The following is a 56,335-nucleotide window of genomic DNA, read 5'->3' as shown; positions in this document are numbered from 1 at the left end:
CGGACCAACTGGCGTCGGCAAGACCGAGTTGACCAAGGCCGTGGCAAATTTCCTGTTCGACGACGACAACGCGATGGTGCGTCTGGATATGTCGGAGTTCATGGAAAAACACAGCGTCGCGCGTCTGATCGGGGCCCCTCCGGGCTATGTCGGCTATGACGAAGGCGGCGTCCTGACCGAAGCGGTGCGGCGCCGACCCTATCAGGTCGTGTTGTTCGACGAGGTCGAAAAGGCGCACCCGGATGTGTTCAACGTGCTGTTGCAGGTCCTTGACGACGGGGTGCTGACCGATGGTCAGGGCCGCAAGGTCGACTTCAAGCAGACACTGATCGTCCTGACCAGCAACCTCGGCGCACAGGCGCTCAGCCAACTGCCCGAAGGCGGTGACATGGCCGGGGCCAAACGCGACGTGATGGACGCGGTACGGGCACATTTCCGCCCCGAGTTCCTGAACCGTCTGGACGAAACGATCATCTTTGATCGCCTCAGCCGTGATAACATGGATGGTATCGTCGATATCCAGATGGCGCGTTTGCTGAAACGTCTTGCTGCGCGCAAGATATCGCTGGATCTGGACGACAGCGCACGCAAGTGGCTGGCTGACGAAGGCTATGATCCGGTGTTCGGGGCGCGTCCGTTGAAACGGGTGATCCAGAACACGCTGCAAAACCCGCTGGCCGAGATGTTGCTGGCCGGGGATGTCATGGACGGCGACACGATCCCCGTCACGGCTGGCAGCGAGGGGCTGATTATTGGTGACCGTGTTGGCGGGACCAACCGGCCCAGACCGGACGACGCTGTGGTTCACTGAGCCATATCACGAAACAGCAAAGGGCGCCCAAGTAGGGCGCCCTTTTTGCGTTTGGGGCGGGTGGTCTCCGGACATTGCTGTGGTGATGTATTCCGCTATAGTTCCAATTGGTGATCGGAGGAAACCATTTGAAACGTCGTATTTTGGTTCGTGCTTTGTTGGTGCTTGTGCTGATTGTGATCGCGGCGTTCAGCTATACCAAGGTGATGGCTCGACTGCCTTGGGCGACGGTTCCTGCGTTCGTGCAGGTCGAGTTTTTGGCCGATCAGATCATCGTCTCGAAAGCGGACAGGATACTATATCTGCTGCGAGATGGAAACGTGATGAAATCCTACAACATCGCGATGGGTGCGCGTTGGAATGACGGCCCCAAGCAGCAAGAAGGTGACGAGCGGACGCCAGAAGGCGCGTATCGGATTGACTGGCGCAATCCGCGATCAGTTGCGCACCTGAGCCTGCACATCTCCTATCCCGAAATTGGGGATCGCGCGCGTGCGTTGCAGGCTGGTTACGATCCCGGAAGTAATATCATGATCCACGGATTGCCGAACGGATGGGGTTTTATCGGCGGATTACATCTGTTGATGAACTGGACGGATGGCTGCATTGCCGTAACCAACCGCGAAATGCGCGAGATCTGGGCCCATACGCCAGACGGAACACCGATAACCATCGCAGCCCGATGGATGCCGTTGGCGAATTAATCCTTTTTGCGTGCCTGCTGTGCCTCGGTGATCCGTGGCATTGATACCTCGATCCAGTCAGCTAGCCCGCGCACCTTTTCGGCCACTTCGCGGCCCAGCGGGGTCAGGCTGTATTCCACATGTGGCGGCACCACATCAAAGGACACGCGATCAACGAAACCGTCGGCGGCCAGCGCTTGCAGGGTCTGGGCCAGCATTCTTTCACTGACGCCGCCAATCTGCTGGCGCAGGGCGCTAAAGCGTAGGGTGTTATCGTCAAGCGCCATCAATGCCAGAACGCCCCAGCGGCTGGTCACATGCTTCAGTACATCGCGTGACGGGCATTGTACCGCCATCAGATCGCCGCGCCTTACGCGTTCGGACAAAGGCTCGGGGGTCAGGGCGGGGGTGTGTTCGGTCATGGCGGCGCTCCGTGTCTCAGAAATCCTTCACTTACATTTATGTACGTACTTACTTTTCGTAAGTAAATAGTCTAGCTCTGGTGGGGCAACGCATAACATCAAAAGGAACATCCCATGACACTTGCAGTAACTGGCGCAACCGGACAGTTGGGCCGTTTGGTCATCGCTGACCTTAAGGCCAAGCGGGGCGCAGGCGAAATCGTCGCTTTGGCGCGCAGCCCGGAAAAGGCGGCTGACCTTGGCGTGAGGGTGCGCGAGGCCGACTATGACGTTCCCGAAACACTGGCTGCCGCACTTGATGGCGTAGACAAGCTGCTGTTGATTTCTGGCAGCGAGATTGGCCAGCGTACCGCCCAGCACCGCGCCGTAATTGATGCGGCCAAGGCGGCTGGCGTCGGGCACATTATTTACACCAGCCTGCTGCGGGCCGATACGTCACCCATGTCGTTGGCCGTAGAGCACCGCGAGACAGAGGCGTTGATCAAAGCATCGGGGCTTACCTACACGATCTTGCGCAATGGTTGGTACACCGAGAATTATACAGGCTCGGTTGCGGGTGCGGTGCAGGCCGGTGCGCTTGTCGGGTCGGCAGGTGACGGACGCATCAGTTCGGCAGCCCGTGCGGATTATGCCGCTGCTGCGGTGGCTGTGCTGACCTCGGGCGATCATGCCGGCAAAACCTATGAGTTGGCAGGCGACAGCGCCTATACACTGACCGATCTGGCCATCGAGGTAAGTGCGCAGACCGGCAAGACGGTTCCCTATCAGAACCTGCCACAGGACGAATACTCCAAGATTTTGGTCTCGGTCGGTCTGCCCGAAGGCTTTGCCGCAGCCTTGGCCAGCTTTGACGTGGATGCATCTCGCGGGGCGTTGTTTCACGATGGAAAGGATCTGTCGCAATTGATTGGGCGAGACACTACGCCGATGTCCAAATCAGTGTCGGACGCGTTGGTATAAACCACGACAAACTCGAAGGGGCGCTCGATTGCGGACGCCCCTTTTCACAGGCAGATATTTGACGTCATCGGAGTATCGAGGTTACCTTGAAGATGAAGTCGCTGTTATCCAGATCAGCCACGTCCACTTTTTGTAGCACCACACGCATACCGCGCCCGCCGCCGCCAAATTGCGAGACATCGAGAAAGATGGTTTCGGTTGCATCTGCGATAAAGCTGATCGTGATTCCATATGTTCCACCACGACCGGCGGCGGTGCCCGTCTGATCGCCAATTCTGACAGTAAACGGTGTGCCTGCAAGCGATGTGTCGACCGTTACAACAATGATGTAGGTGAATCCCTTGATGACCTTCAGTGCTATGGCGTCCGCAGTGTCGCTGTTAAGCCCGCTTTGCAGACCAAGTTGACCGTTGATGCCATTGGAAAGCCCGTTGTCGTTCGGCAGGCCGTTATTATAGCTTTCTAAAAAATAGTTGGGATAAGTATCTACGTTTTCTGCCGGTGTGTGGAGACCAAGTTATGCTTGGGGTTTTCCTGCGCTTTTGGCGGGCAGGGGCTAGATACTGTTGCCTGAGTATGTGGGAATGGCAGGGTTTTTCACGCTTCTGGGGCGCGATCCGTTGGTGTGCCGGTGAACCTCTGCTACATTATGACGCCCGTGTGCCCTTGCGTCGACGTGGTCGTGGCTTAATTGTGCGACCAAGGCGATGACCATGGGAGAGAGCGAAATGAGTACGACACTGACGCTGCTGGAGTTCCTTTCTTTTGCGTTCATCGGGCTGATTGGCGCGGGGCTGCTGTTTGTGGTGGTTTTGTTTGTTCTCGATCGCCTGCAGACCGAGGACGCAATCCGACGAAACTATCCGGTGATCGGGCGCTTTCGGCATATCTTTTCGACGTTGGGTGAATTCTTCCGCCAGTATTTTTTCGCGATGGACCGCGAAGAGCTGCCGTTTAACCGCGCACAGCGGGATTGGGTCAAACGCACGGGCGAGCCGCACAGTAATACGGTGGCTTTTGGATCAACTCGAAACCTGTCCATTGTCGGCACGCCGATTTTTGTCAACGCTGCCTTTCCGCCACTGGACGACCAGTTTGCCAGTTCCGAGCCGATGGTGATCGGGGCGGGTGCACGGATGCCCTATACGGCGCGCTCATTTTTCCACATTTCTGGCATGAGTTATGGCGCGCTGTCACGTCCTGCTGTACGCGCGCTTAGTCGCGGTGCGGCCAAAGCGGGCATCTGGATGAACACCGGCGAGGGTGGGCTAAGCCCCTTTCATCTTGAAGGCGGCTGCGATATTGTTTTCCAGATCGGCACGGCCAAGTTCGGTGTACGCAACGCGGATGGTTCGTTAAACGAAGACAAGCTGCGCAAGATTGCCGCGAATGCCTCTGTCAAGATGTTCGAGCTGAAGCTGGCCCAAGGGGCCAAGCCCGGCAAGGGGGGCATTCTGCCCGGTGCCAAGGTTACCCCCGAAATTGCCGAAATTCGCGGCCTGCCCGTTGGTATTGATGCGATTTCGCCCAACCGCCACGTCGAGATTGATGATTGGGACGACCTGTTGGATATGATCGTGCGCTTGCGCGACATCACCGGCAAACCTGTGGGCATCAAAACCGTTGTTGGCGACAGGGAATCTTTCCGCGATTTCATGCAGACGATCAAGAAACGTGGAGAGGCGTGCGCGCCGGATTTCATTACCATCGACGGCGGCGAGGGTGGCACCGGGGCTGCCCCCATGCCGCTGATTGATCTGGTGGGCATGTCGGTGCGGGAATCGCTGCCGCTGGCCGCCGATCTGCGCAACGAGGCCGGATTGAAAGATCGCATCCGTCTGGTCGCCAGTGGCAAGCTGGTCAATCCGGGTGATGTGGCGTGGGCGCTGGCAGCGGGGGCGGATTTCATTACCTCGGCGCGGGGGTTCATGTTCTCGTTGGGCTGCATCCAGTCTCTGAAATGCAACAAGAATACTTGCCCCACAGGCATCACCACGCACGATCCGCGTCTGCAAAAGGGTCTGGTGGTCGAGGATAAGGACGAGCGGGTGGCGCGCTATGCCCAAGAGATCATTCACGAGGTCGAGGTCATCGCACATTCTGTGGGGGTGGCCGAGCCGCGTCTTTTGCGGCGACGGCATGTGCGGATCATGCAGGGCAGCGGCCAGTCTGTGCCAATGAACGAAATCTATCCCGGCCCGCGCACCGAGCGATAGCTGGCGTCTCGTACATCTTATGAACGGCAATTGTTACACGGGGCCAACTTCGCGTGATCTGGCTGGCGCGCGCATTTGTTTGCCCCACATTCTGTGCATAACGTTGTGAAACGGATGAGGAGACAACCAGAATGGCCTATCGCTGGACAAACACACTGACCGAACGGGACGTGACCCCCGAAGCTGCATTCCTGAACCGGCGGCAGCTGATCGCCGGGGCGGTGGGCCTTGGGTTGGTGGGCATGGCAGGCGGCGCGCGGGCGCAGGACGCGCTTGAGCCGAATGCATGGGAAGATATCACCCAATACAATAACTATTATGAATTCGGCACAGCCAAAGAAGACCCTGCAAAATATGCCAGTGCGCTGACCACGCACCCCTGGACCGTGAAAATTGATGGCATGGTGGACAAGCCTGCGGACTACGCAATGGAAGATATTCTGAAATCCATGACCATCGAAGAGCGCATCTACCGGTTTCGCTGCGTCGAGGCGTGGTCGATGGTGGTGCCATGGAACGGGTTCGAACTGGCTGATTTGCTGAATATGGCGGGTGTGCAGTCGGGCGCGAAATACGTGGCCTTTGAAACCGCGCTGCGTCCTGACGAGATGCCGGGTGTGCGCTATCCCGTGCTCGACTGGCCCTATGTCGAGGGGTTGCGTCTGGACGAGGCAATGCACCCGCTGACGATCATGGCGACAGGTATCTATGGTAAGGATATTCCCAACCAGAACGGCGCGCCTATGCGTTTGGTGGTGCCGTGGAAGTATGGTTTTAAGTCGATCAAGTCGATCGTGCGTATTACCTTGACCGATCAGGAACCGCCGACCAGTTGGAACAAGGCAAATGCGCGTGAATACGGTTTTTACAGCAACGTAAACCCCGAGGTCAGTCACCCGCGCTGGTCGCAAGCCAGCGAGCGACCTCTGGGCGGTGGCCTGTTTGCCCGTCGCGTCCCGACGCTGATGTTCAACGGCTATGGTGAAGAGGTTGCCAGCCTTTACGAGGGCATGGACCTCAAGGCGAACTTCTGACCCTGTTTGCGAGCGGAACGCATAATGTGCATCGCGCGGAAAGAATTGAACAACCGATGGCAGCGATGGTGAATCAGATCAATGGCGCGGCGCGGCGCATCCCCACATGGGTCGTATATATAGTGTTGCTGCTGCCGGTGCCGTTTTTGGTGTATCAGGGCTTTACCGGTGGTCTGGGGCGCGACCCGGTCAAGGGGCTGGAGCATGAGTTGGGTCAATGGGCGCTAAAGTTGATCATTGCGGGGCTGGCAATCACGCCGCTGCGCCGCTTTGCCGGGGTGAACCTGATCCGCTTTCGCCGCGCAGTGGGATTGGCAACCTTTTCCTATGTCTGCCTGCACTTCGCCGTCTGGCTATTTCTCGACGTGCAAATCTGGAGCCAGATTTGGGCTGACATTGTCAAACGTCCCTATGTGACGATCGGCTTTGCCGCGTTTGTGGCGATGATCCCGCTGGCGCTTACCTCTAACAACTGGTCGATCCGTAAACTGGGACCGGCATGGCGTAAGCTGCACAAGCTCACCTATCTGGCGGCTGTATTGGGGGGCGTGCATTACATCTGGCTTGTCAAAGGCATCCAGATCGAACCGCTGGTCTATATGTCAATCATTGTGGGGCTGTTGGCGTTGCGCCTGCGCTGGCCCAAACGGGTGACGGCCTAGACCGATCCAGTTTTCGGGGAAATTCTGTAAAATACGGTGGCGTGTTTTCACTCCGCTCATGAAGCAGGCAGATGTTTCGATCCCATGCCCCAAAGAATTGCACAATCTGAAGATGCGGATAGCGTCAAAATCGCGAAACGGGTGGCGAACCGGTGGAATCACGGTGATCCGATTGAGTGAATCGGAGAGCCGGGTGAAGAGAATCTTCAAAATTTGCCCCTTTAACCCGACTCAAATCACCAAATTCGCGATTCTTGGGCCCTGAATCCTGCCAATCGCTGATCCGAGTCTGTGGATAAGTCGGTTGATACCCTGTCTCGCGGTAACCGATCTGCGTGCGTCGGGTAATAATCGACCGATTTGACCTTGGGTCCACGAAATATTGAGAACCCAAGGGCATGATTTACATAGAGAAAACGGGTTTTTTCAGAAAACGTTCATAATGTTAAAAAAAGGGGTTGCGGGTTTTGGGTGTTAGACTTAGAACCCCCTTCACCGGCGGCGCAGTGATGCATCGGCGGGGCGCCAGAGAGGCCGGAGCGGAGACGCGGTGGTTTTGAGGCGGAACGAAAAACAGAGATAGAGCAGGCGGGGCGCGCCAAGAAGTTAGGGCGCATCACGGTTTGTTTTTGTCTCTACGCTCTTTGAAATTGATAATATCTGAAGAGATATGTGGGCGGTTTGGTTCATTCGATGGATCAACGTCTGTATATCGCGCTCTTAGGGAATGGGTTTAGGCTCGCTACCGATTATAGAGTGTCAGCTTCACTGTTTGGACGGCCTTCGGTTACTTTGGTAACTGAAAGCACAACAAACAGAAAAGACGCCTGTATCATTCAGTAAGTGATGCAGGTCGATGTGCAGAGGTTCGACGTCAAGGATAAGCAAGCAATTGCTTTTCAACTTGAGAGTTTGATCCTGGCTCAGAACGAACGCTGGCGGCAGGCCTAACACATGCAAGTCGAGCGCACCCTTCGGGGCGAGCGGCGGACGGGTTAGTAACGCGTGGGAATGTACCCTTCTCTATGGAATAGCCTCGGGAAACTGAGAGTAATACCATATACGCCCTTCGGGGGAAAGATTTATCGGAGAAGGATCAGCCCGCGTAAGATTAGATAGTTGGTGGGGTAATGGCCTACCAAGTCTACGATCTTTAGCTGGTTTTAGAGGATGATCAGCAACACTGGGACTGAGACACGGCCCAGACTCCTACGGGAGGCAGCAGTGGGGAATCTTAGACAATGGGCGCAAGCCTGATCTAGCCATGCCGCGTGTGTGATGAAGGCCTTAGGGTCGTAAAGCACTTTCGCCAGGGATGATAATGACAGTACCTGGTAAAGAAACCCCGGCTAACTCCGTGCCAGCAGCCGCGGTAATACGGAGGGGGTTAGCGTTGTTCGGAATTACTGGGCGTAAAGCGCACGTAGGCGGATCAGAAAGTTGGGGGTGAAATCCCAGGGCTCAACCCTGGAACTGCCTCCAAAACTCCTGGTCTTGAGTTCGAGAGAGGTGAGTGGAATTCCGAGTGTAGAGGTGAAATTCGTAGATATTCGGAGGAACACCAGTGGCGAAGGCGGCTCACTGGCTCGATACTGACGCTGAGGTGCGAAAGTGTGGGGAGCAAACAGGATTAGATACCCTGGTAGTCCACACCGTAAACGATGAATGCCAGTCGTCGGGCAGTATACTGTTCGGTGACACACCTAACGGATTAAGCATTCCGCCTGGGGAGTACGGTCGCAAGATTAAAACTCAAAGGAATTGACGGGGGCCCGCACAAGCGGTGGAGCATGTGGTTTAATTCGAAGCAACGCGCAGAACCTTACCAACCCTTGACATGCCTGGACAATCCCAGAGATGGGACTTTCCTTCGGGACCAGTGCACAGGTGCTGCATGGCTGTCGTCAGCTCGTGTCGTGAGATGTTCGGTTAAGTCCGGCAACGAGCGCAACCCACATCTTTAGTTGCCAGCAGTTCGGCTGGGCACTCTAAAGAAACTGCCCGTGATAAGCGGGAGGAAGGTGTGGATGACGTCAAGTCCTCATGGCCCTTACGGGTTGGGCTACACACGTGCTACAATGGCATCTACAGTGGGTTAATCCCCAAAAGATGTCTCAGTTCGGATTGGGGTCTGCAACTCGACCCCATGAAGTCGGAATCGCTAGTAATCGCGTAACAGCATGACGCGGTGAATACGTTCCCGGGCCTTGTACACACCGCCCGTCACACCATGGGAGTTGGTTCTACCCGACGGCCGTGCGCCAACCTTTCGAGGAGGCAGCGGACCACGGTAGGATCAGCGACTGGGGTGAAGTCGTAACAAGGTAGCCGTAGGGGAACCTGCGGCTGGATCACCTCCTTTCTAAGGATGTTTCTAGCAGATTTTAAGTGATGCCAACGCGCTCAAGTAGCGAAGCGGTAGCGCATAAAGCTCGTGAAACACTTAGCAGGACAGCAAACAAAGCTGTCCATATTTAGGGCATCGCAAGATGACCCTTCGGACCGAGCCGTCCTCATATCTCTTCAGGAAAACGCGGCAGCAGCCGTTACCGGCAGCTGTCAGGTGACATAACCACTGAGTGCTGCTTACGGGCATTGCTTCGCAATACCCTGTCGCACACGGGTTTTGTTTTGCACGCAAAATGAAAACCGGGTCGGTAGCTCAGGTGGTTAGAGCGCACGCCTGATAAGCGTGAGGTCGGAGGTTCAAGTCCTCCTCGACCCACCAGTATCCCGCAAGGGGTTAGATGGGGCCTTAGCTCAGCTGGGAGAGCGCCTGATTTGCATTCAGGAGGTCAGGAGTTCGATCCTCCTAGGCTCCACCAAGTCTCTTTCGAAGAAAGGGACGTAGGTCTGGGAATTGCTACGCAGCAGCAATCAGAAGACCATTACTTAGTAGAACATATCTTCGAGCATTCTGTGAATGTTCGAACGTCTGTTCTCGGACGAAGCGCAAGCTTCTGTTCTGCAGACGAATTGACATCGTATAGAGAGATACATAATCAACACTGTTTGATCACCATAAGTATTTGGATGATCTCAGTTTGGTGCTTGGGCCTTTTGGTTCAAGCGAGCGTTTGCATGGACTGTTTCCTCGGTCCCCCAAGCGTCTGCCAGCTGAAAAGAACGTGTTGTCCAAGTCAAGTACACTAACCAGAACGGTTCTGTTCACTTCCTGCACGGATGGTGAACACTCAAGAGCCGTTCATTGTCAGCATGCACAAACATGCTGGCGGGAAAAAGTATACTTTTGATCCCAGAAGAAGATCGGGTTTAGTTACCAGCTGCCCGGTCGTGTTTGATGCGACGTCTTCTTGTGGCCGCAAGGTTGCAGGTTGGCTTCAAGTCTTTCTTTTTCTGGATCAAATCAAGCGCGAAAAGGGCGTTTGGTGAATGCCTTGGCAGTAAGAGGCGATGAAAGACGTGATACTCTGCGATAAGTCATGGGGAGCTGAGAATAAGCTTTGATCCATGAATTTCTGAATGGGGCAACCCACCTGATACTGTGTTATTACTACCCTTCGGGGTGGCTAATAATACGGTAAACCAGGTATTTCTAGACTGAATACATAGGTTTAGAAAAGCAAACCCGGGGAACTGAAACATCTAAGTACCCGGAGGAAAGGAAATCAATTGATACTCCCCTAGTAGCGGCGAGCGAACGGGGACCAGCCGAGCCTTGAATGTGAATAGAATGGTCTGGAAAGGCCAACCATAGTGGGTGACAGTCCCGTATATGAAGCACGATAGGACGTATTAAGTAGGGCGGAACACGTGAAATTCTGTCTGAAGATCGGAGGACCACCTTCGAAGGCTAAGTACTCCTTACTGACCGATAGTGAACCAGTACCGTGAGGGAAAGGTGAAAAGCACCCCGACGAGGGGAGTGAAACAGTACCTGAAACCGAACGCCTACAATCAGTTGGAGGGCCCTTGAGGCCTGACAGCGTACCTTTTGTATAATGGGTCATCGACTTGGTCTCACGAGCAAGCTTAAGCCGTTAGGTGTAGGCGCAGCGAAAGCGAGTCTTAATAGGGCGTCGAGTTCGTGGGATCAGACCCGAAACCGAGTGATCTAGGCATGACCAGGATGAAGGTAAGGTAACACTTACTGGAGGTCCGAACCCACACCTGTTGAAAAAGGTCGGGATGAGTTGTGCCTAGGGGTGAAAGGCCAATCAAACTCGGAGATAGCTGGTTCTCTGCGAAATCTATTTAGGTAGAGCGTCATCCGAATACCCCCGGGGGTAGAGCACTGGATGGGTAATGGGGCCCCACAGGCTTACTGATCCTAACCAAACTCCGAATACCGGGGAGTACTAGATGGCAGACACACGGCGAATGCTAACGTCCGTCGTGAAGAGGGAAACAACCCTGACCTACAGCTAAGGCCCCTAATTCATGGCTAAGTGGGAAAGCAGGTGGGACGACCAAAACAACCAGGAAGTTGGCTTAGAAGCAGCCATCTTTTAAAGATAGCGTAACAGCTCACTGGTCTAATCAAGTTGTCCTGCGGCGAAGATGTAACGGGGCTCAAGCCATGAGCCGAAGCTTAGGATGCACATAGTGCATGGTAGCAGAGCGTAGTGTGACATAATTCCATGTCTCCTTAAGCCCTTCGGGGCGATTGGAGACGCGGAGTTTTCTGTGAAGCCGGCGCGTGAGCGATCCGGTGGAGAGATCACTAGTGAGAATGATGACATGAGTAGCGACAAAGGGAGTGAGAGACTCCCTCGCCGAAAGTCCAAGGGTTCCTGCTTAAAGCTAATCTGAGCAGGGTAAGCCGACCCCTAAGGCGAGGCCGAAAGGCGTAGTCGATGGGAACCAGGTTAATATTCCTGGGCCAGATGGAAGTGACGGATCTCGAAGGTAGTTCATCCTTATCGGATTGAATGGGCTGCTTAGAGGTTCCTGGAAATAGCTCCATCGCTAGATCGTACCCTAAACCGACACAGGTGGACTGGTAGAGAATACCAAGGCGCTTGAGAGAACTATGTTGAAGGAACTCGGCAAAATACCTCCGTAAGTTCGCGAGAAGGAGGCCCAGTTTCTAGGCAACTAGAGGCTGGGGGCACAAACCAGGGGGTGGCGACTGTTTATTAAAAACACAGGGCTCTGCGAAGTCGTAAGACGACGTATAGGGTCTGACGCCTGCCCGGTGCCTGAAGGTTAAAAGGAGGGGTGAGAGCTCTGAATTGAAGCCCAGGTAAACGGCGGCCGTAACTATAACGGTCCTAAGGTAGCGAAATTCCTTGTCGGGTAAGTTCCGACCTGCACGAATGGCGTAACGACTTCCCCGCTGTCTCCAACATAGACTCAGCGAAATTGAATTACCTGTCAAGATGCAGGTTTCCCGCGGTTAGACGGAAAGACCCCGTGCACCTTTACTACAGCTTCACACTGGCAATAGGTCAGGCATGTGCAGGATAGGTGGTAGGCTTTGAAGCAGGGACGCTAGTCCTTGTGGAGCCACCCTTGAGATACCACCCTTGCCTCGCTTGTTGTCTAACCGCGGTCCGTTATCCGGATCCGGGACCCTGTGTGGCGGGTAGTTTGACTGGGGCGGTCGCCTCCTAAAGCGTAACGGAGGCGCGCGAAGGTTGGCTCAGAGCGGTCGGAAATCGCTCGTTGAGTGCAATGGCAGAAGCCAGCCTGACTGCGAGACTGACAAGTCGAGCAGAGTCGAAAGACGGCCATAGTGATCCGGTGGTCCCAAGTGGGAGGGCCATCGCTCAACGGATAAAAGGTACGCCGGGGATAACAGGCTGATACTGCCCAAGAGTCCATATCGACGGCAGTGTTTGGCACCTCGATGTCGGCTCATCTCATCCTGGGGCTGGAGCAGGTCCCAAGGGTACGGCTGTTCGCCGTTTAAAGAGGTACGTGAGCTGGGTTTAGAACGTCGTGAGACAGTTCGGTCCCTATCTTCCGTGGGTGTAGGATACTTGAGAGGAGTTGCCCCTAGTACGAGAGGACCGGGGTGAACGATCCACTGGTGGACCAGTTGTCGTGCCAACGGCAGTGCTGGGTAGCTATGATCGGACAGGATAACCGCTGAAGGCATCTAAGCGGGAAGCCCCCCTCAAAACAAGGTATCCCTGAGAGCCGAGGTAGACCACCTCGTCGATAGGCCAGAGATGTAAGCGCTGTAAGGCGTTCAGTTGACTGGTACTAATTGCTCGATAGGCTTGATTTGATCCAGTAGAAGCAAGACTTCACAGTGAAAACCGTGAATGACCGCATCGAAAGACAATCAAAAGCATACACATAATACAGTCGTACATGACTTGGACATTCAGAGGTTTTTCTTGGTTTGGTGATCATAGCGCAAGCAAAACACCCAGCCCCATCCCGAACCTGGCAGTTAAGTGCTGTAGCGCCGATGGTACTGCGTCTTAAGACGTGGGAGAGTAGGTCATTGCCAAACCTAGTAAAACCTCCGAATGCGTATCTCTCTAAACGATCCCTCAAACCATCTGGCGCGGGATGGAGCAGCCCGGTAGCTCGTCAGGCTCATAACCTGAAGGTCGTAGGTTCAAATCCTACTCCCGCAACCAACACTAACTCTTCAACAAATCCAGATACCCCAGAACCCGCTACGGCGGGATTTTGCCGTTTTGGTAACCCCGCACGCGAGAATAGCCGCCAGGTCACCTGCCAGCAGCGTCCGGTGCTTCCCAAGGGCTTTGGGAACCGGTTCCATCCGAACATTCGAAATCAGACCCCGCAGCGCTTCAGCCGCCCGCACCTTCAGGTCTGGCTCGTTCAGCGTGGCCGTGAGGGTCGTGCAGATTGCAGCGCCCTTGTTCCGGCTTAGAGTAACGGGCGGCGGGGATGCCCGGCAAAGGCGGGCCGAGGGCAATACGGAGCAAACAGCCGCTCGTGCATCTTGCGCGGGCGGTCAGTGGTTGCGGGGCCGCGGTCGCGATCACATGGGTATCTGTCCATATGCCTCTGATCGACGCAACGGCAATCGGGATGAGCTACGGCGTAGTTGCCATCTTCCTGGGAACAGATGTCTTGAAAAAATCTGTCAGCGGCAGGTACAGGTTTGCCGTGGTGGTGTCGCTGATTGGCGTCGGAATCATCATGTTCAGTAAAGGTGCATTTCAAAGCGGCGTTTCGGTTAGGCCTGCGCTGATTGCCTTAGCAAGCGCTGTCCTTTTCGCTCTCGAAGGGCTTTTGATAAGCATTCTGGGCCGCTCCGAGCGAGCGTTCACAGTTATGATACATGTGACGTTTTTCGGCTTTTGCCTGATGTTATTCCCAGCCTTGATCGAGTGGCAGCCCGTCAGCCTGAAAACTACAACTCTGTGTCTGCTCCTTGGTCCGATGGGCGTTGTTGGCCAATATTGTACCATTCGCGGCTATCGCTCTGCCCCGCTATCGATCGTCGCACCCGTTGATTATTCTTGGCTTCTGTTCTCGGCCATCTTGGGCATTCTAGTTTTCAATGAGGTTCCTGACACGACGGCATGGGTCGGATGCTTTGGCATCATGCTTGGAGGCGTCCTATTGGCACGCCTTGGCAGCAAGCGATAAAGATTTATCGAATGTCAGCTTCGTCCGCTTTGCTGAGTTACGACGCCGTCGCCCACTTGTGGAAGGTCAAGCTGGAATCCGGGATCGAAGGCGTGAGCGGACACAGTCGAGCGACGGACATCCTCAAATCCAGAATCCTGACTTGACCACACATCACCTCACGGCTATAGGTTACTCATAGCCGTGGAGTTATCGATTTGAACCAACAAACCCATGACATACTATTCAGATCGCTCTCTGACCCAACCCGCCGCGCCATTTTCGAGCGACTGTGCAGCGAAGGTGAACAGACCGTGGGGGAGCTGACTGGTCACGCAGGGATTTCTCAGCCTGCAGTTTCAAAACACCTTGGCATCTTGAAAGAGGCCGGTTTGGTGGGCGGTCGCCACCAAGGGCGTCAGACACATTATTCGGCTCAAAGGGCCGCACTTGCGCCGCTGATCGACTGGACCCGCCGCATGGGCGGATTCTGGGACAAGAAGCTCGATGATCTCGAAAATCTACTCGGAAGGATGGACCAATGACCGAAACCGCTAAGCAAACCCGCTCGGTTGTGAAGGAACGCGAGCTGGCCCATCCGCCCGACAAAGTGTGGCGGGCGCTGACCGAAAAACACCTCATCGAGGATTGGCTGATGCAAAACGATTTCAGACCAACGGTCGGCCACAGCTTCGAGCTGGAAGCTGAGTGGGGCAAGGTCACTTGTGAGGTGGTGGCCGTCGAGCCGCACAAGACACTGGCTTACACCTGGCAGGCGCATGGACTTGAAAGCGTGGTGACCTGGACCCTGAGCAAGAGCGAAACCGGCACGCGCCTTCGGATGGAACAGACCGGATTTGGCAAGGAGCAAGAGCAAGCCTATCGCGGCGCGACGGCAGGCTGGAATCGTTTTCTGGATCGCCTCGAAACAGTCGTCGCAGAACTGGACTGAAACTATACGAAAGGAAGCATTGTGAGCCTCCACTATCTCATAAGACAAGTTCACCGATGGGCCTCGATTGTGTTCACCGTGTTTTTCATCCTGGTCTTCATCGCGTCGATGCGACCACAGCCCGTTGAATGGGTTTTCTACCTGCCGCTTGCTCCGCTTTTTGTGATGCTGCCAACAGGCCTTTACCTATTTGCATTGCCATACTTTCAGCGAGCGCGTTCGGGGAACAAATCATGACTAACGACGCCAAGCCAAAACTGCTGTCCAGCGGCAATCCCCAAATCCAGAAGGGAGACGGCGACGAACCCGTTCAGGCCTACATCGCCGCGATGCCCGGATGGAAAAAGGATATCGGTCGCAGGGTCGATGTCATTGTGGAACAGGCATTTCCCGAAGTCACAAAAGCCGTCAGATGGAACATACCGCTTTATGGAAAGTTTTCGACGGCTGGATCTTCTCGATGTATTGCTACAAGCGCTATGTTCAGCTGACGTTCATGCGGGGGACATCCCTGTCACCCATCCCGCCAACAAGCTCCAAAACGGAAGGGGCGCGCTATCTGAACATCCACGAAGGGTGCAAGCTGGACGAGGATCAAATAGAGGAGTGGATAAGACAGGCCAGCCGACTTCCGGGCGTGACGCTTTAGGGAGCCGGCGCTGGAAGCGCAAAACTTAGGCAACAGAACACCGCGGGAAGTGGACGCAACATGAGCACGGCCCCGCATCAGGGCTTCAATCTGTATTTTGCCGCCGCCGACGGTCCGACATTGTCGACTGAACAGGATGCATTGGATCTTCCGGGGGAATATGGGGCTCTGAGGCAGATGCCATTATCGTGCCCGTGAACCGTTTCGCGCCGGGCTTTTTCGAACTGGGTAATAAGCAGGCTGGGCACTGCTTTCAGAAAATGCAGAACTACCAGGTACGCTTGGTGATCTTCGGTGACATTTCCGCTCATGTTTCGCTCAGCAAAGCAGGCGCTGATTTTGTGGGGAAAATCAATCGGATCTGGCTGACGATACGCCCCTTTTTCCAAGCAGAGCGAAGCGCGCGAATGGCAGGTAAGTTTGGTGTTTCCATGACTGATCCTCCGATCCTCCACGCCCTCCCACAACTACAACCCGACGTTGGCAAGGCACCTTATCAGGGGGATGCTGCACCGCCGCAAGGCAGCAGTGAGACCCACAGCCGTCACTCAAATGTCATGCAGAGATGGTAGAGGCGCTGGACAAAAATCCGCACAGAACGCCCCAAAAGTCCCTGCTTTCCCTTGGTTATCTGATATGCAACAGGTCCGTCTTCAAACCGAACGCCTTGTTTTTCGCAAGCCCGATGCTTCGGATCTCACTCCCTATACTTCGTATTGCCAGAGTGATCGTACCCGGTTCGTCGGAGGCCCATTTGACGGCGTTCAGGCGTTTGAGAAGCTCGCTGCCATGATCGGGCACTGGGAACTCCGGGGCTTTGGTCGCCTTGTTGTTGTTCATCGCACAACGGGTCGGGCGCTAGGCCATGTCGGCGCCATGCAACTGAGCACAGACGAATTACCTGAGCTTACTTGGACGCTTTGGGCGGGCGAAGACGAGGGCAAAGGCTATGCCACAGAAGCTTGTGAAGCATACCGGGATCATGCTCGAAATGAGCTTGGTGTATCAACTGTGATCGCACGCATCATGCAGGACAATCTTCCTTCAAGGAGATTGGCCGAGCGACTGGGGGGCGTTCTGAACGTGAATGCACAGCCTCCCAAATGGATGGCAAATGCAGTCACCTATGATTTCGCGATTTAAACTATTGAAGCCGCACCTGATCTGAGCGCCACTACCCTCCGCTTTATCCCGCTAACCAACGTCTCAGTTGATAAAATACTGCGCGATGCACGAATGGCCTGTGTGGATAGCTCCCACATAGCAAGACATTTTTGAAACTATTTAGCACTGGTCAGAAGCAGACGTGTGTCCGGCCTGTTCGCGCAGCACTCGTAGCCGCTGGCCCTGATGGTTTCCCCGACCAAGTCCCAAACGGCTTATCGAACAACAATGTGTCTTGGACATTCGACGGGTTGTCATGGTTGGCGGGCTGACTGTGCGCCATCATTTCAATGGTCTTGCTGTCTCGGCTTCGACGGGCCGCACCGCAGCATTGGGAACGCATGGTCAATGGCCGCAACGGGCCGTTCGTGTCTGTCGACACCATCGGCGGATTGCAGACCTTCGCTGTGCTTGCTTGGAGATATGCGTCAGTCAAAAAGAGCAACCGGGCAGCGATTGCTAAATTCAACGATGAACTAGCGCTCGCCCGTTCACTTCCGAGCAAAAGCCTTCGAGAATACCAGGAGGTGATATGGTTGATACCGAGGCCCTTTGATAGGCCCCGGTCGATGTCACATCACTGTCCAATTACGGCTATTACGGCGCGACTGATGTCTTGCAAGGCGGCGTTGCGCGTCTCGAAATCCTCGTCCATGTCCGAGAGGAAGATGGTGACGATCCACGGCGCGCGGCTTTCAGGGGTCACCATTGCAACCAGGTTGCGATTGTGGCTGCCGCTGCCGGACTTATCATAGATCTGCCATTCCGCTGGTGCCTTGGCCCGCAGCAATTGGCCCGTCACTCCGCCGTGACTCATCCAATCCGCCAACTGTTTGCGTGACCTGTCTGATAGTACGTCGCCCAGCAGCAGCGCGTACAGTGTATCTGTGCTGGCAACCGGCGTCGTGGTGTCACGCGGGTCACCCGGCGCAAATGTGTTCAACTCTGGTTCGCGCCGGTCAAGCCTGCTTTCAATGTCCCCTGTGCTGCGGAAGAATTGGGTAATGGCCTGCGGGCCGCCCAAGTGATCGATAAGCAGGTTGGCGGCCGTATTGTCGCTCATGTCGATTGCAGCCATGCAAAGCTCCGCAATATTCATGCTCTGGCCAACACGTTGTTCAGTGACAGGCGCATAGGATTGTATGTCAGCCTGCACTACGGGAAGTTGTTCAGACAGCGACAGTGTACCCGCATCAACCCGCGCCAGCACTGCACCGCAAAGAGGCACTTTCACTGTGCTGTTCATCAAAAATCGTTCGTCCTGCCTGTGTGACCAAGTAAAACCCGAACCGGTGTCAATCAGTGAAATACCGATCCGTCCATCCAGTTTGGTTTCGATCTGGTCGACGGTTTGTTCAAGCGTCTCGATAGGTGTTTGTCCGAAGCTTGTGGTGGCAATGGACAAGCCAAGTGCGATCCCTGTCACTACTCGCGACAAGGTAGAGGGGCGAATCTGCATGCAGTGTTCCTTTATTTTGCGGCACGTGACACCGGGAAGGGCGGCATCAGGTGATTTGATGGGAAGTGTATATTTCGGCTTGAATGACTGCATCAAACGACAAATATTATGGCAAGCCATTAGCTGAGGTATTGCAATGGATCGACCCGATCTGCCGCTGAACGCCCTGCGGGTGTTCGAAGTCGCCACGCGACAAGGCAGCTTCACCAAGGCTGCGATCGAACTGCGCGTCACGCAAGCTGCGGTCAGCCACCAAATCGCGCGGCTGGAGGATCTGCTTGGCGTTACACTGTTCTTGCGGACCTCACAGGGTTTGCTACCGACCGACGAAGGTCGGCTGCTCTTTCCCGTCTTGGAACATGGTTTCGATGCTATGGCGCGCGCTCTCGATGGCCTCGGGGGGCGGCGCAACATCGAAGTACTGAAGGTCGGCGTAAACACGACGTTTGCGCTTGGCTGGCTGATGCCGCGGTTGGCGGCGTTTCGGCAGGCCCACCCCGAGATCGAAATCAGGATTTCGACCAATAACAACCGCGTCGAGATTCTTCGCGAAGGATTGGACATGGCGATCCGTTTTGGCACCGGCGGCTGGTCGGGTCATGAAGCGATCGGTCTGATGGATACCCCGCTATCGCCTCTCTGCGCACCGGAGTTGGCAACGCGACTGCTCCATCCGGCAGACCTTGGGCAGATGACGCTACTCCGAAGTTATCGCAGCGCAGAGTGGCCTGGCTGGTTCGAGGCCGCAGGTACGTCCTGTCCTCCGGTTTCAGGGCCGGTGTTGGACAGCTCGATCGCACTCGCGGAATTGGCGGCCTCTGGCGCTGGAGCGGCACTCCTGCCTGTCTCGATGTTCGATCACTATATCACGCAGGGTCGATTGGTTCAGCCCTTCGGGATCACTGTGTCAGCGGGGCGCTACTATCTTGCTTGGCCATCCGATCGTCCGATCACTCGGGCGATGAGCACATTTTCAAGGTGGCTCTCAGGACAAAGTCCCGAAGAAACGGGTCCGTATTCTGCCTAATCATATGTTAAATGGCGGCAAATAAGGACCGCGAGATTTTGCGTAAAGGATGGAAACCGCATGGCCGAACCTGAACTTGCAATATCCCGACAGTAGTGCTTTGCAGAAGGGGTGACCTGCTCAGACCTGCTGTACTAGCCTAAGCTCAAGCAGATGCACAGAAATCCGCAAGCGGTAGCAACCGGCCCTCGTTGTTGGTTTGTACTGAGGAATATGGTTGCAACTATGAGCGATGCGCCTTTCGTCCTGAACCAATTTTCAGCACCGCGACCTTGCTCTTTTGCGCGGGAGCGCAGATGCAATAGGTTTTTCAGGGCCCGCTGACGGAATCTCAATGTTGATCTCAAGGCTAGAAACGTCGTCGTTTCGCTCCATCTGGATGTCGACTTCGTCTTCCTTAATCTCCATATACTTGCGGATAACCGCGAGAATGTCAGCCTGGAGTAAAGGCAGGTAATCCGGTCCCTTCGACCCATCGCTGCGTTCATGGGCAAGCAGTATCTGCAGCCTGTCCTTCGCCGTTTGTGCGGATTTTGTGCGGCGTGGTCTGAGCGAGAATCCAAACAGGCTCATGCTGGCGCTCCAAAGAGGCGGCTGAAAAAGCCAGGTTTCTTGGCTCGTTCGACATGCCCGTCAACTTCTTCGCCCAGCAAACGCGCCACGGCAGCCTCGTAGCCCCGGCTTGCGGCAGACGGTTCATCCAGCACGATGGGCATACCGACGTTTGAGGCGCGCAACACCGCCGTACTTTCGGGAATGACGCCCAACAGCGGCACGGCCAGAATTTCCAAAACATCATCGATCGTCATCATTTCGCCTGCATCAATCCGGCGCTGGTCATGGCGGGTCACAAGCACTTGAGCTTTGACCTCTGCGCCTTCCTCTTCTGCGCGTTTGGTCTTACTTGCCAAAAGGCCCAGAACCCGGTCGCTGTCGCGCACAGAAGACACTTCGGGGTTGGTCACCACAACGGCTTCATCGGCAAAATACATCGCCAGTTGCGCGCCGCGTTCGATCCCTGCAGGACTGTCGCAGATAATGTAATCGAACTGCTCTTTCAGCTCATTCAGCACCTTCTCGACCCCTTCCTTGGACAAGGCGTCTTTGTCGCGGGTTTGCGACGTTGGCAGTATCCAAAGCGTATCAAGCCGCTTGTCCCGTATCAGGGCCTGTTTCAGGCGTGCCTCGCCCTGAATGACATTGATGAAGTCAAAGACGACACGGCGCTCGCAGCCCATGATCATATCTAGATTGCGTAGGCCAACGTCGAAATCGATGACGACTGTCTTAAATTCGCGTTTTGCCAATGCCGCTGCAATCGCTGCGGCAGAGGTTGTTTTGCCCACACCACCTTTGCCCGACGTGATGACGATCACTTTGCCAAGTGGCTCTTTATCTTTCAGCTGTGTCATAGAAATCTCTCAATGCGGAGTGTTTCGTCTTCGAGAAAAGCCTGAACATTGCACCCGCGCAGGTCAGGTTGGATTGTCTCACTTGTTTTGAAGAGGCCCGAAATCGCAAGAAGCTCGGCCTCAAGCTTGCTGCAGAAAATCCTGGCGCTTGCGTCGCCTTCCACGCCCGCCATGGCGCGGCCGCGCAGCGTGCCGTAGATGTGGATATTGCCATAGGCCAGCACTTCCGCGCCGGATGCGACCGAACCGACAACCGTAAGATCACCGCGTTCGGCCACGACCATTTGACCGGAACGGACATGTCGGTGTATGATCTTGTTTCCGGGTTGTGCCACGAGGCGCGATCGCCTAGGCGTCGCGGCGCGCACCTGCTGGACCGGCGCGTCCCGCCCGATCATAACCTGGATCAGGCCAAGCTCTGCTGCCAGTGCCTGCTGCTCTGGAGTTGCGTTTTGCACACCGAAAAGCAAAAGCCCGCGTGAACGGATCGCCCTGACCACATCATGCAGAAGTTCCCGGCTTGTGAACCCCGGCACCTTCTCAAAATCCAGCAAAATAGGGGCGCCGATCAGAAGATTGGCGGCGGTTTTGATCTTGTCCTCCAGCGCGGCAAAGAAGTGCGTGTCTGGCGTTTCAACATCGATTCTGATCGCGATCGCTGTCAGAAAGCGGCCGCGTACCTGAAGCGGCTCTGTTCGCACCGAACCACCTGTAGGCACATGCCTTTCATTATTATCCTGCACAGAAAAACTGTACTCCTGCTCTTTGAGTATTGCGTTTAAGCCCGCTCTTTTTGTTTTCGCTTCTACGGATGCTGTCAGTGCATGCCACCTGATTTTTTCTGTGCAGGGCTTAGCGGCAAGCCTTCGCCGTCAATGGGCGGGTTTGCTCCGCTGGCAAAATCTTGCGCATGCATCATCCGTAAACGGATGTGCGGCACCGCACTGCAGCCTGTCTGACGTCAGCACCTGTGGGACAGATTTGCGGGTTTGAACACCGGAGGGTTTCTGGTTCATCGTAGCCTTTAAGGAGCGAAGATGAACAAGAAGCCCGGAACATCAGTTGACAAGCGGGTCAAGAATATCCGCCGCAAGACCCGGCAGATCTACTCGGCTGAGGAGAAGATCCGCATTGTTTTGGCCGGATTGCGTGGAGGGGAAAGCATCACCTGCGCCGCCATGTTCAATCGCGTCGACAATTGCCAGTCCCTATTTGCTGTCAGGCCAAGCAGCCTGCGTTTCTCAGTCATCTTGAATCTCACGCCATTTGCATAGCCGATATGCAATTTTGTTCCGTATTTTCATATGGAAAGGACCCGGTCATTTGATCTGGATCAGTGTTTGGGTCGTGCCATTGTGAGACCTTCCCCTCAGAATGAAGAAAGAAAGGATCGACCCCATGAAAATCGTGACACACAATCTTGTTTCTGCTCTCGCACTGGGCGCGCTCTCCACGGCTCTTGCAATGCCTGCCATGGCGCAATCTCAAGGCGACTGGACCTTCGGCGTCGGGATCATCAACGTGAACCCGAAATCCGACAATGGCTCCCTCGCAGGTGCTGCCACCACACTTGGCGACGACACGCAACTTTCGCTGACCGGTGAATACTTCATCCGCGACAACCTTGGCATCGAGCTTTTGGCCGCGACACCGTTTGAGCATAATATTTCCCTTGGCGGCACTGAGATTGGCTCCACCAAGCATCTGCCGCCCACCGTCTCGCTGGTCTACCACGTGCCGACAAAAGGCAAGATCACGCCTTTCTTCGGCGTTGGTGTGAACTACACTACCTTCTTTGAAGAAACGACGGCACTTGGCGATCTCGAACTGGATGACAGCTTTGGGTTGGCCGCTACAGTGGGTGCGGATTGGCAGATCTCTGACCGCGGCGCGTTGCGTGTGAGCGTCCGGTATATGGATATCAAAACCGACGCGACCCTGGACGGCGCCTCGATCGGCACTGCCAAGATCGATCCAATCAGTGTGGGCGCCTCCTACGTGCATCGCTTCTAACCTTCCCTCAGGACCGGCCAGGGACAACTCTGGCCGGTGTGGCTCCTTTCTTTGGTCATGGCTCAAACACTCACCACAATGACGCATTTCGAGGGCCTCTGGAGGGGTATTCACGCCATCGCCAAAGCCTTGGACACCGTAAAAAAGTTAAAGTAAGACTTCGTGGCCGTCTAATTCAGCTCAATCCTCGGGTGTGTTCTAATCCGAAGAAATTAGTTTACCGACCTATTGTAGCGACCTCTCAGGATAGCCATGTCACTGGCATTGGCGCTTAGGTGTGGCGAGTGCCAATGCGTCTCTACGCATGCCACCCGTTTCCGGAAATCTTCAGAAGGAGCATTTCCACTATGTTTACTCCCCTCCAGGACCGTGTCCTTGTTCGCCGCATCGAAGGTGACGAAAAGACATCCGGCGGACTTATCATCCCCGATAGTGCAATAGAAAAACCCCAAGAGGGTGAAATCGTCTCTGTTGGCGCGGGTGCAAAAGACGAGGCAGGCGCACGGATTGCCATGGATGTCAAAGCGGGCGACAGAGTTTTGTTTGGCAAATGGTCAGGCACTGAAATCAAGATCGACGGCGAAGAACTGATGATCATGAAAGAAAGCGATATCCTTGGCATTCTAAGCTAAGCACCGCTGCCAATTTCACATAATTTTCAATTAGGAATATAGAAATGTCTGCTAAAGACGTCAAATTCGGCACGGAATCCCGTGAACGTATGCTTCAGGGCATCAATATCCTCGCCAACGCCGTAAAGGTTACGCTGGGTCCCAAGGGCCGCAACGTGGTCATCGACAAATCCTATGGCGCACCACGTATCACCAAGGATGGTGTGACTGTCGCAAAAGAGATCGAACTGTCCAATCCATTTGAAAACATGGGCGCGCAGTTGATCAAGGATGTCGCATTGCGAACCAACGACGAAGCTGGTGACGGCACAACCACGGCAACAGTTCTGGCGCAGGCCATTGTTATCGAAGGCATGAAAGCCGTCGCTGCGGGTATGAACCCAATGGACTTGAAGCGTGGGATCGACAAGGCTGTGGCCGCCGTGGTTGCAGAGGTCAAATCAATGTCACGCCCAGTGGGCGATACGGCCGAGATCGCGAAAGTTGGCACCATATCCGCCAATGGCGAGGCCGCGATCGGTCAACAGATCGCGGATGCCATGGCCAAGGTCGGCAACGAAGGCGTGATTACCGTTGAAGAAAACAAAGGCCTTGAGACCGAGACCGAAGTGGTCGAGGGCATGCAGTTCGACCGTGGCTACCTAAGCCCGTATTTTGTGACGGACACGGCTAAGATGACGTCAAATCTGGAAGATTGCGTCATTCTGCTGCACGAGAAAAAGCTGACGTCTTTGGCACCTATGGTGCCATTGCTTGAGGCCGTGATGCAGGCGGACAAACAGCTTCTGGTGATCGCCGAGGACATCAGCGGCGAAGCGCTTGCAACGCTTGTGGTGAACAAATTGCGTGGTGGCCTCAAGGTCGTTGGCGTGAAGGCTCCGGGTTTCGGAGATCGTCGCAAGGCGATGATGGAAGACCTCGCCATTCTGACCGGAGGCAAGGTGATTTCAGACGAACTGGGCATCAAACTCGAAAATGTCACGATGGACATGCTGGGCGATGCCAAGAAAATCACCGTCACCAAGGATACCACAACCCTGATTGATGGAGCGGGTGACAAGGCAGCGATCGCAGCACGGGTGACGCAGATCCGCGCGCAAATCGAAGAGACCACTTCGGAATACGACAAAGAAAAACTGCAGGAACGCCTTGCAAAACTTGCGGGCGGCATCGCGGTGATCAAGGTTGGCGGTGCGACAGAGATCGAAGTGAAAGAGCGCAAGGATCGAGTTGAGGACGCCTTGAATGCGACCCGCGCGGCTGTGCAAGAAGGTGTGGTTCCAGGTGGCGGTGTTGCTTTGGTTCACGCTGGTAAGGCTCTGAAAGGTCTACAGGGAGACAACCCGGATCAAACGGCTGGTATTGAAACCATTCGCAAGGCTCTTCAGGCACCCCTTCGCCAGATTGCTGAAAACGCTGGCGTTGATGGATCGGTCGTTGCGGGCGAGGTTCTTGAGAGTGACAACAGGGCGTTTGGCTATGACGCGCAGTCAGAAAGCTACGGCGATATGCTGAAAGCTGGTGTCATCGACCCGACCAAGGTTGTGCGGATCGCGCTTGAGTATGCTGCATCTGTTGCGGGCCTGCTTATCACAACCGAGGCGATGGTTGCTGACAAGCCAGAAAAATTTGGCGGCAGCATGCGTGACATGGATGGCATGATGTAAGCAACCCATTGATATCTGGGCCTGTTGATGAATGTTTGCAGGCCCTAAGACAAAGTTAACGCCTTCTTCGTCCGCTTGAGTGACATCTTCCACCTTGAAATGCTGCGCTATGCACGAATGGGGGCTTCTCTGATTGAGCGTTTGGGTCAAGCTCGTTTTCCTTCTTTCTCGTGGACCTTGTCACTCATCCGGGTCACGCTTCTCTTCGCAGTCTGGTTGATGCCATCGGGCATCGCTGCACGCATGTGTCGGATTGGCAGCGGAGAGCCTTGCTCTGAGACGCGCGTCTCGTTGCGCAGCAGCCATTTTCGGCTTCTTCCACAGACCTCGTCCGGTGAGGGACGATCCTGTTCGGCTTTGGAGGGTGGCGGATCAGATCATGCAGTGCCCTCCACCTCTGCCGGACGGAACTCGGTGCCATCTGCCCACATTCTATGCAGCAGGACGGCCAACTTTCTGGCCACCGCGCAACGGCGCGGCGGCGTCCTTTGGTTCGCATCAGTCGCATGCCCCAGGATTTGATCTGAGAGCCTGCCATCGTGCGCATCAGCAGCGCATTCGCGGCCGCGTAAAGCGTTGCTCGGACATCCCGGTCTCCGGCTTTCGAGATCCTGCCAGGATTGTCATGCTCGCCAGATTGATAGCGCCTTGGTGTCAGTCCGAAATGCGCGGTAACCGTGCGAGACCGTTTGAAGCGCGAAGGATCGTCAACGGCAGCCTTGAAGGTCAGCGCTGCAATCGGCCCGACGCTTGGAACGGTCATCATCCGCAGACAAGTCTCGTCCCGGGCGGCGGCGCGTTTGACCCGACTATCCAGTTCAAGAAAGTGCTGATACAAGACCTGACGCGCATCCAGTAGCGGGATCAACGCGTGCGCCAGAACCTCATCCATTCCAATCGTGGGACGGACCAGTTCGTCGAAGCTGCCATGCTGCACTGTCTTGGGCAGACGAAGGCCGAAGATCTTCAACAGCCCGCGCACTTCATTGGCGAGATCGATTGTCTTGTTGAGCAATGCTTGGCGGGTGCTGGCAAGGCCCGTACACCATGCGCTTCCCGGCTCTTCATGTGGACAGGACTGAACCAGCCGGTGCGTAGAACATGGGCAATCCCACGCGCGTCGTTCTTGTCGGTCTTGTTGCGCATTGCTGAAAGGGCAGCGTTCACCTGGCGGGCTTCCATGCAAACGACATCAAAACCTTCATTAGTCAGACCATAAAAGAGATACTGGCTCAGCGTGCCAGCCTCAAAACCAATGCGCTCAATCGGATGGCCGAAACTGTTCAAGTAGTCGGCGATATCGCCGACTTCACAAGGTAGTTCCCTTTCGAGCATCACCTTGCCTTTGGCGTCAACGACACAGATGGCACATGAGCGAAGCGACACATCCAAACCGGCAAAATATTCCATCATTCATCTCCCTTGTTCACAGTTTGACTGTGATTTTAACGGGAGCTCGACCTCTGAACAGGGGCGGCCCAATTACGCTTGCTCTGACGGGCTGCGCCGCAGCATATTGTCTCAGCGCGTGAATGGCTGGTTCGGACTGCCCTTGTTTTGGCTTGCCGGAACATGGACTTTCGGTCCATCACCCGCGAGGAACATGAAGACGCCCGCTAGGTCGCCTGCGACATTGCGAAGTCCCTCCAATACGACATCTCAATGAAGCTCCGGAAAAGGTCGAGGTGTTCTTCGCGCACCTCAAACGCATCCTTGGCTTGGGGCGGCTCCGATTACGTGGCCCATGCGGCGCAAATGACGAATTCCTACTCGCCGCAACCGTCCAAAACCTCCGCAAACTGGCCAAGATCTTTCCTGCATTGCAGCAAACGCGCAAAGCCTGACAGGAAAGGCGTGCGGGCCGGATTTGGAACAGCTATTTTTGCGCTCGCGAACGGGTGTTTTTCCACAGAATCAGCTACAATTTGTAGCATGCTAGTCGTCGTTGGCTTTTGGCCGGTGTTTAATGTCAGTGCCAACTTGCGTGACATCCGCACCGTTGCCCTTGGAACAAGCCGCGCCACTTGTCATATATATTACGACACATGACACAACGGGAGCGATGCGTTGGTTGCAGCAAGCTTTCAGGATGAGAAGGGCAGGGGGCCTGCAGAGCCCGCTGGGGAGGCGGGTGACGCTGGGAGCGCCTTCCGGTTGCTTGGCGGCGGCAAGCTCTTCAAGCACGCCTTGCGCAACTCCTTGGATGCACATGATGTGATCATGGCGGGCATTTCGTCCCGGGCCCTTGCTCATCTCGTTGAGAACGTCGGGATTCTGTCATCCGGAGATACGCTTGCCAAGGCTATCGGCATCAGCCTGCGTACTTTACAACGCAAAAGTAAGACGGTGGAGGGAGACGATTTGCTCTCCACCGAGCAGAGTAGCCGGCCCTGGCAATTCGTTGAGATCCTTGTCAATGGTATATTTTGTCATCTTCGCCATGTCCTATGCTTGTCATGCGTGATTTGTCACACGCGTATCCGTTCAGGCCCTTTGCTGAAGACGACGGTTGATCAAACTCACAAACGGTCCATCATGACGCAGCCCTGAACGATCCAACCGCTGCCACTGCCCGCCATAAATGGCGCGGCGGGGAGTGGCTCTTTATACCTCAGGAGCCAAGGTCAGGATAAGACAAGCCCACTATGGCGGATGCTGCATCGGCGAGGAACGGCGCTTCGTTCGAAAAGCAGTTGCATTTTCACATCACTCATTGAGTGAGGTAACGGTTTGGAAAGTTAGGGCGCATGTCTCAGACATCATGGATCGGTGCCCCACCAAACAAAAAGCCTTCTATCAAACGCCCAATTCCGTCACGAGAGATTTTCGATGGAGGTTTCCGCATCGCTTGCCCTATCGCAACAACGATTGTCCAAGATGTAAGCAGCCGAACAGTGGTTAGATGAAAATCTAATAGTGTTGCAAAAACATATGATCCAACTTCTGAGAACGGCATTTCTTGTACTTTGAATTCAACGGTCCACTCGTCCAAAAACTTTTCCATTCCGTTGGTTTATGGAAATCTGGCTGCTTGCAACCTTCCAAAGAGTTGGCGAACCAGATGCCAAGTTGCAAAATGAAGTCCGAGTTCAAGAGCGTCTCAATGGGGCGCCCATGATGTTGTCTCGAATAGGCGCGGCGCGGTTACAAATGCTCATAAGCATCAAGTGTCGCGCGACCAGAACACCAATTTGCGCTTTGTAGGCACTCAAAATGTGCAATTGGGAGTAGCTTTTTCAAAGCTATCATCCGAATAATCAGTGCTTGCGTAATAATCGTCAGATAATGCTGTGCAGACAAGGCAAAGTTTAGCCAAGGCTGTCGCTCACGCCAAGTGGATCGATATCTCCTTCGTCCCGCTGACCGACGTTTCAGTTGATAGAATGCTGCTCGATGCACGAGTGGCCGCCGCAGCTTTGGGAAGGCCTGGTCAATAGCCGCAACGGGCCGGGTGCGTTGATGATACGTCCATAAGAGGCCGAGACCAGCTGCGTATTTCATCCTCCAGATGCAGTCCCCGTAAACTAAGGACGTCTCGTGCAGGGGGCGGTCAGAGGAGAGGGAGGCCTCGAACCAGTCGCGGGTTGCCAGTAAGTCAGGCAACTTTTCAGCCATCGCTTCGGCTGGTGTGGTGAACAGGTCCACCTCGAGAAAGGTCAATATCAGGGATGTGCTGGTTTCCCTGATCTCTTGCGGTCTTCGGCGTCAACGGCGGCAAGGAGCGCCAACGCCGCGCGGTTCGCGGATTCTGACATTTCACATGCGTAAGTGACAAGAAGGCCAACAGGCTCACGCTGGAGATTTTTGGCCAGTCGCCCGTGTCGCTTAACCCGGACCGCTGCGCATGTTGTCGGGCAGCCATGTCGCTATTTCAGGGAACCATATCAGGATGAACACCATCAGCACCATGATTGCGAACATCGGTAGCGCCGCCCTGGTGATGTATCCCATTTCGTGATTCGTCATGCCCTGAAGGACAAACAGATTGAACCCGATGGGTGGGGTGATCTGCGCCATTTCAACCACAACGACAACGAAAATGCCAAACCAAATCAAGTCGATTCCTGCCCCCCGGACCATAGGTTCGACCACGGCCATTGTCAGCACCACGGCAGAGATGCCATCAAGGAACATACCGAGCACGATGTAGAACACCAACAACGCCATCAGCAATTGAAAGCGCGTCAGCTCAAGGGCGGCAATGCCATCGGCCAGCGCGCGGGGCAGACCGGTAAAGCCCATCGACAGCTTGAGAAAGGCGGCCCCCGCAAGGATCAACGCGATCATCGCCGATGTCCGCATCGCGCCCATCAGGCTTTCACGAAAACTGCCCCATGTCAGCGAGCCCTGAAACAACGCCAGAACCAAGGCCCCGATGACGCCGATGGCGGCGGCTTCGGTCGCGGTGGCCAGACCAGCGTACATTGACCCGATCACCGTAGTGATCAGTGCAAATACAGGCAGCAGAAAGCGGGAGTTGGCAATCTTGTCCGCAAAGCTCATGTTGAGCTCCACGTCCGGGTTCCAGTCCTTGGAGGTCACGCTGACGATCGCGACGTAAGCCATGAACATCCCGGCCAGCACAAGGCCGGGAAATACTCCGGCAAAGAACAGCTTTGTTATACTTTCATTGACGGTGACGCCGTAGACGATCAAGGCCAGCGAGGGCGGGATCATCAGACCCAGCGTTGCCGCACCGGCCAACGTGCCGATCACCATCTTTTCGGGATATTTGCGTGACCGCAGTTCGGGAATGGCCATCTTGCCAACCGTTGTCAGCGTCGCGGCAGAAGATCCCGAAACTGCGGCAAAGACGGTACAAGAGACGATGTTGGTGTGCACCAACCCACCGGGCAGACGCGCCAGCCAAGGCGACAGGCCCTTGAACATGTCCTCGGATAGGCGCGTGCGATACAGGATTTCACCCATCCAGATGAACAGCGGCAGCGCGGTCAACGTCCAGGATGAGGCGGAAGCCCAAATGGTGGTGATCATCACGTCACCGACAGGGCGGGTCGTGAACAACTCCATCCCGACCCAGGCCACTCCCATCAGAGCCAGACCGACCCAGACGCCGGTGCCCAGCAGCAGGAAAAGCACAAAGAGAAACAGGGCGATTGCGTAAATCTCGGTCATCGCATCACTCCCCGTGGCCTTCGACGCTGTCGCGGATCATCCGATGTTTGCCCTTGATCAAGACATGGATCAGATTGTCTGTCAGGGCAAGCGCCAGCAGGCCGCCGCCGATCACCATGACCGATTGAGGTATCCAAAGGTGGATCGCATCCTGGCCCTGACTGATTTCATTGAACTTCCATGACCAATGGACGAACCAATAGGCGTAGTAAGTGAAATACCAGGCTATGGCGGCGGCAAGCCCGAAACACCAGATTTCAAGCAACCGCTTTGGACCCGGCGCGACAGCATTCAGCAGGATCGACACACGGATATGCGCCCCCCGGTTCAGGGTATTGGCAAAGGCCAAAAAGCTGGCAGCGGCCATGGCATAGCCCGCGTAGTTGGGCGCCCCCGGAAAGACTTCTCCGGTCCAGCGGGCGATCATCTGTACCACAATCAGCGACAGGATCGCGATCAGGCAGACTGCGGCCAGCACACCGGCGGCGGCATATAGAAAGTCGAGAATCTTGCGGATCATGCCCATGACGCCCCCAGAGGATGAAAAGGGGCGGCCCCGTGCGGGACCGCCTGCCTGATTACTTCATCGCATTGAAGGCATCGACGATGGCTTGGCCATCCTCACCTGCTTCGGCAAGCCAGTCCGCGGTCATCGTTTCCCCGATGCTACGCAACTCGCCCATCAACTGGTCACTTGCCGGGCCAACTGTCATGCCGCCTTCCGCCAGACCGTCCATGGTGAACTGTGTGTAATTCTTGGACGCCTCCAAACCGCGATCCGCTGCTTCCTTGGCACAGCTTGTGATGATGCCCTTGTGCGCATCCGATGTGGCGTCCCAGATGTCTTTGTTTACCATGACATAGTTGTAAGGTAGCCATGCATCAACTTCGTAAAAATGGCTCAGGCTTTCCCAGACCTTGCGGTCATAACCGGTGGCGCCGGAAGAAATCATCGATTCCGCCACGCCTGTCGCGAAGGCCTGAGAAATCTCGGCGGCTTCGATGGTCACGGGCAACATGTTAGTCAGTTCAGCCAGGCGGGCCGTGGCATTGTTATAGGACCGGAATTTCAGCCCCGCCATATCTGCGACGCTGTTTACTTTCTTGTTGAAATAAAGGCCCTGTGGTGGCCATGCGACAGCATAGAGCATGACGAGGTTCTGTTGCGCCAGTAGCTCTTCCATCTTGGGCCGCGCCGCTTCAAACAGCTTTGCGCTGTCTTCAAATGACGGAGCAAGGAAAGGAACGGAGTCAAATCCGAACACCGGATTCTCGTTTGCATGACCGGACATCAGACGTTCACCGATCTGGACCTGCCCGGACTGGATCGCCCGTTTGATATCTGCACCCGCAAACAGTGAGCCGCCGGGATGGACAGTGATTTCGATGTCACCATTGGTGCCTGCCGTGACACATTCGGCAAATGCCGCACCATTTTCCGAATGAAAGTTCGTCGCGGAATAGGCCATTGGCATATCCCATTTTTCTGCCGCCAGCGCAGGCAGAGCGCCCGACACGGCAATGGCGATGCTTGCGGCGCCTGTCATCAGTTTGTTGGTCAGTTTCATTGTATTCTCCCTTGTTGGTTATTTGCTGCGCCGTCAGGAAAAGCGCTGTGGATTGTAGGGCGCAAGATCTGTGTTGACCTGCGCCCCGGCGATCAATCCGGCGACCAGTCGGCCCGTTTTAGGCCCGCCCGTCAATCCTATGTGATGATGTCCGAATGCAGTGAAGACACCTGTTTGTCCAACCTGCCCGATCAGAGGCAGGCTGTCACTGGGCGCGGGTCTGTGGCCCAGCCATTCGACTTCGGCACTGGCCTTGAGGCCGGGAAACGCCAGCGCTGCCTGTCTACGCAACAGCTTCAGCGGGGCCTTGGATGGGCCTGCATCCAGCCCGCCAAATTCAACCACGCCCGCACAGCGAAGGCCCTGTTCCATCGGTGTGGCAACGAACTTGCCGCTGGCGATCATGAAGGGCCGCTGTGGGCCGCCTGTCGCTTCCTCGAATACGATATGATAGCCACGTTCGGATTCCAGTGGGATGTTCAGGCCCAGCTTGGCCATCATCGGTTTGGACCAGACGCCGGTCGCCAGCACCGCTTCGGAACAGGCGACCTTTCCCTGCGTGGTATGTACCGCGCTGACGTGACCGCCGCTCAGGTCGAAATCCTTGACCTCGGCCTGCATTATTGTGCCGCCCATGTCCTGAAACGCTTTTGCCAGTGCCTGCACATATCCACCGGGGCTGCGGATGAAGCCATGATTCCGCATGATCGCCAAACAGGAAATGTCCGGCCCCAGTGCCGGTTCATAGTCGTGAACGTCCTGCCCTTCAATGATCTGGGGGACAAAGCCCGCGTCCTGCCGCAAGGACCAGGTATAGCTTTCGGCGTCAAAGGCGGTGCGGTCCCGGTAGGCAAAACAATAGTCGCTGTCCGTCACCCAATGCTCCATGCCCAGATCGTCGCAGAGGCTTTTGTGTTGTTCGACCGTGTCCCCGACGATGGCTGCAAGCCCAGACGCGATGCGCCGCGTGTCGGTATCATTGGCCTGGGACAGGTATTTGCGGAGCCATGGCAGCAAGCGGGGCAGATAGCCCCAACGCAGGAAGAGTGGAAAACCGGTGTTCAGGAGCATCATGGGGGCTTTGGCCACCAGACCGGGTGCCGTGACCGGCACCATGGAGCAGGCGGCAAGTACTCCGGCATTGCCATGTGATGTGCCTGTGCCGGGCTTGCCCCGGTCGATGACGGTGACGGCAATGCCCGCACGGTGCAGCCAGATGGCAGTAGAGATTCCCACGATCCCCGCGCCGATGACGGCAACATGCCGTGTCATACCTTGCCCCTATGTCGACTTGCCGTTGCCATGTACGATACTCCCCAAGGCACCATGCCATCAAAAAACAAAATAACAACGATCTACAGATAAATAGGGGTGGTTCCAAACATCTGTACAGTCGGGAGAAGTGGATTTTCCGTGCAACAGCTGCATGATGCTGCGAGCAAGGAGAAAAGCATCAAACCGCCAAGGTGCCTCCGTAAACTCTGTCGCCCACCACCCGATTTTGCGCCTGCAGCGAATGGCCGGTCTGATGAAGTTGCAACGCGGCGTTTGAAGATCAGACGGAAGTCCGGAGTGGGGCCGTCCGTGAAGACGGCCCGGTTCCTTAAATTTCAATGGCCTCTGCAATCGCAAGAGCATCCTCAAGCTCGACGCCTAGGTGTCTGGTGGAGCTGTCCATCTTCGTGTGGTCCAACAGCAGCGGTACTGCACGCAAGTTGCCCGTCTTCTTATAGATTTGCGCCACCTTGGTCCCACGCATCGAATAGGTGCCGTAGGCGCTCGTCTCCAGGCCAATCGACGTCACCCAGTCACGGACAATCCGCGCATATTGGCGGGTCTAGATGTGAAGGCGTTCGTGAAACCGACCGGGCCAGAGGTATTTGGATCCAACCATCAGCGGACCTTGCATCCATCTGTCGAGCGAGGCTCGAGTCCCTTCAACATCAAAACAAACAGCATAATCAATAACGAAACCGAACCAGAGCCTCCAATGTTCAACCCGCTCTGAAGTCCCATTTCATTTGACGATGGACACTCAATAACAAAAAATATTGAGTTAATTTTGATCCTTCGCTACACCTGAAATCAGCGTCAACTGCGCTGGATCTGCAGAGAGCCAAAAACGTCTCCGTACCCCTAAATCACTATCCATAGATAACCTGCGGCAACCAAAGAACGATTTGCGGGAACGCGTATAGAATCGCCACGCCAAGACAGAGCAAGAAGAAAAACGGCAATGTTGCACGCGCCACTCTGGGCAAGCTGTCGCCCGTCAGATTTTGCAGCAGGTAAAGGTTGAATCCCACAGGCGGCGTAATCTGACCCAATTCGATCATGATCACCAAGAAAATACCGAACCAGATCGGATCCACCCCTGCGGCCATCACGATGGGCATGGTGATCGGCAAGCTCATCACCGTGATCGAGGTTCCGTCCAGAAATAGTCCCAAGAAGATGTAGAACACCGCCAACAACAGGATCAGTTGAAACTCACTCGGGGCAAGATCGACGATGATTTCGGCGATGGATTGCGGCAGACGCACATAGCTCATGGATGACGCCAGAACAGCTGCACAGACCACAAGACTCGTGATCATCGCCGACACTTTCACCGCACTTTTGAGCGAGTCGTAGAACACGTCCCAGCTAAGCTGTCGCAGGATCAACGTGATGACGATTGTCGCAGCCAGACCAATGGCAGCGGCCTCCGACGGGGTCGCGACGCCCGAGTAGATCGCGCCAAGGATCACCGCCATCAGGATGATCACCGGCAACAACTTACGCGCCGCGCTTAACAGTTCGCAGGTGGAATAGGTCACGTCGCGCTTAGGTGCGATGTCAGGGTTTAACGTCGCACGGATAATGATGTAGCCGCTGTAAAGCACCGCGATAAGCAAACCGGGCAGCACGCCCGCAGCAAACAGGCGGATGATTGAGACTTCGGCGATAACGCCATAAATGATCAGAATAATTGACGGCGGAATCAACAACCCCAGCGTCCCTGCCCCGGCGAGTGACCCAGTCGTCAGCGCCCGGTCGTAGCCGCGCCCCAACAACTCGCCCACCGTGATGCGGCCCACGGTTGTAGTGGTCGCGGCACTCGACCCTGATACCGCGGCAAACATGGTCGAGCCCAGAACGCTGGTGTGCAGCAACCGCCCAGGAATGCGGTTCACGAAGGGCGTCAGCCCTTCGAACATTGATTGGGACAGCCGCGTGCGAAACAGAAGCTCGCCCATCCAGATGAACAACGGGATCGCAGACAACTCCCATGACATCGAATTGCGCGAAATAATTGTGGCGGAAATCGTCCCCATTTTCACAAAGCTAAAATCGGCGATGATGTACTGACTCACCAATCCGACGATTACCAGCGAAGCCATGATCCAGATGCCGGAGCCAAGGGTGACCACTAGCAGGACCAGAACGAATAGGCTTATTTCATAGGGACCCATTGCGACACCTCACTCGATTTCTTTGGGCACATGCAACGCCTGTGCGATAAGGCCGGTCAGTTGGATACAGAACACAAGCAGACCGATCACAACCAGCCCCTGCGGGAGCCACAAAGGCACTTCCAGGATCGAAATCGACGTCGTCCCGCGCTCGTAACTGCGGACCAGTTGGCGGATCAGATAGAAGGTGACGAACGCGAACACAGCCAGCGCAACAATGGCGTTCAGCACTTCGGCCATGGCGCGCACCCAGCCATTTAGCGGCAGCAGCAGGATATTGACCCGGAGCAGAACCTTGTCATCCAGCGCAGCCCCCAAGCCCAGAAAGGTCATCGCAGCCACCTCGTAGCCCACGAATTCATCCATCACGAAGGTCGATGTGGCCCAGACCGCCCGCAGAATAATCTCAAGTAGGATATGACCCGCCATCAGAACAATGGCGAGCATCGCAAAATGCGCAGCCACATCCGACAACCGACTGGTGAAACGCACGTAAAGGCCAAGCAATCGGGGCATGAGGGAAACTTTCCTTATCGCGATGAAAAAGGGCGATCTAACCGATGCAAAAGCCGCCCTGATTCCGAACTTACTGGGCTGCGGCTGCGTAAGTGTCCAGAATCTCCTGACCCTCGGGGCCCATCTTTTCTTTCCACTCTTCCAACGCGCCGGCGCTGGCCGCTTCCAGTGTCTCCATCAGCTCGGTATTGGGCTCACGTTGCACGTTGACCTTGAGAGCGGCCAGATCATCGTAGGTGTTGTTCAGACGCTCTTCCAGTTCGCCCCAGATGAACTCGGACGTGTCCGCCGCCGCTTGCCTGATCGCGTCCTGTTCTGCCTTGGTCAGCCCGTCGTAGGCATCGCGGTTCATGTGGACAACGTTGACCGGGATTACATAGTCGACGGCGGTGTAATAGGGCAGGAATTCACCCAGCTTGATGTTGGTGCCGCCCTCGGCCGACGAGATGACGGCGTCGATGGCGTTGGCTGACAGCTGTGGAACCACATCGGCCCAGCTGATTTGCAACGGGTTGGCACCCGCTTCCTTGAAAGTCTGCATCGAGGTCACGTCGGCGACGCGGACCTTCATGCCTGCCAGCGCCTCGGCGGACTCCAATGCTTCGCCCGTCCAGATCCCCGACGGCGGCCAAGGTGTGCTGAACAGATACATCTGGTTCGCATCACCAAATACGCTGTCATAGTGAGGCCGCAAAGTCGCCTCGAGCGCCAGCGCCTTGTCCTTGGAGGTGGCAAGGAACGGCATCGACGGCAGACTGAACACCGGGTTGATCCCCGAAAGCTGGCCAATAAATGTGTCCGCAATGTCAATTGCGCCGTCAGCGACGGAATCAAAGTGGTCCACGGATTTGAACCCCAGCGAGCTGCCCGGATAATAGTCGATCTTGACCGATCCTTCGGTCAGCTCGGCAACGCGATCGATAAAGAAATGGTCGGCCACGGCGGCAAAGGTGGTGTCCTGATACTCATTCGCCAGATTGAACGTGGTTTCCGCCGAAGCAGGCAAGGCGATGGCAGTGGCAAGGGTCATTGCGGCAAGGCATGAAGGTGTCGAATAGGTCATTTGTTTACTCCGTTGGTAGGGTTTGTGGGGCGAGCGTGCTGGATGCAAGATAGGCCATGCGTGCTAAGGGCAGCAGGACACGGTGCGCATCCGCGAGCTTCTGGTTGTTAAAATGCCCTGCCCTGTTCAGCAGGTTGACGGTTGCGATGACCTGGCCGTTCTGAAGCAACGGCAAGTTGACGATGGCACCGCATCCAAGGCTTGCGATCAGGTCCGCATCTGCAAAGTCCTGTGCGATCTGGTCAATGTCATTGGCCACATAGGTCTGATGATTGCGAATGACACAATCAAACCAGTTATTGTCGCATAGCGCGATCCAGCCCGAGGCGGGATAACTTTCGGGATTATTGGTATAGCAACGCCGCCCCATGTTGCGACTGGCGACATAGTCCATGACGGTAAAAAGTTTTACCCCGACATGCTGCTGGGCCACCGCCTCCAGATGCTGGAATATCGCGTCGGGCGTGGTGGCACCGGCAATCGTCTTTTCAAAGGCCTGCAAGGCATCATCGACCTCGTTCATCTCGTCCAGCGCCATCTGGCACACGTCGATCCCCTGACGAGAGACGTCCTCAAGCCATTTGGGATCATCCGCAAACAATGCGTTCTGCAAGTCTATCTTGATCTTGCGCCCCTGCGGGGTGTGGACCGAACCGTGATGACGCAGCCAGTTGTCCGCGCGCAGGTTGGTCAGGACGCGGTCGAACGGATAGGTCCCGTATTCCATGATGATTTTCAGCGGCGGTCGCTCGGCTTCGACACGATCCAGTACGTCGCAGACCAGATTGCCAATCTTCTCCCACTCTGAACCAGCCAGCGGAGCCCGGTCCATCCGCATCACCTCGCCAAAGCCGTAGGGGCCGACGCCGGTATGCAGATCTACGATGCCCAGTTGTTGTGCGCCCTGCCCGTGATCCTTAACTATGTCGGTCAGGTTTGCGACGGTCCAGCTTTCTGACGTGCCGCCAAAAAACAGGCCCTCGGGATGGCTATGCTGACCTTTCAGGACGTTTTGAACCAATGCGGCGTCGCCGTTCTTGGCGATATAGTCCCGCACACCCCGATCCCGCACCTCTGCATCCAGCGCCCAGTGCACCGGACACAGATCTGCGTGCAAATCGTCATAGCTGTCATTCCAGGGCAGATCATCGAAGGACGCGACCATGTTGCGGTTCGGATCGACGTTGTTTTCATCGGTGCGCGACAGACGTGCGCAACCTACAGCGTTGACTGCATGAACCAGAACCATCGCGCAATCTTGCGGCAAGGCGTCCGCAAAGATGTCGATCAGTTGCAACTGGACGCCCGATCCCGCGGTCAATTCCGTTCCATGCACGCCAGAAGTCACGAACAACACCTTGCGCGCATCCCGTGACCCGATCCGAACTATATCGACCACCGCACGAGGCAACAGCGGGTCCTGCACGGGGTGCATCACCGCCGTATGCTCAAGCCCCTTTCGCTTTGCTGCATCCAAAAAACGCTGACGGGCGATGGCATAGGTGGCTGAAAAACTATTCACGGCGTCCGGCACGTCCATCTCCTTGTGGGTCGTGCCGTTGATGTCGAGATTCTGGTATCTTATCAAATTATTTTAACTAATAATATATTAGAAAATGTTATAGGGACTTTATGAAATTCAGACAGCTCGAAGCTTTCAATCATGTGATGAACAGCGGCTCGATGGTTGCAGCAGCACAGGCCATGCATATCAGCCAGCCAGCCGTCAGCCGCTTGATTTCCTACCTTGAAGCCGAACTGAAGTTCAGTTTGTTCAACCGCAAGCAAGGAACCCTTGTGCCCACCCCTAACGGATTGGCTTTTTTCGAAGCTGTTGAAGAAAGTTTCATGGGCATTCAACGACTGGAGAATACCGCGAAACACATCCGCGGCGAGGGAGGTCAGGTACTGCGGGTAGCGGTAACACATTCGCTTGCGGCAACTCTCCTGCCGCCCGTGCTAAAGGCGTTCAAGGCCCGCTTTCCCGAAGTTAAAGTCGTCGTGCATTCACACCGACTGTCACAGATTATCTTGCGGCTGCAAAACGCTTCGGTCGACATCGCAATTGGATCGCAGATCCCGAAAGTGCCCGGCAGCAAACGCGAACTTATCGGTCATGTGCGGCAGGTTTGTGTCGCGCCGGCGTCGCATCCGCTGGCCTCCAAATCCGTGACGTCCGCGCAAGACCTCGCCGGAGAGACTGTCTTGCGCATCATGTCCGATGGCCCTGCCAGCTGGAGCGAGGTTTTTAAGATCCTTGGAGACAGGAAGGTGCCATTCAAAGAGTCCTATGAAGTCGACACGTCGCTCACAGCCTATTCCCTAATTGCCCAAGGGCTTGCTATTGGGGTCATCGAACCCTTCAGCGCAAGGTTATGGCCTGCGGGGTCCGTTGTTTCGCGTCCTTTTGAACCCGAAATTCGCACCTCCTACTATATTGTGACCCACAACCGGCGTGGCCTTGAATTGGAACGTCAGACTTTCGTCCGGATCCTGCGCAACTGCGTAAAGGATCTTCCCGAATTTGAAGCAAAGTAACTGTGAGTGAACTTCAAATTCCAACAACTGGATGGGACAGTCCCTAGTAGTTTAGTCTCGGCATGGCGTTGTTGCACAACTCAAGCCTTGGATATGTTAGCCCTTACCCCGTCAGCATTAGCCGATACAAACCATCTCAGCCGTTCCGAGGGCCGAGCAGCAGTTCACAGTGTGATGCGGTTCTGAATTTCGGCAATTTGACGTTCGAGGTCTCTTGCGGCGACGTGCTCGCCGAAAGCCTTGAAGCAGTGCGCCTTTGTCTCGATTTGCATCGGTTGTGGTATCCTGTGTAGTACTTCCAGTACGCACTGCCGTAGTCAGTGTCGCGCGCAGGGGATCTTATCTGGTAATTGCGGCAGGGCGCCCCTTTTTTCATGGTCGCCCGTTCTTTCGGATCGGTATGATCGGAGTGGCCTGCTAGTCGATGATGGCTGTGTGGCAACGGTGCGTGATGTGCGTGCGCGCCAATCGGACAACAGCGCAGATGTCATCATCTACGATTGTCTTGAGATGAGCAGGCCCCCGGGCGGCGATCAATCCGTGTTCGGCGAGGTGGCCACGCAAAGCGTTGATCATCTGGGTGGGGGGCGACGAACATCTGCCGCGTGTGAAACAGCATGGCGCGGGCCTGCTGATCTTCGGTCTTCACTGCGACAAAGCGCATAGTTGGGCGGAATGCAGCCTCTACGATGGCTTCTGCGTTGGCCACATCATTCTTCTGGCGTCTTACGAACGGCTTCACATAGATTGGCGGGATCAGGCGCACACCGTACCCCGCTCCCTCGAATGCCCGAGCCCAGCCATGCGTCGTCGCACATGTCTCCATGGCGATCGGGCCCTTGGGCTGCTGTGCTACGAACGCGAGCAACTGCCCCCGCAACAGTTTCTTGCGAAACGCGACCGAACCGTCACTGCGCGCACCGTGCAACTGGAAAACGCGCTTTGCCAGGTTGACACCGATAATAGTAACTTCGGACATGGATGCTCTTTCCTTTTGTGATGGCTCTAACACTCACCACAATGGCACATTGCGATGCTGTCGGGCGGGACATCCACGCCACCAACAAAGCCGTGTTAAAAGCTAAGCAATCATCCCAAAAGCGAACAGCTTTAGCCGTTATGCGTTAATGGTAGTCTATACCTATTGTTAACTCACCACACATTGGCTTTATGAAATCACCTACAGGGGCGGTTTAGTCAGGGTGAGGATAATATGGCACAACATACCTCGTGGACATGGGCAACTGGTAAGGGACTTTTACTGAACTCACCGGAGGATATGGCTACGTGCAACATTAAAAGTGAAGTCAAATACAGTCAGGCGATCTATCAGGAGGGGGGGGCGAAGCGGTTCTGTTGAAGGCTCTCCAGTATATAATGGCAGCATGAGTGATGTAGGTTATTTTGGTGGCGAAATTTATAATATCCCCCGGCATTTGCCTGATGTTGTATCAATTGCCTGGGCAGATAGAGTTGCTGTTGAAAAACTGATAGTTGACGATCCGGGCCAGCTTGGCGTCGAATCGAGTGATGAATTACTCACTCCCAATCTCTACGCCTCGGAAATTCAGGGCGTGTTAGAAGTATATGGCCGGTCTGTCAGGAAAGATCATACAGTAGAGGAACCTGCTCCCGTTAAGGTGAGTCCCTCTACAAACTTGGCAAGCTCGCAAAGTATGAGCAGCGCCATTCAGGAGCAACTCCAAATAGGTGGTTTTGCCCGGGGGGTGCGAGTAAAAACTCTGAGCGGAGAAGTTCGTGTTGAGAATATTAAATCAAGTGATTTGATTCTGACGTTGGATGCTGGTTATAAAAAAGTTCAATATGTTTCGTCTACTAAGATAAATAGCCAAGCATTAAAGAATAACCCTGAATTGTATCCGGTTGTAATTAGCAAGAACGCTCTAACTCCAAACCTGCCAGAAAAAGATCTATATGTTTCATCCCAACATCGAGTTTATATCTCATCCCGTATTGCCTATAATGTTTTTGGGGAGAGCGAAATACTTGTTTCAGCCAAAGATCTAGTGGGGTGCCAAGGTGTTAAGTTTGACTACAGCGTCAAAGAGGTAGAGTATTTTCACCTCATTTTGGAAAAACACGCACTAATCTATGCCAGCGGTTCAATAAGTGAATGTTTGTTCTTAGATTCACCGGAATTCAAAATAGAGACCGTCGACAGAACCGAAAAACTATCATTGAAGTGTTCAATTGTTCCGAAGGATAAGCAATCAAGTAGTTTGGCGCGCATGGTGATTAGAGAAGAGTCTTTGATAAAAAAATTTATCGAAAATCACCGGAATAGTGAGCGTCATCTAGTTGAACCTGTAACTCTTCGAATTTTTGAGGAATCCCAAAGAGCAGGACAACTTAAGGAGGTGGCAGCGTGATTGCACGAGGTTCTAAAGTTATAATTGACTCAGCTAGGGGCGCGCGCAGAGTGGAAAACTTGCGTGTAGGTGAGTATGTTCACGCGCCACTGTCTGGAAAATTGTGTCAGATAAAAAAAGTATATCAGCATGTGTTAAAGTTAAACTTGGGCAGTGATTGGAAGGAGCACCAACGGCCAGTTGTCGTTCCAATGTTGGCACTTGGAAAGCAGTTTCCATCACGCAGCGTGGTGGTAAGCTCTTCACAACAAATAATGATCGCGAAAAGTCAGGCCGCCAATCGGTACCCTGTTTGTGAATGGGTGAAAGCATCAAATCTTCCAAATTTTGGAATCTCTATTGAGGAATTCCCGTATCCTGAAATAGAGTACTTTGAAATTTTTATGTCGGAATCCGAGATGATCGACGTGGAGGGTATAATATGCACATCGCGCTCATCAAAAAAAGTTAGATCCGTATATTGAGATTTTATATACTATGGAAATTACACTTACATATCTTGCGCTCACAGCGATACTTTCCATTTCTCTTTCTACGGGGGGCGAAGTTAGTTCATCGTTAATGATATACTTTTCGGGGGTAGCTATCGTAATTTTTGTGGCAACTAGTCGCTTGGTTCTTTTATGGATTATGCGTGACTAGTTAATTTTTATTTTCATCTTGTTTCTGATTCTATGCACCTACCCACTCACGGATTTTTTTGGTTGTGAGTAACTTTGGGTTTGAGCTGTATGTTGAAATTATAGTCATTTTCTCTGCCGCCAAATTGGCTCGCCGTCTCCGGAAATCGATACTGGAATTGAGAGGATCGCCAGTGAAGTGGGGGCGTTGACAATCGGTCAAATCGGACTCTTTAGCGAAGGCCGTACCTGGCGCGAAGTTTTTCAATAGCTACCAGAGCCACGCGATGTTCTGAGCCGAAACACCCGAAAAATTTCGGGCAAAAGGTATGAATAGTTGAAGCCGTTGTTGTGATCTAGCGCTTAGATTGGCGGACGTTGAAGGGTTTGTTCAATTTTGCGTTATCACACGCAAGCTTCTGAGGAATCGATTGTATTGAAAAATCAGCAACCTGTACGTATATCGTATAGGAGCTTTGCTAAAGCAAGTAGTGTGATAAGTTGTCTGCTTCTCATTTTATGGGGGACAAAAGTAAGTGGCGATGTTTCGAACAGCAACAATCATTGATTCTCAAGCCAAGGCGTGGGAAAGCCCTATGTTTGGCCGTGCTAATAAGTTCAATTTCATCTCAGAACGAGTGAAATTGACCGAGGAATCTGTCGTACTGCCGAAGTCAGGATTTCGTCTTACGCGTTTATTCTCCACAGGGCATGAGCTTGAAATCAGTGTTCACGATTCTTGCGCATTGCTTCTACCCATTAATGGTCGTGTTGGATATCGTATGACTGATTTGGAAGTCTGGGCAAGTGCTGGCGAAAGCGCACTTTTAAGCCGCCCCTGTGATCGTTGGTCGGTTGTTGACCCGATGAATGATGAGTTCTGCCAGTGTTTGATTTTTCAATTTCCAGAAACGCTGAATTTGTATAGTGAGGTTGACGGAATTTATTCAAACCAAGTTTTGAATAAAATTCCATACGGTATAGAAATGGAATTTCGAGACCCATACAATTTTCGCCTAGCTCGTTACCTTCAGTTGGTAGCTGATGAGTTGAGCCCGAGCTCTCCCGTTTCTCCTTCTGATCGATATCTTGAAGGTATGGAGGTTTTGCTCGAAGAATGCCTCAAGGATACAATATTTAGAGCGGGGAAAGCTGAAGAACCCCAACTTTCGGACCTGCGAGATGTTAAGAGGGCAAGGCTTGCAGAAGCCCTTATTCATGAACGTTTTCATGAACCGCTTCGTGTTGCTGATATGGCCCGAGAGCTCGGTATGAGTGTCCGAAGTCTTCAGACTGCATTCAGTAGCGTTTTCCAAATGTCTCCACGACAGATGATAGCAAAAGTTCGACTGGGTTATGCGTACAGTCGACTTAGCCAACCGCATTCTGATGACCAAGTTTCGACGATCGCCCTAGAGTGTGGCATCACCCATTTGAGCCGGTTCGCAAGTGAATATTTCCGAAGATTTGGGGAGTATCCTAAAGAAACACTCTCTCGTGCACGTCTTACTTCAATTTCGAGGCCAAAACCGTAAGACTGCGCGTCACTTTTACGCCTACGGTAGTAGCCGAACTACCTCTTGACTGCAGAAGTCGAGGAGAGTTCGTTGTCGCTCTCGTGAGCCGCTTCAATGCCCTCGATATTGGCCGAGATTATCCGCACGGCCTGACGACAGTGGGGCAAGGGGACGTCTCGCCACAGGTGTAGGTTGCGCCACATTGCGTGTCAAGGAAACAGCTAGAAGTTGAGCGGCTATCCAGAAGGAGAGCAGCTTTATCCACAATGCGTAAATTGTGATCTCCATTCATTGCCAGTCCAATTGAAGCCAATTTAGTAGCTGTCCAAGCGCGCGGTTATTGCTGCCCTTAATTGTTAGGTCGCCCTTGGCACACTCGCCACAGAGATAGCAGGACAAATATCTGCGGGGAATGGGACGCCTGCCTTCGCTGGATTTGGGCATCTAAGCCAGTGCTAGGGAAAAGGGGCAAGTGAAGAATGCAGCAGATTTTGACGGAGCTTTAATTATGGCAGAAATTTTCGACCAACCATCAAAAATATCACTCGCCGAATTGATCAACCCAAACGGAGAGACAGGTACAACTGCAACTTGGACTGACCCGAACGATGGAACCAGCTACACGATTCGGAGCGGGCTGCACAGTAACGGTACTTCGAATGAAACAAACGATAACGTAAAGTATCAAGCCGATCCCGACGGTCCCGTTTACATTTATACGATTCACAACAATATCCGGGCGAGCATTGATGATCCGGAAACTGCGCTGGAAGAGACGGCGCAGCACAGCGCATTGGTAACCTATGTCGTGAACCGTGATTCAGACGGCAATACGACCGTCGAAATACAGGATATTCAGAGCAGCTTCGCCGATACTGCGGGTAATACATTCAGCTATCCCTCTGGTGTGACCGCAAACCTTGAAATGGTTTCCACCACTGCAGGGGATGTTCTGACTGTCCAATATACATCCCCAACTTCTGATTACGACAATGATGGTGATTTTGATCAGTTTAGTGGCAGGGTCAATTACACCATAGATGACACTGGAAACGCCTCATCTGCGGATGCACGGGTGTGGGATGCTACGAACAGGCCTGGATCACAAGACGACACTGTAGAGAGCGACCCCGACCTGGTTAATATCAATCAGGACTCTGACTATGCGGTGGAGGCTGGTAATTTTTCGGTGGTCTACACATCTGATGGAACACCGGTCCTCATGCAGGTGGGCGCACCGGGGAATACAAATACCAACGGTGCGGGAAATTTGACCGCAATCAATCCCGATGGAACATTTGGCCACACCACCGAACTGCTATATTCAAGCGGGGCAACCCCTGATGATGACAGGGCGCTGTTCGAGTTGTTTAACGGCAATACCGAACAGGGCATTCAGAGTGCGACGGTTAATGGCAAGACCTTCGTCTATAGCTCCGCGACGGACGAGTTCGCGCGGGCAGAATTGGTTCTCGACGAGAACGGTGCGCCGCAGCTTGCGGAGCCCGTCTATTTCGCCGGAACTCCGGGCGCTGTCATTCACGCTGACAACAGTATTTTCACCGGAGGTGTGGTTGGCGGTGGCGGCAATGACCGCCTTTTGGCCGCCCCAGACATCGGCGATGGCAATTCCTATATGTTGCTCGGGGATACTGCCACCTGGCAGTTCTTTCAGGTACAACCAGATGGAACACTTACGCCTGCCGGGACAGAGTCTTGGACTGTTTCGGGAGAAGTTCCACGAAACGATCTCACTGTAATGACCTATGAAGTCGACGGCCAAGAATACACTGGCTGGTTGTTGCAAGATCCGGACAATGCGGATGACAGTTGGGAGTTTTTCCATCCCGATACTGGCTGGGTGCAGGTAGTGCCGTCCAGCTCGGGCGAAAATCCTTCTTCGGTGAGTGATCATGATTTCTTCATGATCAATGGCAATCCGACGTGGATAGGTACGTCGAACAGAAGCTTGAATCTGGACAGTACCAGCAAGCCACTGGTGAACTACGTTGCCGATGCCGGAACATTGTTGATTTGCTTTGCCGAAGGCACAATGATTCTGACACAAAAGGGCGAGCGCCCAATCGAAGCTCTCCGGATCGGCGATTTGGTTGCAACCCTTGACCACGGCTTTCGGCCCATTCGCTGGATTGGCGCACGGGAACTTTCGCAGGCAGATATTGCTTCTGCACCTAATCTAAACCCTATCCGCATTAAGGCAGGCACGCTGGGAGATTGCTCCCCCATTACCGACCTGTTGGTATCGCCGCAGCACCGAGTCCTGGTGCGTTCCAAAATCGCCCGCCGAATGTTCGGCGCCGATGAGGTTTTGATAGCGGCAAAGCAGTTGTGTGAAATCGACGGAATTGAGGTCGCGAAAGATATTACAAGCTTCAAGTATTACCATATGCTGTTTGATCAGCATGAGGTGGTTTATTCGAACGGAGCAGAAACGGAAAGCTTGTACACGGGGCCGGAAGCTTTGAAATCTGTCAGCAACGAAGCACGCGAAGAGATTCTTAATCTCTTTCCCGAACTGAAAGATGCCAAAATCTCACCACCCGCAGCCCGCTATCTCGCCAATGGACGAATGGGGCGCAATCTGGCGATGCGCCATGTTAAGAATGGCAAACCACTCGTTACTCCTGCTGCTCAGTGTCGGCTGTAGGGGCCAGTCGCGGTTTGATGCCGCTCCTTTGATAGTATTTGCTGCAACAAAGGAGACGAACTATGGGACTGAAGCGGACGAATGAATTCCTGCAAGATGCGGTGCGCGTCGCGCTGACCTATGGGCCGAAGCGAAAGCAGGTGGCTGATGATCTCGGTGTCGGCATGTCGACGCTGAACAAGTGGATCACCATATATCGAGACACGGACGTGGTGTCAAAAGAGGATATGTGCCTCGTCCAAGAGAATGACCGGCGTTGGCGAGAGAACCCTCTTTTCAAGGAGGAGACCCCTTCCCATTACGCTGCGTTCTGAACGTAATCCCTTCGCAAAATATAAATATCCATAATCCACCCGTGTTCATTTCTAGCGAGTTGACGGGTGGAAATGATCCGATCTGCTACATCCTGTACTAAGCCATGATCTAGTATTTGTTCTTCCATGCCCAGAAATGCACCCCACCAGATCATCAGCCCTTCAGGCGGCAGACGGGTAAAGCTGCACTCCCCGTCCAGCATGACAACGACCGTCTCAGCTCCCTCTGGCCAGCCCGCGTTGCGCAAACGGCGCCCTGTGGTGATAGCCACAACGCCATTGATGGTGTTCAAAGGCAGAGTATGGGCTGCTGTGAGCGCTTGAATGGCACTAATCCCCGGCACCACACGCACCGACGGCTGCGGTGCCAACCGGGCTGCGATCCGGATTGTGCTGTCGTATAGGGCAGGATCGCCCCACACGAGCATGGCAACCGGCCCGGACACTTGTGTGCTCGCCAGAGCCGCCTGCCAACGTCGTGCGATATCGTCATGCCATGCGTCGACGCCGTCTAGATAAGGCTGTTCAAGGTCGCGCACCGGGTATTCAAAGCCGATCACCTTCGCCGTTGTATCACTGGCAGCGATAATTCGGTGACGAATCTCGGCAAGGTCGGTCTTCCCGTCCCCTTTTTGCGGGACGAGGATGATAGCAGCATCCTTTAACGCCTGCGCGCCCTCAGCCGTAAGGTGGCCCAGACTACCTGTCCCGATACCAATCAGCCACAGATCTTTGAGCATATCGTTATCCATAAAAAAATCCGGGCCCATTGCCGGACCCGGAAGTGCTTGATTCTATTCAGTTATGCGGCGTAATAAAGGCGATCGGTAAAAATTCCCCACCCTTTGCCCTTATGCAGGGTCTTGGCGGCCGCCAGCACAGCCAGATCGACAAGCGGTTCGACCAGAATAACCAGCATATAGGCCGCGCCAAAGGTCCAGACGGCATTTAGATTGTCCGCGCCTGCGCCTTGGCCGTAGATTGCCCAGAAGGCGACCCAAGCCACGATACCGCCCTGATAGACACCCGACATTTTCAGCACATGGGTATACGACAGATCCACATAGGCCGTGTCCTTTGGAACAACCCGTCCGGCCAGTGCGTCGATGGCAAACAGCGGCACCAGCAGTGTGGTGACGTTTACGAAATACATCGGCAGGTCGGTCGGGGCAAAGAACATGCCCTGGACCAGCAGGCCAAGCGCCAGACCGATGGCAGACGGGGCAGCCCCCAGCAGCAAGAACAGCGTGGTGCCCAGTATCAGGTGAACTTCGGATACACCCACCGCGAAATGTGGAAGGACCTCGAAGAAGACGAACACGCCGGCGGTGGCAAGCACCGTGCGGATGACAAAGGTTGGAAGGTCGTTTCGGGCCAAATCCGCAGCGACAAGTTTCGCGGAATAACCGGCTGCAGCCGCTGCCGTTCCATAGGCAAAGACCATTTTGGCGCCATCTACGACGCCGGGTTCGATATGCATTATAACCGTCCTTATGTGGCCGCCCCTCCGGCGGCGATGGATATGTAATAGGCACTAGGCCCTGTGGTTTTACGGCAGGTCTCCTGACTTGCGGGTCGGGGCGCTTGGGACCTTCCCAGCCGGGTGGCCAGTGGTGTTTCCCGCGCGCTCGCCGCTTACAGTTGCGGGGGCAGTCCAAGCGTTTCACTTGGTTCCCTTTTAAGTCGCTGTTACGCGACACCGTGCGCTGATCCTAGGACAGTTGCGCACTCGCGGCAACGATAAATCCCTTGTCCCAAAGGTTAAAACACGGCCAGTGGACCATAAAGCACCAGCGCGGGTGCATCCGAGATTGTGTTTTCCAGCCTGTCGGCCAAGGCAGCGATGCTGCAGCGTGTCAGGCGTTGTTGTGGCCCCGATACATCCTCAGCCAGAAGGGCGGGCGTGTCGGCGGACAGTCCGTGCGCGTTCAGCAGGCGGTAGAGTTCGGGAAAGGTGCGTTTACCCATAAAAACAACGGTTGTCGCTGTCGGATCGGTCAGGGCGGGCAGGTTCAGATCCTGCGGAAGCTGTCCGCTGATGTCATGGCCCGTGACGAATTGCACACGCCGCGCGGTCAGTCTGCGGGTCAGGGGAATGCCCGCTGCGGCAGCGGCGGCTATGGCTGAGGGCACGCCCGGAATAATCTCATAGGGGATGCCCGCCTCGCGCAGGGCCCCCAGTTCTTCCTCAAGCCTGCCAAAGATTCCACTATCGCCGGATTTCAGCCGCACGACACGCTGGTCAGTTTGTGCATATTCCAGCAACAACCGGCTGACATGATCCTGTTTGGGCGAGGCGCGCCCCGCCCGTTTGCCCACGCTCACCAGATCGGCACCGGCGCGTGCATGTGCCAGTATCGGACCCGATGACAAATCGTCGAACAGCACGGCATCCGCCTGTTTCAGCCGGTTCACGGCTTTTAGCGTCAGGAGTTCGGGGTCTCCCGGACCTGAGCCGACAAAACTGACAAAACCTGCCATCAATCCTGCTCCGCCGTCACAAGGTGGAAAAACGTACCCGTCACAGTACCTCGGCACGATCCGGTTTCGGGGACCGGAACGCCGTCGGCATCGGCCACATCGGCAAGCGGTGTGTCGGGCTGTTCGATGATGGTCGAGTAGTGGAATTCGTGCCCGCGCAAACGCGCACCCTTCGCATGTCCCGCCATGGCGGCACGCAGGGTGGCCTGACGGTATCCAAGGTGAAATTTGCGGGTTTCGTAGCTGCTGACAAGACCCAGCAGGCCTGCCATCCGGTGCCGGTTGCCTTCCTTGTCGATCAACGCCTGACCCAGCGCCATATAGCCGCCGCACTCGCCATGCACGGGCCGCGTTCTGGCGTGTTCGCGCAATCCTTTGGCAAAGGTTTGTGCTGCGGCCAGACGGCCCGCGTGCAGTTCGGGATAACCGCCGGGCAACCACACAAGATCGGGATGTTCTGCCGCCTGCACCAGCCCCAGATGGCGTTCGGGCAGTGTCAGATCACCCTGTCGGGGCAGCGCGCCGAACACGGTTAGCCCTGCCTTTTCCATACCCAGCCGTGCCAGCCGTTCGTGCCGCGCCGAGGCGACCCGATTGAGGATGACACCCGCAAAGGGCAGGTCGGGATTGTAAAGTTTGAACCCCAAGGTCACAGCCGCCGCCGATTGTGCCTGTCCGCTGACATCCACCACCAGCACAACGGGCCATCCCATCAACGCGGCGGTTTCTGCGCTGGCGCCAAAGCCGCTTTGGCCGCGTGTGGCAACGCTGTCATACAGCCCCATCGACCCCTCTGCGATGCAGATGTCCGCGCCAGTCGCCTGCGCCGCAATGGCACCCAGCAGGCCCGCACCCATTGTCCATGTGTCGATGTTGAACGACATGCGCCCGCTTGCGGCGCGGTGAAAGGCCGGATCGATGTAATCCGGCCCCGACTTGAACGCCTGCACCGTCAGCCCGTCTTGCGCGAGAGCGCGCAGAAGGCCCAGCATTACAGTCGTTTTTCCTGTGCCGGATGCGGGGGCGGAAATCAGCAGTCCGGGGGCGTCAGTCATCGCCGTGGCTCCAGTCTGCCCACGGGCTTGCGGCATCAAGGGGGCGATAGCGGCGGTCATAGGACGCAGAGTACAGACAGCTTTCGGCAAAACTCTCACCGCCGAGGGCCGGACCGACAAGGATCAGGGCGGTGCGTGTGATGGCAGGATCAAGCTGTGCCGTGATGTCGCCAAGTTTGCCGCGTAGAATGCGCTCATCCGGCCAGCTGGCGCGATAGACGATGGCAACAGGGCAATCTGCGCCATAGGCGGGGATAAGTGTTCCGGTCACATGGTCCAGATTCTGGATTGACAGGTGGATGGCCAGCGTGGCGCCGGTAGCTGCGAAATTCTCCAGCGTCTCACCCTTTGGCATGGCCGAGGCGCGCCCTGATGTGCGCGTCAGAACCACCGATTGCGCCAGTTCCGGCAGGGTCAGTTCCGCCCCCAGCGCCGCCGCAGCGGCGGCAAAAGACGGTACGCCCGGTGTCACGCTGACGGGGATATTGAGCGCGCGCAGGCGACGCAGTTGTTCACCCATGGCCGACCAGACCGACAGGTCGCCCGAGTGCAGCCGCGCCACATCCTGCCCCGCCGCATCGGCCTGCTGCATTTCGGCGATGATCGCATCCAGATCCATCGCGGCGGTGTTCACCACCCGCGCATCGGGTGGGCAGTGGCTTAGGATGGCGTCGGGCACCAGCGACCCCGCATAAAGACAGACAGGGCAGGCAGTGATCAGATCGCGCCCTCGCAATGTCAGAAGATCGGGCGCGCCGGGGCCGGCGCCGATGAAGTGTATTGTCATGTCAGTGTTCCTTTTGCCACGGCACAGGTTGCCATGCGGTCGGTCGAGATGTGGCGCGGTGCCAGCAGATGCGCGCCCGAACCGGCTGCGGCCAGTGCGGCGGCTTCGGCCACGCTGCCGGTATTACGGGCCGCTTGGGCCGCGGGGGATAGGGTAGGGGTGGATTGCGCAGCCAGCGTGGCCTGCGGCACGGCGTGCAACGGCACCTGCAATTCTGCCACCAGCGCCCGCAGGGCATCGTGGTTTTCCTTGCCTGCGGCCGTGGCGATCAGATCGGGCCTGTGTGTGCCACAGGCCAGCGCCAGCGCGCTGCGCAGGCTGTTCAGCGTCGCGTCTGCGCGAAATCCCATGCCTGCGACGATCATAGCGTGATGCTCCATTGCACCAGCGGATAGCTGGCCTTCCAGCCGCGTTTGCCGCCCAGCGGGGCCGATTGTGCCAGTTCGATCCGTAACAGATCGCCTCCCAGCCGGTGTTGCGCCTGTGCCAGCAGGCTTTCGCTTTCCAGTGTCACGGCGTTGGCCACGATGCGCGTGCCCTGTGCAAGCTGCCCTGTCAGCTGGTCAAGCAGGCCTTGGGTCAGGCCGCCGCCGACAAAGACCACATCGGGCGCATCCAGCCCGTCAAGTGCCTGCGGGGCGGTTCCGTGGACCACGCGTAGCCTGTCCACACCAAGTTGGTGCGCATTGTCATTGATCTGTTTTACACGGTCTGCGTGTTGTTCGATCGTGGTGGCGCGGACCGTCGGGTGCGACAGCAGCCATTCAATGGCGATCGACCCCGAGCCGCCGCCGATGTCCCACAGATGCGCAAACGGCACCGGGGCCAGCGCCGAAAGGGTCAGGGCGCGCATGGGCCGTTTTGTCATCTGGCCGTCGCTGTCAAACCAGTGGTCCGGCCTGCCAGCCGCGAGCGGCAGGCTGTCGCCGCTGCCGCAGACTTGCACGGCGGCAGTGACGGGGTGGGCAAAGGTGTGCTGCGGCGGATCACCGGCCAGCAGATCGGTGCGCCGTTCGCGGGGGCCGCCTGCGGATTCAAACAGGCTTAGCTGCGAAGGGCCGAACCCCTGGGCGGTCAGATAGGCGCAAAGTCCGGCAACCGCAGGTCCGTCGCGCAGCAGGACGATCAGCCGCGCGCCCTGTGCCAGAGCGGGGCGCAGGTGCGTAAAAGGGGCCGCGTGTAGGCCGCAACAGCCTGTTTGTTCCAGCGGCCAGCCCATGCGCGCCGCCACCCAAGCAAAGACCGACGGTGCAGGCAGGGCCACCCATTCGTGTGCTGCAAGATGCCGCGCAATGCTGCTGCCCGCCCCGAACCAGAACGGATTGCCCGAGGCCAGCGCCACAACCCGCCGCCCGCGCAGGGCCAGAAGTTGGTCGATGCCATCGGCAAAGGGCACCGGCCACGGGATTTTCATGGCGTCCAGATCGGGCAGCAACCCCAGATGACGTTCAGGGCCGATTACGAATTCGGCGTTGCGCAAGGCGTGCAGGCTTGCACCTGACAGCCCGTCCGGCGCATCTTCGCCCAGACCAACGATGGACAGCCACGCAATGTCAGACATGATACCCAACCTTCTTGTGCTGGGCGGCACGACCGAGGCCACCGCCCTGTGCAAAACCCTGTTCGATGCGGGGATTTCGGGTGTGGTTTCTTATGCAGGCCGCGTGGAAAAGCCGGTAACGCAACCGCTGCCCGCCCGCGTCGGGGGCTTTGGCGGGGCGGCGGCGCTGGTTGAATACTTGCGGACCCATCGCATCACCCATGTCGTTGACGCCACCCATCCGTTCGCTGCGCAGATGAGCCGCAATGCGGTTCTGGCCTGTGCTAAGGCAGGTGTGCCGCTGATCGCATTGACCCGCGCGCCGTGGCAGGCGCGCAGCGGCGACAACTGGACCGTCGTGCCGGACATTGCCGGTGCGGTTGCGGCGCTGAACCGGCCCGCCCAGCGTGTCATGCTGGCAGTGGGCCGGATGCATCTGGCCGACTTTGCGCCCAATCCGCAGCACTTCTATCTGCTGCGCATGATTGATGCGCCCGCCGTTGCGCTGCCCTTTGCCGACCATGTTGTGGTGCAGGATCGTGGCCCGTTCACGGTGGCGGACGATCTGGCCCTGATGCAGCGCCACAAGATTACGCTTGTTGTGTCGAAGAATGCCGGTGGCTCGGGGGCCGAGGCCAAGATTACAGCGGCGCGCGAACTGGGTCTGCCCGTTGTCATGATTGACCGGCCCACCCTGCCACAGCGGCGGCTGGCCCATACGCCAAGGGATGTTCTGGCATGGCTGCATCACGCGGCCCCAGTTCCGGCGGACACCGATCTGGGTGTATAGACAAATGGCAGCCCGTTGCGCCCGATGAGCCGCGTGGCCGAGGTGCCAACCAGAACCATTGTGCGCATATCGACCATTTCGGGACGGGCATCGGGCAGGGGCACGATGCGGATATCTTCTTGGGGGGTGGACACGGCGCGGGCAAAGATGACCGGACGCGTGTCCTGACAGGCATCGTTCAGCAGCTTCAGCACGCGGGCAAAACCGTCGGGCCGTGATTTGGATCTGGGGTTGTAAAAGGCCATGGCAAAATCTGCCTCGGCGGCCAGCCGCACCCGTTTTTCGATCAAGGCCCACGGTTTGAGATTGTCGCTGAGGTTGATGGCGCAGAAATCGTGGCCCAGTGGCGCGCCTACCCGTGCGGATGCCGCCAGCATCGCCGTGATGCCCGGCAGTACTTCGATTTGCAGGGCGCGCCAGTGTTGCGGGCCGGCTTCGACCGCTTCAAAAACGGCTGCGGCCATTGCAAACACGCCCGGATCGCCGGAGGATACAACCACCACCCGCCGCCCCGCCGCCGCCATTTCAAGTGCGTGTTGCGCGCGTTCAAGCTCGACCCTGTTGTCGGATGGGTGCAACGTCAGCCCCTGCCGCGCGGGCACCCTGTCGACATAGGGGGCATAACCGACAATATCGGAGGCCTGCGCCAGTGCATCGGCAACCTGCGGCGTAATCATATCCGCGTTGCCCGGCCCCAGCCCTGCGATAAACAGCGCGCCGGTCACGGGCGTCGCCCCTGACCATGCACCAGCACGATCGAAAAATAGGGCGTCACCCGACCTTCGGCCTGTGACAGCTTTTGCACCGTTTGTTCGGACAGGCTGGCGCATTCCACCAGCCACGCGTCGTCGTATTTGCCTGCGGCCTTCAGGGCGCTGCGCACCTTGTCGATGTTGCGTCCTATTTTCATCACCACCAGCGCATCTGCAGATTGCATGTGGCGCACCAGATCGGCCGCTGGCAATGTTGCCATGACCACGCTTAGCACATCATCGCCCCAAGTGATCGGCAGGCCGGTTGCTGTCCAAGCGGCGGACATCCCGGTGATGGCGGGCACCACCTGCACCGGCACGCTGTCTTTCAGGCGGGTGTAAAGATGCATGAACGAACCGTAGAAAAACGGATCGCCCTCGCACAACACCACAACATCTTCGCCTGTTTCGACCAATGTCCGCAGGTGGGTGGCGCAGGTGGCGTAAAAGCCTGACAGGGTTTCGTTATAGTCGGGATGATCCAAGGGAATTTCGGTTGTAACGGGGTATTCCATCGGAAATTCAGTGACATCACAGGGCAATATCCCGTCGACTGTTTTGCGCGCACGGCCCGCGCGTCCTGCTTTGCGGAAATACGCGATATAGCGCGCGTCCGACAGCAGGCGGTGCGCGCGCAGGGTCATCAGATCGGCCGCACCGGGGCCAAGCCCGACGCCGTGGATCGTGCCGGTGGGGCTGTGCGGGATCATTCCGCGCGGCTCGCGATGGCGTTGACGGCAGCAACGGTGATCGCGCTGCCGCCCAAGCGGCCCTTGACGATGCAGCAGGGCACCGGTTGGCTGGCCCATAGGGCATCCTTGCTTTCGCGCGCGCCGACAAAGCCGACGGGGCAGCCGATGATCGCCGCAGGGCGCGGGCAGTCGGGGTCGGCCAGCATGTTCAGCAGGTGAAACAGCGCCGTGGGCGCATTGCCGATGGCCACAAGCGCACCCCCCAGATGAGGACGCCACAATTCCAGCGCGGCGGCAGATCGTGTGTTGGACATGGCCCGCGCGCGGTGGGGCACTGACGGGTCGCGCAGGGTGCAGATAACGGCGTTGTCCGCAGGCAGGCGGCTGCGGGTGATGCCTTCGCTGACCATATGCGCATCGCACAGCACCGGTGCACCACCCGCCAGTGCTGCCCGCGCGGCAGCGGTAAAATCGGGCGACATGCGCAGGTGTTGTTCCAGTCCGACCATTCCGGCGGCATGGATCATCCGCACGGCAACCGGCTCTTGGTCGGGGGAAAAGCGGTCGAGGTCGGCTTCGGCCCTGATGATGGCAAAGGACTGCGCATAGATCGCGGCGCCGTCGGTTTCATAGGTGTGGATCATAGGGAAAACGGTGCTCCGGAAGTGAGGTCTTTGGGCGTTAGCCCGCGTTGGTCTGGGGTGTCTCGGGCGGTGCCCTCGCGCACAAGGTCGAACGCACCGTCGCGGCCCACCAGCGTTACATCAGCGGGTGCGCTGCGGGCGCAGCCTTTGGAACAGCCCGACACATGCAGCGTGCCGGTGGTGCGCGGCGCAAGCTGGCGCGCGATGTCGCGGGTGGACACAGTGGCAGAAGCGCAGAACGGCGCACCGGAGCAGGCGCTGGCGCGCATCAGCGGATCGTCGGGCGTGGTGATAAATCCCGCCCCCTGCGGCATCTGCGCCCCCTCAAGCAGCACCATGCGCCACGGGGTCAGCCGCAGTGCCGTGATGTTTCGGGAAGCGATTTCTCGCGAAAGCATGGCGGCGTCCAACAGTCCAAAGGCACAACCGGCTAAAGCGCCAAGCGGAACAAGCCCGACTTGCGGTGGCGGCGCGGGCAGCAGGGGGGCCGCGCTGCGCCACGCCTGCGGTAACGGGATGCGGGCC

53 protein-coding genes, 3 tRNA genes, 3 rRNA genes, 3 pseudogenes and 1 riboswitch (2 of these 63 only partly in view) are annotated in these 56,335 nt (G+C 55.9%); of the genes and pseudogenes, 33 read left to right on the top strand and 29 right to left on the bottom strand.

Features of this window, described 5'->3' with window-relative positions:
* Both clpB and SULPSESMR1_RS14080 read left to right on the top strand, forming a co-directional pair.
* Positions 1–811 carry the final stretch of an ATP-dependent chaperone ClpB gene (gene clpB / locus SULPSESMR1_RS14085; RefSeq protein ID WP_089421387.1) on the top strand. Its footprint begins 1,805 nt before the window's first position, so only the last 811 of its 2,616 coding nucleotides appear in the window; its start codon lies beyond the left edge, outside the window; the stop codon is at positions 809–811.
* A 128-nt stretch (positions 812–939) separates the two neighbouring features.
* Entirely contained in the window at positions 940–1,515 is a 576-nt protein-coding gene (locus SULPSESMR1_RS14080) for a L,D-transpeptidase family protein (protein ID WP_240311404.1), read from the top strand.
* Here the strand turns inward: SULPSESMR1_RS14080 and SULPSESMR1_RS14075 are convergent.
* Positions 1,512–1,916 carry a winged helix-turn-helix transcriptional regulator gene (locus tag SULPSESMR1_RS14075; protein ID WP_089421386.1) on the bottom strand — a complete coding sequence of 135 codons (405 nt, stop codon included), beginning with the start codon at positions 1,914–1,916 and terminating at the stop codon, positions 1,512–1,514. The two genes, SULPSESMR1_RS14080 and SULPSESMR1_RS14075, sit on opposite strands and share 4 nt — an antisense overlap.
* A 114-nt stretch (positions 1,917–2,030) precedes the next feature.
* Here SULPSESMR1_RS14075 and SULPSESMR1_RS14070 point away from each other — a divergent pair, with 114 nt between their 5' ends.
* From SULPSESMR1_RS14070 to SULPSESMR1_RS13990, 17 genes are all read left to right on the top strand, one after another.
* Positions 2,031–2,876, top strand: coding sequence for an SDR family oxidoreductase (locus SULPSESMR1_RS14070; RefSeq protein ID WP_089421385.1), 846 nt, complete (start codon positions 2,031–2,033; stop codon positions 2,874–2,876).
* 728 nt (positions 2,877–3,604) lie between these two features.
* Positions 3,605–5,092 (top strand): FMN-binding glutamate synthase family protein, encoded by a 1,488-nt coding sequence (locus tag SULPSESMR1_RS14065; RefSeq protein ID WP_089421384.1) that lies wholly within the window; start codon positions 3,605–3,607, stop codon positions 5,090–5,092.
* Positions 5,093–5,223: 131 nt separating this feature from the next.
* Positions 5,224–6,126, top strand: coding sequence for a protein-methionine-sulfoxide reductase catalytic subunit MsrP (gene msrP / locus SULPSESMR1_RS14060; RefSeq protein WP_089421383.1), 903 nt, complete (start codon positions 5,224–5,226; stop codon positions 6,124–6,126).
* Between the two features lie 56 nt (positions 6,127–6,182).
* The gene (gene msrQ / locus SULPSESMR1_RS14055) at positions 6,183–6,788 is read left to right on the top strand and encodes a protein-methionine-sulfoxide reductase heme-binding subunit MsrQ (protein WP_421086470.1); all 606 of its coding nucleotides are present in this window, start codon (positions 6,183–6,185) and stop codon (positions 6,786–6,788) included.
* Positions 6,789–7,688: 900 nt separating this feature from the next.
* Positions 7,689–9,150: ribosomal RNA gene (locus SULPSESMR1_RS14050) — 16S ribosomal RNA — on the top strand.
* Between the two features lie 289 nt (positions 9,151–9,439).
* Positions 9,440–9,516 (top strand) — tRNA-Ile (locus SULPSESMR1_RS14045).
* A gap of 21 nt (positions 9,517–9,537) precedes the next feature.
* A tRNA-Ala gene (locus SULPSESMR1_RS14040) sits at positions 9,538–9,613 on the top strand.
* Between the two features lie 540 nt (positions 9,614–10,153).
* Positions 10,154–12,984 (top strand): 23S ribosomal RNA (locus SULPSESMR1_RS14035).
* A gap of 116 nt (positions 12,985–13,100) precedes the next feature.
* Positions 13,101–13,215 (top strand): 5S ribosomal RNA (gene rrf, locus SULPSESMR1_RS14030).
* Together the 16S, 23S and 5S rRNA genes with 3 tRNA genes alongside form the textbook arrangement of a ribosomal RNA operon.
* Before the next feature lie 53 nt (positions 13,216–13,268).
* Positions 13,269–13,345: transfer RNA gene (locus SULPSESMR1_RS14025), tRNA-Met, on the top strand.
* Positions 13,346–13,736: 391 nt separating this feature from the next.
* Positions 13,737–14,330 carry a DMT family transporter gene (locus SULPSESMR1_RS14020; RefSeq protein WP_157729024.1) on the top strand — a complete coding sequence of 198 codons (594 nt, stop codon included), beginning with the start codon at positions 13,737–13,739 and terminating at the stop codon, positions 14,328–14,330.
* Between the two features lie 197 nt (positions 14,331–14,527).
* On the top strand, positions 14,528–14,854 hold the full coding sequence (locus tag SULPSESMR1_RS14015) for an ArsR/SmtB family transcription factor (protein ID WP_089421381.1): 327 nt from the start codon (positions 14,528–14,530) through the stop codon (positions 14,852–14,854).
* The gene (locus SULPSESMR1_RS14010; protein WP_089421380.1) at positions 14,851–15,261 is read left to right on the top strand and encodes an SRPBCC family protein; all 411 of its coding nucleotides are present in this window, start codon (positions 14,851–14,853) and stop codon (positions 15,259–15,261) included. Before SULPSESMR1_RS14015 ends, SULPSESMR1_RS14010 begins: the two co-directional genes overlap by 4 nt.
* Before the next feature lie 233 nt (positions 15,262–15,494).
* Positions 15,495–15,752, top strand: a complete 258-nt coding sequence (locus SULPSESMR1_RS25445) for a hypothetical protein (RefSeq protein WP_240311405.1) — start codon at positions 15,495–15,497, stop codon at positions 15,750–15,752.
* Complete coding sequence (locus SULPSESMR1_RS25835; RefSeq protein WP_349813518.1) at positions 15,674–15,910, top strand: DUF1801 domain-containing protein; 237 nt, start codon at positions 15,674–15,676, stop codon at positions 15,908–15,910. The genes SULPSESMR1_RS25445 and SULPSESMR1_RS25835 overlap by 79 nt, the downstream gene beginning before the upstream one ends.
* Positions 15,911–16,098: 188 nt before the next feature.
* The gene (locus SULPSESMR1_RS13995) at positions 16,099–16,482 is read left to right on the top strand and encodes a DUF4180 domain-containing protein (protein ID WP_157729023.1); all 384 of its coding nucleotides are present in this window, start codon (positions 16,099–16,101) and stop codon (positions 16,480–16,482) included.
* A gap of 64 nt (positions 16,483–16,546) precedes the next feature.
* Entirely contained in the window at positions 16,547–17,053 is a 507-nt protein-coding gene (locus tag SULPSESMR1_RS13990) for a GNAT family N-acetyltransferase (protein ID WP_157729022.1), read from the top strand.
* Positions 17,054–17,651: 598 nt separating this feature from the next.
* On the opposite strand, the gene bla is transcribed toward SULPSESMR1_RS13990, so the two are convergent.
* Complete coding sequence (gene bla, locus SULPSESMR1_RS13985) at positions 17,652–18,626, bottom strand: class A beta-lactamase (RefSeq protein WP_240311407.1); 975 nt, start codon at positions 18,624–18,626, stop codon at positions 17,652–17,654.
* 43 nt (positions 18,627–18,669) lie between these two features.
* Here bla and SULPSESMR1_RS13980 point away from each other — a divergent pair, with 43 nt between their 5' ends.
* Complete coding sequence (locus SULPSESMR1_RS13980; protein ID WP_089421375.1) at positions 18,670–19,560, top strand: LysR family transcriptional regulator; 891 nt, start codon at positions 18,670–18,672, stop codon at positions 19,558–19,560.
* A 258-nt stretch (positions 19,561–19,818) separates the two neighbouring features.
* Here SULPSESMR1_RS13980 and minE read toward each other — a convergent pair whose 3' ends face one another.
* The 3 genes from minE to minC are packed head-to-tail and all read right to left on the bottom strand — an operon-like array spanning position 19,819 to position 21,715.
* Complete coding sequence (gene minE / locus SULPSESMR1_RS13975) at positions 19,819–20,133, bottom strand: cell division topological specificity factor MinE (protein ID WP_198362800.1); 315 nt, start codon at positions 20,131–20,133, stop codon at positions 19,819–19,821.
* Positions 20,130–20,972, bottom strand: a complete 843-nt coding sequence (gene minD, locus SULPSESMR1_RS13970) for a septum site-determining protein MinD (protein ID WP_089421374.1) — start codon at positions 20,970–20,972, stop codon at positions 20,130–20,132. The genes minE and minD overlap by 4 nt, the downstream gene beginning before the upstream one ends.
* The gene (gene minC, locus SULPSESMR1_RS13965; protein WP_250161461.1) at positions 20,969–21,715 is read right to left on the bottom strand and encodes a septum site-determining protein MinC; all 747 of its coding nucleotides are present in this window, start codon (positions 21,713–21,715) and stop codon (positions 20,969–20,971) included. Before minC ends, minD begins: the two co-directional genes overlap by 4 nt.
* Positions 21,716–22,009: 294 nt before the next feature.
* On the opposite strand from minC, the gene SULPSESMR1_RS13960 reads away from it, so the two are divergent.
* From SULPSESMR1_RS13960 to groL, 4 genes are all read left to right on the top strand, one after another.
* Positions 22,010–22,246 (top strand): hypothetical protein, encoded by a 237-nt coding sequence (locus tag SULPSESMR1_RS13960; protein WP_089421373.1) that lies wholly within the window; start codon positions 22,010–22,012, stop codon positions 22,244–22,246.
* 124 nt (positions 22,247–22,370) lie between these two features.
* Positions 22,371–22,985 carry an OmpW/AlkL family protein gene (locus SULPSESMR1_RS13955; RefSeq protein ID WP_089422335.1) on the top strand — a complete coding sequence of 205 codons (615 nt, stop codon included), beginning with the start codon at positions 22,371–22,373 and terminating at the stop codon, positions 22,983–22,985.
* Between the two features lie 347 nt (positions 22,986–23,332).
* Positions 23,333–23,617: a co-chaperone GroES gene (locus SULPSESMR1_RS13950; protein WP_089421372.1), complete on the top strand. Its 285-nt coding sequence runs from the start codon at positions 23,333–23,335 to the stop codon at positions 23,615–23,617.
* Between the two features lie 44 nt (positions 23,618–23,661).
* Entirely contained in the window at positions 23,662–25,284 is a 1,623-nt protein-coding gene (gene groL, locus SULPSESMR1_RS13945) for a chaperonin GroEL (RefSeq protein WP_089421371.1), read from the top strand.
* 193 nt (positions 25,285–25,477) lie between these two features.
* On the opposite strand, the gene SULPSESMR1_RS25435 is transcribed toward groL, so the two are convergent.
* Both SULPSESMR1_RS25435 and SULPSESMR1_RS25430 read right to left on the bottom strand, forming a co-directional pair.
* Positions 25,478–26,299 carry a transposase gene (locus SULPSESMR1_RS25435; RefSeq protein ID WP_240311408.1) on the bottom strand — a complete coding sequence of 274 codons (822 nt, stop codon included), beginning with the start codon at positions 26,297–26,299 and terminating at the stop codon, positions 25,478–25,480.
* Positions 26,251–26,697 (bottom strand): IS110 family transposase, encoded by a 447-nt coding sequence (locus SULPSESMR1_RS25430; protein WP_240311409.1) that lies wholly within the window; start codon positions 26,695–26,697, stop codon positions 26,251–26,253. Before SULPSESMR1_RS25430 ends, SULPSESMR1_RS25435 begins: the two co-directional genes overlap by 49 nt.
* A gap of 150 nt (positions 26,698–26,847) precedes the next feature.
* Here SULPSESMR1_RS25430 and SULPSESMR1_RS13935 point away from each other — a divergent pair.
* A pseudogene (locus tag SULPSESMR1_RS13935) lies at positions 26,848–27,128 on the top strand (transposase); the annotation flags it as partial.
* A 223-nt stretch (positions 27,129–27,351) separates the two neighbouring features.
* Positions 27,352–27,834 carry an antitoxin Xre-like helix-turn-helix domain-containing protein gene (locus tag SULPSESMR1_RS13930; RefSeq protein ID WP_089421370.1) on the top strand — a complete coding sequence of 161 codons (483 nt, stop codon included), beginning with the start codon at positions 27,352–27,354 and terminating at the stop codon, positions 27,832–27,834.
* Between the two features lie 202 nt (positions 27,835–28,036).
* On the opposite strand, the gene SULPSESMR1_RS24970 is transcribed toward SULPSESMR1_RS13930, so the two are convergent.
* The 10 genes and pseudogenes from SULPSESMR1_RS24970 to SULPSESMR1_RS13885 all read right to left on the bottom strand — a co-directional run bounded on the left by SULPSESMR1_RS24970 (position 28,037) and on the right by SULPSESMR1_RS13885 (position 38,556).
* Positions 28,037–28,288 carry a hypothetical protein gene (locus tag SULPSESMR1_RS24970; protein WP_157729021.1) on the bottom strand — a complete coding sequence of 84 codons (252 nt, stop codon included), beginning with the start codon at positions 28,286–28,288 and terminating at the stop codon, positions 28,037–28,039.
* Between the two features lie 821 nt (positions 28,289–29,109).
* Entirely contained in the window at positions 29,110–30,420 is a 1,311-nt protein-coding gene (locus SULPSESMR1_RS13925) for a TRAP transporter large permease (protein ID WP_089421369.1), read from the bottom strand.
* A 4-nt stretch (positions 30,421–30,424) separates the two neighbouring features.
* Entirely contained in the window at positions 30,425–30,946 is a 522-nt protein-coding gene (locus tag SULPSESMR1_RS13920; RefSeq protein WP_089421368.1) for a TRAP transporter small permease, read from the bottom strand.
* A gap of 52 nt (positions 30,947–30,998) precedes the next feature.
* The gene (locus SULPSESMR1_RS13915; RefSeq protein ID WP_089421367.1) at positions 30,999–31,988 is read right to left on the bottom strand and encodes a TRAP transporter substrate-binding protein; all 990 of its coding nucleotides are present in this window, start codon (positions 31,986–31,988) and stop codon (positions 30,999–31,001) included.
* Between the two features lie 33 nt (positions 31,989–32,021).
* Positions 32,022–33,260: an NAD(P)/FAD-dependent oxidoreductase gene (locus SULPSESMR1_RS13910; RefSeq protein WP_089421366.1), complete on the bottom strand. Its 1,239-nt coding sequence runs from the start codon at positions 33,258–33,260 to the stop codon at positions 32,022–32,024.
* Positions 33,261–33,591: 331 nt separating this feature from the next.
* A pseudogene (locus SULPSESMR1_RS13905) lies at positions 33,592–33,927 on the bottom strand (integrase); the annotation flags it as partial.
* Positions 33,928–34,132: 205 nt separating this feature from the next.
* The gene (locus tag SULPSESMR1_RS13900; protein ID WP_089421365.1) at positions 34,133–35,443 is read right to left on the bottom strand and encodes a TRAP transporter large permease; all 1,311 of its coding nucleotides are present in this window, start codon (positions 35,441–35,443) and stop codon (positions 34,133–34,135) included.
* Between the two features lie 9 nt (positions 35,444–35,452).
* On the bottom strand, positions 35,453–35,959 hold the full coding sequence (locus SULPSESMR1_RS13895; RefSeq protein WP_089421364.1) for a TRAP transporter small permease subunit: 507 nt from the start codon (positions 35,957–35,959) through the stop codon (positions 35,453–35,455).
* A gap of 70 nt (positions 35,960–36,029) precedes the next feature.
* On the bottom strand, positions 36,030–37,022 hold the full coding sequence (locus tag SULPSESMR1_RS13890) for a TRAP transporter substrate-binding protein (protein WP_089421363.1): 993 nt from the start codon (positions 37,020–37,022) through the stop codon (positions 36,030–36,032).
* A gap of 4 nt (positions 37,023–37,026) precedes the next feature.
* Positions 37,027–38,556 carry a DUF2817 domain-containing protein gene (locus SULPSESMR1_RS13885; RefSeq protein ID WP_162791904.1) on the bottom strand — a complete coding sequence of 510 codons (1,530 nt, stop codon included), beginning with the start codon at positions 38,554–38,556 and terminating at the stop codon, positions 37,027–37,029.
* 98 nt (positions 38,557–38,654) lie between these two features.
* Between SULPSESMR1_RS13885 and SULPSESMR1_RS13880 the strand changes: the two genes are divergently transcribed.
* Positions 38,655–39,560, top strand: coding sequence for a LysR family transcriptional regulator (locus SULPSESMR1_RS13880; RefSeq protein ID WP_089421361.1), 906 nt, complete (start codon positions 38,655–38,657; stop codon positions 39,558–39,560).
* Positions 39,561–40,050: 490 nt separating this feature from the next.
* Here the strand turns inward: SULPSESMR1_RS13880 and SULPSESMR1_RS13875 are convergent, their stop codons facing one another.
* Positions 40,051–40,539, bottom strand: a complete 489-nt coding sequence (locus SULPSESMR1_RS13875; RefSeq protein ID WP_089421360.1) for a hypothetical protein — start codon at positions 40,537–40,539, stop codon at positions 40,051–40,053.
* Between the two features lie 406 nt (positions 40,540–40,945).
* Between SULPSESMR1_RS13875 and SULPSESMR1_RS13870 the strand changes: the two genes are divergently transcribed.
* From SULPSESMR1_RS13870 to SULPSESMR1_RS13850, 5 genes and pseudogenes are all read left to right on the top strand, one after another.
* Positions 40,946–41,950, top strand: coding sequence for a Hint domain-containing protein (locus SULPSESMR1_RS13870; protein ID WP_089421359.1), 1,005 nt, complete (start codon positions 40,946–40,948; stop codon positions 41,948–41,950).
* Positions 41,947–42,414, top strand: a complete 468-nt coding sequence (locus SULPSESMR1_RS25830) for a Hint domain-containing protein (RefSeq protein WP_089421358.1) — start codon at positions 41,947–41,949, stop codon at positions 42,412–42,414. The genes SULPSESMR1_RS13870 and SULPSESMR1_RS25830 overlap by 4 nt, the downstream gene beginning before the upstream one ends.
* Before the next feature lie 698 nt (positions 42,415–43,112).
* Positions 43,113–44,105 carry a helix-turn-helix transcriptional regulator gene (locus SULPSESMR1_RS13860; RefSeq protein WP_089421357.1) on the top strand — a complete coding sequence of 331 codons (993 nt, stop codon included), beginning with the start codon at positions 43,113–43,115 and terminating at the stop codon, positions 44,103–44,105.
* 454 nt (positions 44,106–44,559) lie between these two features.
* A complete protein-coding gene (locus SULPSESMR1_RS25425) occupies positions 44,560–46,755 on the top strand; it encodes a Hint domain-containing protein (RefSeq protein ID WP_250161460.1) in 2,196 nt (731 codons plus the stop codon).
* Between the two features lie 62 nt (positions 46,756–46,817).
* Positions 46,818–47,042: pseudogene (locus tag SULPSESMR1_RS13850) on the top strand (IS3 family transposase); the annotation flags it as partial.
* An 11-nt stretch (positions 47,043–47,053) separates the two neighbouring features.
* On the opposite strand, the gene cobF reads toward SULPSESMR1_RS13850, so the two are convergent.
* From cobF to cbiT, 7 genes are all read right to left on the bottom strand, one after another.
* Positions 47,054–47,821, bottom strand: a complete 768-nt coding sequence (cobF, locus tag SULPSESMR1_RS13845; protein ID WP_240311411.1) for a precorrin-6A synthase (deacetylating) — start codon at positions 47,819–47,821, stop codon at positions 47,054–47,056.
* Between the two features lie 50 nt (positions 47,822–47,871).
* Positions 47,872–48,549: an energy-coupling factor ABC transporter permease gene (locus tag SULPSESMR1_RS13840; RefSeq protein WP_089421356.1), complete on the bottom strand. Its 678-nt coding sequence runs from the start codon at positions 48,547–48,549 to the stop codon at positions 47,872–47,874.
* A gap of 56 nt (positions 48,550–48,605) precedes the next feature.
* A riboswitch (cobalamin riboswitch) is annotated at positions 48,606–48,788 on the bottom strand.
* A gap of 42 nt (positions 48,789–48,830) precedes the next feature.
* Positions 48,831–49,550 carry a uroporphyrinogen-III C-methyltransferase gene (cobA, locus tag SULPSESMR1_RS13835; RefSeq protein WP_089421355.1) on the bottom strand — a complete coding sequence of 240 codons (720 nt, stop codon included), beginning with the start codon at positions 49,548–49,550 and terminating at the stop codon, positions 48,831–48,833.
* Positions 49,550–50,605 (bottom strand): cobyrinate a,c-diamide synthase, encoded by a 1,056-nt coding sequence (locus tag SULPSESMR1_RS13830; protein ID WP_089421354.1) that lies wholly within the window; start codon positions 50,603–50,605, stop codon positions 49,550–49,552. Before SULPSESMR1_RS13830 ends, cobA begins: the two co-directional genes overlap by 1 nt.
* Entirely contained in the window at positions 50,598–51,392 is a 795-nt protein-coding gene (cobM, locus tag SULPSESMR1_RS13825) for a precorrin-4 C(11)-methyltransferase (protein WP_089421353.1), read from the bottom strand. The genes SULPSESMR1_RS13830 and cobM overlap by 8 nt, the downstream gene beginning before the upstream one ends.
* Positions 51,389–51,757, bottom strand: a complete 369-nt coding sequence (locus SULPSESMR1_RS13820; protein WP_089421352.1) for a cobalamin biosynthesis protein — start codon at positions 51,755–51,757, stop codon at positions 51,389–51,391. The genes cobM and SULPSESMR1_RS13820 overlap by 4 nt, the downstream gene beginning before the upstream one ends.
* Positions 51,754–52,953, bottom strand: coding sequence for a precorrin-6Y C5,15-methyltransferase (decarboxylating) subunit CbiT (cbiT, locus tag SULPSESMR1_RS13815; RefSeq protein ID WP_089421351.1), 1,200 nt, complete (start codon positions 52,951–52,953; stop codon positions 51,754–51,756). The genes SULPSESMR1_RS13820 and cbiT overlap by 4 nt, the downstream gene beginning before the upstream one ends.
* On the opposite strand from cbiT, the gene SULPSESMR1_RS13810 reads away from it, so the two are divergent.
* Positions 52,952–53,722, top strand: coding sequence for a cobalt-precorrin-6A reductase (locus tag SULPSESMR1_RS13810; protein WP_089421350.1), 771 nt, complete (start codon positions 52,952–52,954; stop codon positions 53,720–53,722). The genes cbiT and SULPSESMR1_RS13810 overlap by 2 nt on opposite strands.
* Here the strand turns inward: SULPSESMR1_RS13810 and cobJ are convergent.
* The 4 genes in view from cobJ to SULPSESMR1_RS13790 are tightly spaced (each overlapping or abutting the next) and all read right to left on the bottom strand, a layout consistent with a single transcriptional unit that may run on beyond the window.
* Positions 53,680–54,447: a precorrin-3B C(17)-methyltransferase gene (cobJ, locus tag SULPSESMR1_RS13805; RefSeq protein WP_089421349.1), complete on the bottom strand. Its 768-nt coding sequence runs from the start codon at positions 54,445–54,447 to the stop codon at positions 53,680–53,682. The genes SULPSESMR1_RS13810 and cobJ overlap by 43 nt on opposite strands.
* A complete protein-coding gene (gene cobI / locus SULPSESMR1_RS13800; protein WP_089421348.1) occupies positions 54,444–55,184 on the bottom strand; it encodes a precorrin-2 C(20)-methyltransferase in 741 nt (246 codons plus the stop codon). The genes cobJ and cobI overlap by 4 nt, the downstream gene beginning before the upstream one ends.
* Positions 55,181–55,810, bottom strand: a complete 630-nt coding sequence (locus SULPSESMR1_RS13795; RefSeq protein WP_089421347.1) for a precorrin-8X methylmutase — start codon at positions 55,808–55,810, stop codon at positions 55,181–55,183. The genes cobI and SULPSESMR1_RS13795 overlap by 4 nt, the downstream gene beginning before the upstream one ends.
* Positions 55,807–56,335, bottom strand: the 3' portion of a protein-coding gene (locus tag SULPSESMR1_RS13790) for a cobalamin biosynthesis protein CobG (protein WP_089421346.1). 605 nt of this gene lie beyond the right edge of the window; only the last 529 of its 1,134 coding nucleotides appear in the window; its start codon lies off the right edge, out of view — the gene reads right to left on this strand; it ends in the stop codon at positions 55,807–55,809. Before SULPSESMR1_RS13790 ends, SULPSESMR1_RS13795 begins: the two co-directional genes overlap by 4 nt.

This window comes from Pseudosulfitobacter pseudonitzschiae (genome assembly GCF_002222635.1).
GTDB lineage: Bacteria > Pseudomonadota > Alphaproteobacteria > Rhodobacterales > Rhodobacteraceae > Pseudosulfitobacter > Pseudosulfitobacter pseudonitzschiae_A.
Note: the sequence above shows the minus strand (reverse complement) of the source record. Positions and strands in the feature narration are given on the sequence as shown.

Excerpts from the sequence above, each read along its gene's own strand:
- SULPSESMR1_RS14075 (WP_089421386.1), bottom strand. The coding sequence starts at position 1,916 with ATGACCGAACACACCCCCGCCCTGACCCCCGAGCCTTTGTCCGAACGC.
- SULPSESMR1_RS14070 (WP_089421385.1), top strand. The coding sequence starts at position 2,031 with ATGACACTTGCAGTAACTGGCGCAACCGGACAGTTGGGCCGTTTGGTC.
- SULPSESMR1_RS14065 (WP_089421384.1), top strand. The coding sequence starts at position 3,605 with ATGAGTACGACACTGACGCTGCTGGAGTTCCTTTCTTTTGCGTTCATC.
- msrP (WP_089421383.1), top strand. The coding sequence starts at position 5,224 with ATGGCCTATCGCTGGACAAACACACTGACCGAACGGGACGTGACCCCC.
- msrQ (WP_421086470.1), top strand. The coding sequence starts at position 6,183 with ATGGCAGCGATGGTGAATCAGATCAATGGCGCGGCGCGGCGCATCCCC.
- SULPSESMR1_RS14020 (WP_157729024.1), top strand. The coding sequence starts at position 13,737 with ATGCCTCTGATCGACGCAACGGCAATCGGGATGAGCTACGGCGTAGTT.
- SULPSESMR1_RS14010 (WP_089421380.1), top strand. The coding sequence starts at position 14,851 with ATGACCGAAACCGCTAAGCAAACCCGCTCGGTTGTGAAGGAACGCGAG.
- SULPSESMR1_RS25445 (WP_240311405.1), top strand. The coding sequence starts at position 15,495 with ATGACTAACGACGCCAAGCCAAAACTGCTGTCCAGCGGCAATCCCCAA.
- SULPSESMR1_RS25835 (WP_349813518.1), top strand. The coding sequence starts at position 15,674 with ATGGAACATACCGCTTTATGGAAAGTTTTCGACGGCTGGATCTTCTCG.
- SULPSESMR1_RS13990 (WP_157729022.1), top strand. The coding sequence starts at position 16,547 with ATGCAACAGGTCCGTCTTCAAACCGAACGCCTTGTTTTTCGCAAGCCC.
- bla (WP_240311407.1), bottom strand. The coding sequence starts at position 18,626 with ATGCAGTCATTCAAGCCGAAATATACACTTCCCATCAAATCACCTGAT.
- SULPSESMR1_RS13980 (WP_089421375.1), top strand. The coding sequence starts at position 18,670 with ATGGATCGACCCGATCTGCCGCTGAACGCCCTGCGGGTGTTCGAAGTC.
- minE (WP_198362800.1), bottom strand. The coding sequence starts at position 20,133 with ATGAGCCTGTTTGGATTCTCGCTCAGACCACGCCGCACAAAATCCGCA.
- minD (WP_089421374.1), bottom strand. The coding sequence starts at position 20,972 with ATGACACAGCTGAAAGATAAAGAGCCACTTGGCAAAGTGATCGTCATC.
- SULPSESMR1_RS13960 (WP_089421373.1), top strand. The coding sequence starts at position 22,010 with ATGAACAAGAAGCCCGGAACATCAGTTGACAAGCGGGTCAAGAATATC.
- SULPSESMR1_RS13955 (WP_089422335.1), top strand. The coding sequence starts at position 22,371 with ATGAAAATCGTGACACACAATCTTGTTTCTGCTCTCGCACTGGGCGCG.
- SULPSESMR1_RS13950 (WP_089421372.1), top strand. The coding sequence starts at position 23,333 with ATGTTTACTCCCCTCCAGGACCGTGTCCTTGTTCGCCGCATCGAAGGT.
- groL (WP_089421371.1), top strand. The coding sequence starts at position 23,662 with ATGTCTGCTAAAGACGTCAAATTCGGCACGGAATCCCGTGAACGTATG.
- SULPSESMR1_RS25430 (WP_240311409.1), bottom strand. The coding sequence starts at position 26,697 with ATGATGGAATATTTTGCCGGTTTGGATGTGTCGCTTCGCTCATGTGCC.
- SULPSESMR1_RS24970 (WP_157729021.1), bottom strand. The coding sequence starts at position 28,288 with ATGGAAAAGTTTTTGGACGAGTGGACCGTTGAATTCAAAGTACAAGAA.
- SULPSESMR1_RS13925 (WP_089421369.1), bottom strand. The coding sequence starts at position 30,420 with ATGACCGAGATTTACGCAATCGCCCTGTTTCTCTTTGTGCTTTTCCTG.
- SULPSESMR1_RS13920 (WP_089421368.1), bottom strand. The coding sequence starts at position 30,946 with ATGGGCATGATCCGCAAGATTCTCGACTTTCTATATGCCGCCGCCGGT.
- SULPSESMR1_RS13915 (WP_089421367.1), bottom strand. The coding sequence starts at position 31,988 with ATGAAACTGACCAACAAACTGATGACAGGCGCCGCAAGCATCGCCATT.
- SULPSESMR1_RS13910 (WP_089421366.1), bottom strand. The coding sequence starts at position 33,260 with ATGACACGGCATGTTGCCGTCATCGGCGCGGGGATCGTGGGAATCTCT.
- SULPSESMR1_RS13900 (WP_089421365.1), bottom strand. The coding sequence starts at position 35,443 with ATGGGTCCCTATGAAATAAGCCTATTCGTTCTGGTCCTGCTAGTGGTC.
- SULPSESMR1_RS13895 (WP_089421364.1), bottom strand. The coding sequence starts at position 35,959 with ATGCCCCGATTGCTTGGCCTTTACGTGCGTTTCACCAGTCGGTTGTCG.
- SULPSESMR1_RS13890 (WP_089421363.1), bottom strand. The coding sequence starts at position 37,022 with ATGACCTATTCGACACCTTCATGCCTTGCCGCAATGACCCTTGCCACT.
- SULPSESMR1_RS13880 (WP_089421361.1), top strand. The coding sequence starts at position 38,655 with ATGAAATTCAGACAGCTCGAAGCTTTCAATCATGTGATGAACAGCGGC.
- SULPSESMR1_RS13875 (WP_089421360.1), bottom strand. The coding sequence starts at position 40,539 with ATGTCCGAAGTTACTATTATCGGTGTCAACCTGGCAAAGCGCGTTTTC.
- SULPSESMR1_RS13870 (WP_089421359.1), top strand. The coding sequence starts at position 40,946 with ATGAGTGATGTAGGTTATTTTGGTGGCGAAATTTATAATATCCCCCGG.
- SULPSESMR1_RS13860 (WP_089421357.1), top strand. The coding sequence starts at position 43,113 with ATGTTTCGAACAGCAACAATCATTGATTCTCAAGCCAAGGCGTGGGAA.
- cobF (WP_240311411.1), bottom strand. The coding sequence starts at position 47,821 with ATGGATAACGATATGCTCAAAGATCTGTGGCTGATTGGTATCGGGACA.
- SULPSESMR1_RS13840 (WP_089421356.1), bottom strand. The coding sequence starts at position 48,549 with ATGCATATCGAACCCGGCGTCGTAGATGGCGCCAAAATGGTCTTTGCC.
- cobA (WP_089421355.1), bottom strand. The coding sequence starts at position 49,550 with ATGGCAGGTTTTGTCAGTTTTGTCGGCTCAGGTCCGGGAGACCCCGAA.
- SULPSESMR1_RS13830 (WP_089421354.1), bottom strand. The coding sequence starts at position 50,605 with ATGACTGACGCCCCCGGACTGCTGATTTCCGCCCCCGCATCCGGCACA.
- cobM (WP_089421353.1), bottom strand. The coding sequence starts at position 51,392 with ATGACAATACACTTCATCGGCGCCGGCCCCGGCGCGCCCGATCTTCTG.
- SULPSESMR1_RS13820 (WP_089421352.1), bottom strand. The coding sequence starts at position 51,757 with ATGATCGTCGCAGGCATGGGATTTCGCGCAGACGCGACGCTGAACAGC.
- SULPSESMR1_RS13810 (WP_089421350.1), top strand. The coding sequence starts at position 52,952 with ATGATACCCAACCTTCTTGTGCTGGGCGGCACGACCGAGGCCACCGCC.
- cbiT (WP_089421351.1), bottom strand. The coding sequence starts at position 52,953 with ATGTCTGACATTGCGTGGCTGTCCATCGTTGGTCTGGGCGAAGATGCG.
- cobI (WP_089421348.1), bottom strand. The coding sequence starts at position 55,184 with ATGATCCCGCACAGCCCCACCGGCACGATCCACGGCGTCGGGCTTGGC.
- SULPSESMR1_RS13795 (WP_089421347.1), bottom strand. The coding sequence starts at position 55,810 with ATGATCCACACCTATGAAACCGACGGCGCCGCGATCTATGCGCAGTCC.